Origin of the sequence: Burkholderia pyrrocinia, from assembly GCF_001028665.1 — a bacterium.
Classification (GTDB): domain Bacteria; phylum Pseudomonadota; class Gammaproteobacteria; order Burkholderiales; family Burkholderiaceae; genus Burkholderia; species Burkholderia pyrrocinia.
The window spans coordinates 57672-111944 of record NZ_CP011506.1 but is presented as its reverse complement, the minus strand read 5'-3'; the positions used below and the strand labels follow the sequence as shown (position 1 = coordinate 111944).

The 54273-nt window shown below is 62.1% G+C and carries 67 protein-coding genes (2 of these 67 running past the window's edge); 3 read left to right on the top strand and 64 right to left on the bottom strand.

The window, feature by feature from the left end; all coding sequences use genetic code 11:
• From ABD05_RS35245 to ABD05_RS35040, 45 genes are all read right to left on the bottom strand, one after another.
• On the bottom strand, positions 1-2464 hold the 5' portion of the coding sequence (locus ABD05_RS35245; protein WP_047904745.1) for a conjugal transfer protein TraG N-terminal domain-containing protein. 590 nt of this gene lie to the left of the window's left edge; the window shows 2464 of its 3054 coding nt (coding positions 1-2464); its start codon is at positions 2462-2464; the stop codon falls past the left edge of the window.
• Between the two features lie 9 nt (positions 2465-2473).
• Positions 2474-3928, bottom strand: coding sequence for a conjugal transfer protein TraH (locus ABD05_RS35240; protein ID WP_047904832.1), 1455 nt, complete (start codon positions 3926-3928; stop codon positions 2474-2476).
• Positions 3921-4955: a phage Gp37/Gp68 family protein gene (locus ABD05_RS35235; RefSeq protein ID WP_047904815.1), complete on the bottom strand. Its 1035-nt coding sequence runs from the start codon at positions 4953-4955 to the stop codon at positions 3921-3923. The genes ABD05_RS35240 and ABD05_RS35235 overlap by 8 nt, the downstream gene beginning before the upstream one ends.
• Positions 4952-5395, bottom strand: a complete 444-nt coding sequence (locus tag ABD05_RS35230) for an HNH endonuclease signature motif containing protein (RefSeq protein WP_006487377.1) — start codon at positions 5393-5395, stop codon at positions 4952-4954. Before ABD05_RS35230 ends, ABD05_RS35235 begins: the two co-directional genes overlap by 4 nt.
• Positions 5392-5922, bottom strand: a complete 531-nt coding sequence (locus tag ABD05_RS35225) for a hypothetical protein (protein WP_047904814.1) — start codon at positions 5920-5922, stop codon at positions 5392-5394. The genes ABD05_RS35230 and ABD05_RS35225 overlap by 4 nt, the downstream gene beginning before the upstream one ends.
• 10 nt (positions 5923-5932) lie before the next feature.
• Positions 5933-6766 (bottom strand): conjugal transfer protein TraF, encoded by an 834-nt coding sequence (locus ABD05_RS35220; RefSeq protein ID WP_047904813.1) that lies wholly within the window; start codon positions 6764-6766, stop codon positions 5933-5935.
• A gap of 4 nt (positions 6767-6770) precedes the next feature.
• Complete coding sequence (locus ABD05_RS35215) at positions 6771-7160, bottom strand: hypothetical protein (RefSeq protein ID WP_006493947.1); 390 nt, start codon at positions 7158-7160, stop codon at positions 6771-6773.
• Positions 7157-7465 (bottom strand): hypothetical protein, encoded by a 309-nt coding sequence (locus ABD05_RS35210; RefSeq protein ID WP_047904812.1) that lies wholly within the window; start codon positions 7463-7465, stop codon positions 7157-7159. The genes ABD05_RS35215 and ABD05_RS35210 overlap by 4 nt, the downstream gene beginning before the upstream one ends.
• Positions 7462-7728 carry a hypothetical protein gene (locus ABD05_RS38485; RefSeq protein WP_158361742.1) on the bottom strand — a complete coding sequence of 89 codons (267 nt, stop codon included), beginning with the start codon at positions 7726-7728 and terminating at the stop codon, positions 7462-7464. Before ABD05_RS38485 ends, ABD05_RS35210 begins: the two co-directional genes overlap by 4 nt.
• Entirely contained in the window at positions 7725-8969 is a 1245-nt protein-coding gene (locus ABD05_RS35205; protein WP_047904811.1) for a conjugal transfer protein TraN, read from the bottom strand. The genes ABD05_RS38485 and ABD05_RS35205 overlap by 4 nt, the downstream gene beginning before the upstream one ends.
• 7 nt (positions 8970-8976) lie before the next feature.
• Positions 8977-10098 carry a hypothetical protein gene (locus tag ABD05_RS35200; protein WP_053060052.1) on the bottom strand — a complete coding sequence of 374 codons (1122 nt, stop codon included), beginning with the start codon at positions 10096-10098 and terminating at the stop codon, positions 8977-8979.
• A 1-nt stretch (position 10099) separates the two neighbouring features.
• Positions 10100-10477 (bottom strand): hypothetical protein, encoded by a 378-nt coding sequence (locus tag ABD05_RS35195; RefSeq protein ID WP_082146357.1) that lies wholly within the window; start codon positions 10475-10477, stop codon positions 10100-10102.
• A gap of 1 nt (position 10478) precedes the next feature.
• The gene (gene trbC, locus ABD05_RS35190; RefSeq protein ID WP_047904809.1) at positions 10479-11180 is read right to left on the bottom strand and encodes a type-F conjugative transfer system pilin assembly protein TrbC; all 702 of its coding nucleotides are present in this window, start codon (positions 11178-11180) and stop codon (positions 10479-10481) included.
• A complete protein-coding gene (gene traU / locus ABD05_RS35185) occupies positions 11177-12166 on the bottom strand; it encodes a conjugal transfer pilus assembly protein TraU (RefSeq protein ID WP_148669221.1) in 990 nt (329 codons plus the stop codon). Before traU ends, trbC begins: the two co-directional genes overlap by 4 nt.
• 17 nt (positions 12167-12183) lie before the next feature.
• Positions 12184-12822, bottom strand: coding sequence for a type-F conjugative transfer system protein TraW (gene traW, locus ABD05_RS35180; protein ID WP_047904807.1), 639 nt, complete (start codon positions 12820-12822; stop codon positions 12184-12186).
• A complete protein-coding gene (gene lepB / locus ABD05_RS35175) occupies positions 12809-13339 on the bottom strand; it encodes a signal peptidase I (RefSeq protein WP_053060051.1) in 531 nt (176 codons plus the stop codon). Before lepB ends, traW begins: the two co-directional genes overlap by 14 nt.
• Before the next feature lie 17 nt (positions 13340-13356).
• Positions 13357-13575 (bottom strand): hypothetical protein, encoded by a 219-nt coding sequence (locus ABD05_RS37230; RefSeq protein WP_082146356.1) that lies wholly within the window; start codon positions 13573-13575, stop codon positions 13357-13359.
• Complete coding sequence (locus ABD05_RS35170; RefSeq protein WP_082146355.1) at positions 13553-14365, bottom strand: FadR/GntR family transcriptional regulator; 813 nt, start codon at positions 14363-14365, stop codon at positions 13553-13555. Before ABD05_RS35170 ends, ABD05_RS37230 begins: the two co-directional genes overlap by 23 nt.
• Before the next feature lie 13 nt (positions 14366-14378).
• The gene (locus tag ABD05_RS35165) at positions 14379-14957 is read right to left on the bottom strand and encodes a phospholipase D family nuclease (protein ID WP_053060050.1); all 579 of its coding nucleotides are present in this window, start codon (positions 14955-14957) and stop codon (positions 14379-14381) included.
• Positions 14958-14987: 30 nt separating this feature from the next.
• Complete coding sequence (locus ABD05_RS35160) at positions 14988-15353, bottom strand: hypothetical protein (RefSeq protein ID WP_047904805.1); 366 nt, start codon at positions 15351-15353, stop codon at positions 14988-14990.
• Positions 15350-16123, bottom strand: coding sequence for a hypothetical protein (locus ABD05_RS39260; RefSeq protein WP_238594246.1), 774 nt, complete (start codon positions 16121-16123; stop codon positions 15350-15352). Before ABD05_RS39260 ends, ABD05_RS35160 begins: the two co-directional genes overlap by 4 nt.
• The gene (locus ABD05_RS39255) at positions 16120-16728 is read right to left on the bottom strand and encodes a hypothetical protein (RefSeq protein WP_047904804.1); all 609 of its coding nucleotides are present in this window, start codon (positions 16726-16728) and stop codon (positions 16120-16122) included. Before ABD05_RS39255 ends, ABD05_RS39260 begins: the two co-directional genes overlap by 4 nt.
• 2 nt (positions 16729-16730) lie before the next feature.
• Positions 16731-17471 carry a hypothetical protein gene (locus tag ABD05_RS35145; protein ID WP_047904803.1) on the bottom strand — a complete coding sequence of 247 codons (741 nt, stop codon included), beginning with the start codon at positions 17469-17471 and terminating at the stop codon, positions 16731-16733.
• Positions 17468-17983 (bottom strand): hypothetical protein, encoded by a 516-nt coding sequence (locus ABD05_RS35140; RefSeq protein ID WP_082146354.1) that lies wholly within the window; start codon positions 17981-17983, stop codon positions 17468-17470. Before ABD05_RS35140 ends, ABD05_RS35145 begins: the two co-directional genes overlap by 4 nt.
• Positions 17980-20586: a type IV secretion system protein TraC gene (traC, locus tag ABD05_RS35135; protein ID WP_047904801.1), complete on the bottom strand. Its 2607-nt coding sequence runs from the start codon at positions 20584-20586 to the stop codon at positions 17980-17982. Before traC ends, ABD05_RS35140 begins: the two co-directional genes overlap by 4 nt.
• A gap of 2 nt (positions 20587-20588) precedes the next feature.
• Positions 20589-21254, bottom strand: a complete 666-nt coding sequence (gene traV, locus ABD05_RS35130) for a type IV conjugative transfer system lipoprotein TraV (protein ID WP_047904800.1) — start codon at positions 21252-21254, stop codon at positions 20589-20591.
• A complete protein-coding gene (locus ABD05_RS35125; RefSeq protein WP_053060048.1) occupies positions 21251-22045 on the bottom strand; it encodes a DsbC family protein in 795 nt (264 codons plus the stop codon). The genes traV and ABD05_RS35125 overlap by 4 nt, the downstream gene beginning before the upstream one ends.
• Positions 22038-23471, bottom strand: a complete 1434-nt coding sequence (locus ABD05_RS35120) for a TraB/VirB10 family protein (RefSeq protein ID WP_047904799.1) — start codon at positions 23469-23471, stop codon at positions 22038-22040. The genes ABD05_RS35125 and ABD05_RS35120 overlap by 8 nt, the downstream gene beginning before the upstream one ends.
• Positions 23464-24210, bottom strand: coding sequence for a TraK domain-containing protein (locus ABD05_RS35115; RefSeq protein ID WP_047904798.1), 747 nt, complete (start codon positions 24208-24210; stop codon positions 23464-23466). The genes ABD05_RS35120 and ABD05_RS35115 overlap by 8 nt, the downstream gene beginning before the upstream one ends.
• Positions 24149-24739: a TraE/TraK family type IV conjugative transfer system protein gene (locus ABD05_RS35110; protein ID WP_047904797.1), complete on the bottom strand. Its 591-nt coding sequence runs from the start codon at positions 24737-24739 to the stop codon at positions 24149-24151. Before ABD05_RS35110 ends, ABD05_RS35115 begins: the two co-directional genes overlap by 62 nt.
• A 6-nt stretch (positions 24740-24745) precedes the next feature.
• On the bottom strand, positions 24746-25039 hold the full coding sequence (gene traL, locus ABD05_RS35105; RefSeq protein ID WP_006487365.1) for a type IV conjugative transfer system protein TraL: 294 nt from the start codon (positions 25037-25039) through the stop codon (positions 24746-24748).
• 13 nt (positions 25040-25052) lie between these two features.
• Positions 25053-25445: a hypothetical protein gene (locus tag ABD05_RS35100; protein WP_006487426.1), complete on the bottom strand. Its 393-nt coding sequence runs from the start codon at positions 25443-25445 to the stop codon at positions 25053-25055.
• A 28-nt stretch (positions 25446-25473) separates the two neighbouring features.
• Positions 25474-25818, bottom strand: coding sequence for a hypothetical protein (locus ABD05_RS37220; RefSeq protein ID WP_082146353.1), 345 nt, complete (start codon positions 25816-25818; stop codon positions 25474-25476).
• On the bottom strand, positions 25815-26291 hold the full coding sequence (locus ABD05_RS35095) for a lytic transglycosylase domain-containing protein (protein ID WP_047904796.1): 477 nt from the start codon (positions 26289-26291) through the stop codon (positions 25815-25817). Before ABD05_RS35095 ends, ABD05_RS37220 begins: the two co-directional genes overlap by 4 nt.
• Before the next feature lie 434 nt (positions 26292-26725).
• A complete protein-coding gene (locus tag ABD05_RS35090; protein WP_047904795.1) occupies positions 26726-26998 on the bottom strand; it encodes a hypothetical protein in 273 nt (90 codons plus the stop codon).
• Between the two features lie 121 nt (positions 26999-27119).
• Positions 27120-27890 (bottom strand): 5-oxoprolinase subunit PxpA, encoded by a 771-nt coding sequence (gene pxpA, locus ABD05_RS35085; RefSeq protein ID WP_047904794.1) that lies wholly within the window; start codon positions 27888-27890, stop codon positions 27120-27122.
• Positions 27877-28113 carry a hypothetical protein gene (locus tag ABD05_RS35080; protein ID WP_047904793.1) on the bottom strand — a complete coding sequence of 79 codons (237 nt, stop codon included), beginning with the start codon at positions 28111-28113 and terminating at the stop codon, positions 27877-27879. Before ABD05_RS35080 ends, pxpA begins: the two co-directional genes overlap by 14 nt.
• Positions 28110-29150 carry a TRAP transporter substrate-binding protein DctP gene (gene dctP, locus ABD05_RS35075; RefSeq protein WP_047904792.1) on the bottom strand — a complete coding sequence of 347 codons (1041 nt, stop codon included), beginning with the start codon at positions 29148-29150 and terminating at the stop codon, positions 28110-28112. Before dctP ends, ABD05_RS35080 begins: the two co-directional genes overlap by 4 nt.
• Positions 29151-29271: 121 nt before the next feature.
• A complete protein-coding gene (locus ABD05_RS35070; RefSeq protein ID WP_047904791.1) occupies positions 29272-30300 on the bottom strand; it encodes a LuxR C-terminal-related transcriptional regulator in 1029 nt (342 codons plus the stop codon).
• An 11-nt stretch (positions 30301-30311) separates the two neighbouring features.
• Positions 30312-32549: a sensor domain-containing diguanylate cyclase gene (locus ABD05_RS35065; protein WP_238594245.1), complete on the bottom strand. Its 2238-nt coding sequence runs from the start codon at positions 32547-32549 to the stop codon at positions 30312-30314.
• Positions 32524-32907, bottom strand: coding sequence for a surface-adhesin E family protein (locus tag ABD05_RS38480; RefSeq protein WP_158361740.1), 384 nt, complete (start codon positions 32905-32907; stop codon positions 32524-32526). Before ABD05_RS38480 ends, ABD05_RS35065 begins: the two co-directional genes overlap by 26 nt.
• Before the next feature lie 477 nt (positions 32908-33384).
• Positions 33385-36204, bottom strand: a complete 2820-nt coding sequence (gene mobF, locus ABD05_RS35055) for a MobF family relaxase (protein WP_047904789.1) — start codon at positions 36202-36204, stop codon at positions 33385-33387.
• Positions 36205-36368: 164 nt separating this feature from the next.
• The gene (locus tag ABD05_RS35050) at positions 36369-36806 is read right to left on the bottom strand and encodes a protein-disulfide reductase DsbD N-terminal domain-containing protein (protein ID WP_082146352.1); all 438 of its coding nucleotides are present in this window, start codon (positions 36804-36806) and stop codon (positions 36369-36371) included.
• Positions 36803-38722: a type IV secretion system DNA-binding domain-containing protein gene (locus tag ABD05_RS35045; protein ID WP_047904788.1), complete on the bottom strand. Its 1920-nt coding sequence runs from the start codon at positions 38720-38722 to the stop codon at positions 36803-36805. Before ABD05_RS35045 ends, ABD05_RS35050 begins: the two co-directional genes overlap by 4 nt.
• Positions 38719-39147, bottom strand: coding sequence for a hypothetical protein (locus tag ABD05_RS35040; RefSeq protein ID WP_047904787.1), 429 nt, complete (start codon positions 39145-39147; stop codon positions 38719-38721). The genes ABD05_RS35045 and ABD05_RS35040 overlap by 4 nt, the downstream gene beginning before the upstream one ends.
• Positions 39148-40741: 1594 nt before the next feature.
• Here ABD05_RS35040 and ABD05_RS38715 point away from each other — a divergent pair.
• Entirely contained in the window at positions 40742-41053 is a 312-nt protein-coding gene (locus tag ABD05_RS38715) for a hypothetical protein (RefSeq protein WP_047904786.1), read from the top strand.
• A 313-nt stretch (positions 41054-41366) separates the two neighbouring features.
• Here ABD05_RS38715 and ABD05_RS38710 read toward each other — a convergent pair whose 3' ends face one another.
• From ABD05_RS38710 to ABD05_RS39395, 16 genes are all read right to left on the bottom strand, one after another.
• Complete coding sequence (locus ABD05_RS38710; RefSeq protein ID WP_167347874.1) at positions 41367-41531, bottom strand: hypothetical protein; 165 nt, start codon at positions 41529-41531, stop codon at positions 41367-41369.
• Between the two features lie 35 nt (positions 41532-41566).
• On the bottom strand, positions 41567-41863 hold the full coding sequence (locus ABD05_RS35030) for a hypothetical protein (RefSeq protein WP_047904785.1): 297 nt from the start codon (positions 41861-41863) through the stop codon (positions 41567-41569).
• A gap of 56 nt (positions 41864-41919) precedes the next feature.
• A complete protein-coding gene (locus ABD05_RS35025) occupies positions 41920-42141 on the bottom strand; it encodes a DUF3717 domain-containing protein (RefSeq protein ID WP_047904825.1) in 222 nt (73 codons plus the stop codon).
• A gap of 46 nt (positions 42142-42187) precedes the next feature.
• Positions 42188-42469 carry a hypothetical protein gene (locus ABD05_RS35020; RefSeq protein ID WP_047904784.1) on the bottom strand — a complete coding sequence of 94 codons (282 nt, stop codon included), beginning with the start codon at positions 42467-42469 and terminating at the stop codon, positions 42188-42190.
• Positions 42470-42524: 55 nt separating this feature from the next.
• Positions 42525-42785, bottom strand: coding sequence for a hypothetical protein (locus ABD05_RS35015; protein ID WP_047904783.1), 261 nt, complete (start codon positions 42783-42785; stop codon positions 42525-42527).
• A 14-nt stretch (positions 42786-42799) separates the two neighbouring features.
• Positions 42800-43093 carry a hypothetical protein gene (locus tag ABD05_RS37210; RefSeq protein ID WP_238594244.1) on the bottom strand — a complete coding sequence of 98 codons (294 nt, stop codon included), beginning with the start codon at positions 43091-43093 and terminating at the stop codon, positions 42800-42802.
• A gap of 704 nt (positions 43094-43797) precedes the next feature.
• A complete protein-coding gene (locus ABD05_RS35010; RefSeq protein ID WP_047904782.1) occupies positions 43798-45927 on the bottom strand; it encodes a ParB/RepB/Spo0J family partition protein in 2130 nt (709 codons plus the stop codon).
• A gap of 699 nt (positions 45928-46626) precedes the next feature.
• The gene (locus ABD05_RS35005) at positions 46627-46815 is read right to left on the bottom strand and encodes a DUF6900 domain-containing protein (protein WP_006481578.1); all 189 of its coding nucleotides are present in this window, start codon (positions 46813-46815) and stop codon (positions 46627-46629) included.
• 52 nt (positions 46816-46867) lie between these two features.
• Entirely contained in the window at positions 46868-47035 is a 168-nt protein-coding gene (locus ABD05_RS38705; protein ID WP_167347873.1) for a hypothetical protein, read from the bottom strand.
• Between the two features lie 49 nt (positions 47036-47084).
• Positions 47085-47591 (bottom strand): hypothetical protein, encoded by a 507-nt coding sequence (locus ABD05_RS35000; protein WP_047904781.1) that lies wholly within the window; start codon positions 47589-47591, stop codon positions 47085-47087.
• 23 nt (positions 47592-47614) lie between these two features.
• Positions 47615-48268 carry a DNA methyltransferase gene (locus ABD05_RS34995; RefSeq protein ID WP_038740883.1) on the bottom strand — a complete coding sequence of 218 codons (654 nt, stop codon included), beginning with the start codon at positions 48266-48268 and terminating at the stop codon, positions 47615-47617.
• A 449-nt stretch (positions 48269-48717) separates the two neighbouring features.
• Positions 48718-49179, bottom strand: a complete 462-nt coding sequence (locus ABD05_RS34990) for a hypothetical protein (RefSeq protein WP_047904780.1) — start codon at positions 49177-49179, stop codon at positions 48718-48720.
• A 111-nt stretch (positions 49180-49290) separates the two neighbouring features.
• A complete protein-coding gene (locus ABD05_RS34985) occupies positions 49291-49572 on the bottom strand; it encodes a hypothetical protein (RefSeq protein WP_047904824.1) in 282 nt (93 codons plus the stop codon).
• Between the two features lie 23 nt (positions 49573-49595).
• The gene (locus ABD05_RS34980; RefSeq protein WP_047904779.1) at positions 49596-50261 is read right to left on the bottom strand and encodes an LPD29 domain-containing protein; all 666 of its coding nucleotides are present in this window, start codon (positions 50259-50261) and stop codon (positions 49596-49598) included.
• A gap of 73 nt (positions 50262-50334) precedes the next feature.
• Positions 50335-51162, bottom strand: a complete 828-nt coding sequence (locus tag ABD05_RS34975) for a DUF932 domain-containing protein (RefSeq protein WP_047904778.1) — start codon at positions 51160-51162, stop codon at positions 50335-50337.
• Between the two features lie 59 nt (positions 51163-51221).
• Entirely contained in the window at positions 51222-51353 is a 132-nt protein-coding gene (locus ABD05_RS39395; RefSeq protein ID WP_006493590.1) for a hypothetical protein, read from the bottom strand.
• A gap of 473 nt (positions 51354-51826) precedes the next feature.
• Here ABD05_RS39395 and ABD05_RS34970 point away from each other — a divergent pair, with 473 nt between their 5' ends.
• Positions 51827-52291 carry a hypothetical protein gene (locus tag ABD05_RS34970; protein ID WP_047904777.1) on the top strand — a complete coding sequence of 155 codons (465 nt, stop codon included), beginning with the start codon at positions 51827-51829 and terminating at the stop codon, positions 52289-52291.
• Positions 52292-52609: 318 nt separating this feature from the next.
• A complete protein-coding gene (locus ABD05_RS34965; RefSeq protein ID WP_047904776.1) occupies positions 52610-52873 on the top strand; it encodes a hypothetical protein in 264 nt (87 codons plus the stop codon).
• A gap of 496 nt (positions 52874-53369) precedes the next feature.
• Here ABD05_RS34965 and ABD05_RS38475 read toward each other — a convergent pair whose 3' ends face one another.
• The 3 genes from ABD05_RS38475 to ABD05_RS34950 all read right to left on the bottom strand — a co-directional run.
• The gene (locus ABD05_RS38475) at positions 53370-53537 is read right to left on the bottom strand and encodes a hypothetical protein (RefSeq protein ID WP_158361738.1); all 168 of its coding nucleotides are present in this window, start codon (positions 53535-53537) and stop codon (positions 53370-53372) included.
• Between the two features lie 61 nt (positions 53538-53598).
• Positions 53599-54102 (bottom strand): hypothetical protein, encoded by a 504-nt coding sequence (locus tag ABD05_RS34955; RefSeq protein WP_047904774.1) that lies wholly within the window; start codon positions 54100-54102, stop codon positions 53599-53601.
• Between the two features lie 54 nt (positions 54103-54156).
• Positions 54157-54273, bottom strand: partial view of a DUF746 domain-containing protein gene (locus ABD05_RS34950; protein WP_047904773.1) — the 3' portion only. It continues 936 nt past the right edge of the window; the window shows 117 of its 1053 coding nt (coding positions 937-1053); its start codon lies beyond the right edge, outside the window; its stop codon occupies positions 54157-54159.

Below are 54273 nucleotides of genomic sequence, written 5' to 3'. Positions count from 1 at the left end.
TCATCATGAAGTCCGGATCTTCCGCCAGATTCCGCTCGATCGCGAAGCGCATCGAATTACCGTCTGACGAAGTGGAACGCGAACCAGCCTCGCTATGCACGCCATGCTCGCGCTGGAACGCGCTTTCGGAAAAACTTGACCGAGTGGCCGACGAATCGTGGCGGTCCGACTGCGACGATTGGGTGCCAGTTGCGTTACGTGTGCTGGCCGAGCCCGTTTGGCTCACCTCGCTGCCCGACGACACCGAATCGCCTGTACGATGATCCGATTGCGACGACCAGTCGCGATCGTGGCCAGCCGTGTAGTTTCGAATACCGGTTACTTGCGCCCCAAGGCTCAGCGATGCCCCACCGCCGCGCCTGACAGAAGGTGCACCTTCCGCCGCCGCTTGGTTGCCGCGCATGTTCTGCATCGCGGAATCGATTTGCTCTGCCGACGCGCCTCCTTGCTTCATAGCATTGGCAACCCGGCGCGCGTCGCGATCGCTCGCGCCGGCGCCCGGTGCGCGCGGAGAGGCGCCACCCTGGGAAGCATCGATTCCCAGGTGACCGCTCCCGCCGGCGTGAAGTTGAATGCTGTCGGTGGCACCGATGCCGGTACCAAACCGAGTACCGATCTGGTTGGTCTGCCCGACGCTCTCATCGTGCATCGCGCGGCCGCTGGTACCGCCGGACGTTGTCGTCGCAGTCTCCGCCCCGATGCTCTGAGTCGCACCGCGCTCGGAGGCGTGGCCGAAGCTCTCGCTGCTGCCCACCGAACTTCCCGAACGTGTCGAGCTGCTCCAACCCGACGTCGAGGTAGTACCGCTGAACCGGTCAAAACTGTGACCGGAGCTCTGTGCATCTTCGAGCTGCATCGACGTCAGAAGGTGGTTTGCGAGCTTCTGATAGGCAGCGCGGCCGTTGCTGGATACCGACATCGTCGAACCATCCGAAAGCTGGACCGTCTTCATGCCGGAATTCATCAGCATGTTGCCGTCGAACTTCTGCATCGTCGTAGTGTTAACGGACGCGGTGTCAAGGCCCGCCTGACCCATGCTGTAGTTGCCGGACGCTATCGCAGCGCCGGCGCGGGAACCGGCGGTGGCGAAGCCACTCAAGGCTCGATCGGCCAGGCCGAAGATCGCACCGTCGCCCATCTTGACGATTGCACCAGCGATGAACGGCACAAGCACCACCATGTATCCGATCATCGCCTGCTCGTCGACCAAGGTTGAGTCGAACGCAGAGGAAAGCTGGAACGGCACGCCGGCCGACAGGTGCAATGCCGTCAACTTGTAGTGCAGCCACATCAGCGACAGATGGTTGATGATTGCGAACAGCAGCGGCCACAACCCGATCCATACGAGGATCATGAAATAGCCACCCAGAACGTACTTCGCCTTCTCCTGCGGTACCACGATCATCAGCAGGACCATGACAGGGAACAGGGCGTAGGTGATCGCTTCGATCCAGTTCCGCATGTGCGGGATCGTTTCTTGGCCGAGCAGACTTAGGGCACTATTCGACCCGTTCGCCTGGCGCGCCGCTTCTGCCTCCGCGATAAGAGCGTTCGTGTCGGCGATCGCCGCCGGATCGTCGTGCGCACGCGCAATGCCGGGGCCCGCATCCCGCCAGATGTTGTTGAACATCGCCTGTTTCATGGCATCGGACGCTGACTGCGATGCGTCGAGCAGCCACGAGTAGGACGTCGAGACGGTCGACAGGAACATTTGCTGAGCGATACCGTCCGAGCTCGCCTGCGGAAACGCCTTGCGGCCATAGAACGCCTGTGCATCCGAGACGGCGGCGTCCACACGTGGCTTGAGAAGCAGCGCGACGTTCTGGCACGTGTCCGTCACGGGTTGAGCCGTCAGCACGTTGTATGTGACGAAGCGGGCAGGGCTCGTGTTACTGAAGATCGTGTTCCAAGTGTCCGTCGCACCGACGATTTGGCTGGGTGCGATCGCACCATCCAGGATGTCGTATTTCGTACATTCCTTGAAGAACTGCATCAGGTCGGCGCGGAGCGCAGGATCGCGTACCACTGCGGAATTCACCTGCCGCAGAATTCGGTGACCAAAGCCTACGTCACCCTTCGCGAGACCGAGATCGTCCGGAACATTGAACGCGGTCTCGTACGCGCGCGTCAGGAACCCGAACGAAAGCGAGCTCGCCTGCGCGATTGCGGCAAGCGCCACCGGCACATGATCGACCTGCCGAGGGGGCTGGAGGTCCGTGCGATCGGAAAGCATCACGCGCGCGATCGGCATATTGAGAATCGTGACAAACGCGAACGCCTGAATGAACCACATCGCCATGTCGCCGTGGCGCCCCATGTACGCGAACATCGCGATGAGCAACGCAACGAGGAAGACGAACTTGATCAAGCCGGGCCACCCGCCGCTCGTCATCACCGATGCGACGGCGTTGAGCACGTAGTAGAGCGTTTCGACGTTCCAGTAGGTCTGGATCTCGATGTTCATAGCCGCCCCTTAGTTCAAGCTTTTGCCGAAAGCCAGGGACGAACGCAACGTCTCCGACAGGTTCGAGTCCACCGCGCGCTGCATCGCCGCTAACTCCGTGGTGAGCGAATGCGTGCTGACGGTGCGCGTATATGCCTGCATCAGCGCTTCGTGCGCCGTATTGCGGATACGCTCGAGCTGCGGTTTCAGGTCGCTCAGCGCCTGCGTCTGTGACGAGTCAGCGAGCGCTGCATATTTCCCGATCGCGTCCTGAAGGTCCTTCGTGCATCGGCGAATGTACGTTTCGGCATATTTCGCCGCGATCAGGTCGATGTAGACACCCATCGTGCTGTCGGCAATCTGCGTGTTGTTGTAGCGAGTGCCGGCCGCCAACATCGCGTAGATCGGAAGGTCGGTAGTGTTCAGAAACGCTATCACCTGGCTCACGTCGTCGTGCGGCGATCGCGCAGCAATGTGGTCGACGATATTGTTCATTTTCGTCATCACCATCGATCGGAAGCTGCGGGTCGACAATTGATCGCTGTAGGGATTCAGGCAGCCATCGTCGGTGGTGGTGTCACAACGCCAGATCGGCACGTTGATCGTGTCGCCGTCTACACCGCTGCCAATCAACGTCGCTACGTCGATGTCTGTCGGCATCAGGGGCTTGGGCGCCTGCGCGTTACCTTGCGTCGGGAAAATCATGCTGCCGACCAACGACATCAACACCATGCGTTCTTCGTCGGTCATCCCGTCGATCTTCTTCAGCGCCTTCCACACCACGTTGCCCGTCGGCAACACGTCCTTCGCCGCCGGGTTGCTCTGCTTCACCTGGTCGATGACGTCGTCAGCCTTGTTCTCGTCATTCATCACGTTCGTCCACGCGTCGGTAATGTTCTCGAAGATGTTCGAGTCGACGCCGAAGTTCTTGGCGGCATCCTGCCGGCCGCGCGTCCACGTGTCAGGGAGTGCCGCGTTGACCAATCCCTTCGCGGTCTCGCACGAATCCATGTTCAGTCGATTGATCTGCTGCGCGGTCGCCTGCAGAGCCTGCATGACGTTGTCGCACGTAGGACACAGGTTTTGAATCGCAAGCTTGAAGCCGTAACCGAGCGCATTGGAGCCAATGTTGCGCAGCATCGCGACGAACTGCTCCTTGTTGATAAACGAGAATCCGCCCATGAACAGGTCGATCCCGCCACACCCGGCATTCCATGACGGAGGTGTCACGGAACTCAACTGATACGTCCGCTTGGGCATACGCATAAACAGCGAACCGCCCGAGTACATGTTGAGCGTCTGGCCTTGCAACGCCGCCGGACTGGTGTAGTTCCCTTGGGCGTTCACCGTGTCGAACAGCTGCTGCATCGACATTGCGGCCGCCGGTTGGGTGTATGCGAGACATGCGATCGACGCGCTCGCCAACAGGACCTGCAGGCCGCGCAGATACCGCCGAAACAGGGGGGAAGCGAGAAGCTTAGGCATGTTGGCCTCCGTCATGCGAGACAGTTCGGGATTGCGGGCCAGGCCGGCCAGGCAGGCGCTCGGCCGACCCGGTTGTCGATCGGTCGCTTGGCAACGCGTGATGAATGACGTCGTCGAGGATGCGGCCCGCGAGCTTCTTGCCGACGCTGATGACGCGCTCGTCGCCTGGACGAAATACCCGTTCGTCGCTCCCGTCGTGGAACGCACCGTCGAGAGAAACCCAGCCCTGGGCGCGGGCAGCTTCGAGTTGCTCGTTGGTCGCATCCACGGCCGGCCGCCATTGGCCCCATTGCTTGAAGAAGAACGGCACGTCGGCCGCTACGCATTGGTCGCGCAGATGGCGCGCCCAATCCGGATGAATCGGCCGCGCGCCGCGGCCGCTCTCGCCCCCAGCGATCAGCCAATCCAATTCTTCAAGCGCGTTGGTGCAATCGCGCCAATTCGCACTTGCGAACATGCCATCGAAGCTGACTGGACCAAGCAGAGGCTCCATGCTGAGGAAGCGCACACGTGCCGGCACCGCGAGCAACTTCGGAATGTCGCGGTCGGCCTCGGCCTGGTTGACGATCGTTGCGCCGAGCCAGACGGTCGGCCACGCCAGCTCGTCCCACGTGTTGAGCCCGTGGGACAGCTCGTCAACTACCTCGTTAAGCATGTCGCGTGCATTACCGATTCTTTTCGTAAGCAACAACCAATCGAGATTCGGCGTGCGCGCAATCAGCTCGAATAGATCTCGGCGCCACGCCGGATCGACAGCGTTGTCGAACGGATCGCAGAGGCTCGGGAAGATTCGAAAGCGCTGTCCAAGCTCGCGTGCCTTCCGATCCCACCTCAGCGGCATCCGCCACGAGTCTGGCGCAGCGCGACGACGAGGTGCTCCCGCGCCCCAGTTCACCGCGGTGCCTCCGCCGAAGCGCGCGTTGCGCGCCTCGGCGTAACAGTGGTCACAGCCCGGCCCGACCTTCTGGCAACCTTCCCACGGCGACCAGGTGTGGTCACACCACTCGATATTGCTGTTCTCGCTCACGAAATGCTCTCCTGGTTCACAACGGGAACTGTCCGAGAAGCCTCTGCCGCCACTCGTTCGAAGTAAAAGACGATCGGTGCCGCGGTCTCTACGACCAAACCGAAGCGACGCGCGTGGCGATAGGTTGGGTAGTTCTTGTTGAGCACGTCGAGCGTGCGGCTCAGCTTCCCGCGCCATGCCTCGAGATCCATCGCATGCTTGTCGATGTTGCAAGGCGCGCAGGAGGGCATGAAGTTCTCGATGACATCGAACTCCGGCCGGGTTGGCGGGCCCGACCTCCAGCGGTAACCACGGTCGGTCTCCACGAGCTTTAGGTCGCGTCGTACCGGCTCGAAATGATCTGCATGCCAACGTTCGGACAACGGCATCCCGCAATAGGCGCACCGCCCGTCGTACTTGCCGCGCAATTCATCGCGTTGAGCTTTGGTGAGGCGGCTCATCTCGCCGCCTTCACGGTTGGCTCACCGTGGTGCCAGAGAAACACGCAGTAGGCGGCGACGTCGAGCGGGTCACCCTTCGCCACGTGACGCATCAGTTGCTCCCGACACTCGTCCATCCAGTTGGTCGCTACCCACGAGTCCGCGTATCCGTACTTGTGCTCGGCTTTCGCAAGCTTCGATGCCAATGCGATGTGAAATCGTCGGACCGAGTCAGCCGTACGCGGATGCAGGTCGTGCGGCATCGGGTCAGTGGCGCAGCCGGTGGACGGCAGCGATTCGGCCGCCGGGCTGTCGGAGTGACCTGCCGGATCGAGGAAGCTCGCGCCTTCGTCGGGATACTCCTCATCCCACGCATAGAGACCAGCTCCCGAATGACCTGCCGCACCAAACTGCACCGTCACGACCGTGGACTCGTCGACGGCTAGCGCGAGCAGTTGCAAAATCTGGATCCGATTCAGCCGAACCGCCGAGGAGACGCGTGTCGTCGCCACGTCCGGACTCTCCACACTGGGTTGGTCGGAATACATGTACGCCTCCTTAGAAGGTCTGGCCGGGCTGTGTCCCGGTCAGGACGAACAGTCGGTTGACGATTTCAGATACCGACATCGCCCCGAAGCCGATCGCGGCGTGGTCGCCCGTCTGCTTCGAGCCAATGAAGAGCGCGGGCACACGCTCGACGCCCCATGCGACAGCCTGTGCACGGCCATCGGCCGGATGCGGAAACTCGTCGATGCCGCGGCCGTCGACTGAAACCCCCAAGACATCGATTCCGTATTTGTCTGCGAGCATCTTCACAGCCGGAGCCATCGCGTGGCAGTAAGGGCAGTCAGAGCGGAAGAAGAAGATCAGCCCATGGTCCTTGGCTAGGGCACGCAGCTGCGCTTCCTGATCCTGGTCGCGCTGTGCGTCGAACACCTTGATCGCCGAATTGTTTGCGGGCCGGGTCAACGTGTAGTCGAGCGCAGGGTTCTGCCAGACGACGCGACGCCACGTATCAGCAAAGGTCGAGCCCTTCTGCTGGGTCACCTGCCAAAGCTGCAGGTAGTCGCGGATGTGGTCGTCGGTTGGCTCCATCGTCGCGAGGTCGAGCCGGCGCGCGAGTTCCTTTCGCATCTGCTCTGCCGTTCGGATATCTGGAATTTCAATTCGCTGCGGCTCTGCGTTCGGTGCCGGCGCGGCCGGAGGAGCAGCTGCTGTGGCCGGCGCTTGGTCGACGTCGTCGCAGTACCAGTTGGTGCGCGGCGCGTATGGGCTCACATCGCCAGCACGGCAATTCCAGATCGATGGGTAGTCGAGCGGATTGTCAGCCGCATGGGCGATGCCGGACAGGGCGATCGCGGACGAAAGAAGAATGCGAAGCGTAGCGCGCATGGTGTTACTCCAGGTCGCCGGGCGGGCTACCGTCCGCGCAGATATTCATGTGCATGGTCAAAACTGCGTCGTCGCGGCCATTCGGGGTCATGGCACCCGCCTGAGTCCACACGAACTGAACGCGTTTGCAGTCGGCCTGAGGCAGATCCCTCTCGACGGTCGCAACTACCATCAGTGCTCCAGTTGCTTGGAACTGGCGCCGAAACTGCTCCGCGATCGGGCCCGTCACGATCCCCTGCGCATGCCCATGGCGAATAGCGTCGGCAGTGAGCGCTCGCGTGTCGTCGTAGACTTGACCGTCACCCTCAGCTCGGGCCGACGAGATCGCAAACAAGGCGCTTAGCGTGAGCGCGCTGAGCCAACGCGCCGAGCGGTGAAAGGGTTGCCGATTCATGCCGAAGCCCCAATCTTGGCGGCCGGCTCGCGAGCGATTCGCCATTCAGGATTGAGTCGGGCCGCCTCTTGGTCGGCGGCCTCCGCGATCGCAATTGCGACGTCATCAGCGCCGAAGTACTGGGCGGTAACAGCGAGGGACGCGCCTTGTCGAACTACGGCAGAGCACGCCTGCTGTGGGGTCACTTCGCCCAAAGCGATCCGTGCCGCCTGGTCTGAGGCAATGCGTTGGACGTGCCGGACCAACATCGCCAAAGCGAGTTGCGCGTCGGAGTGCGCCTGGTGCGGAAGGGTGGGTTGGCTCACGAGGTTCTCCGTTTATCAGCCGGGCCGATGTTCGGCCGGACGTCGGTTGAATTGTCGGCGGGACGAGTGGCGCTGTCCCAGGCCGGAACGTGCTCAGCGCAGGCGCTACATACGCCCAGGCCCGAGCGGTAGTCGACCCTCAGCCAGTGGCAAGGGATGCTGTTCGCGTCGCAGCAGGCATGGAAGTTGTCGCAACCACAGCCGATACAGATGGCGCATTCGAGCAGGCTTGCCAGTGCGTGATCGTGATGATTGGCGGTCATTGCCCGTTCCCGTAATAGCTCTGCACCTTATCGTTCACGGTCTTTTGAACGCTGCCGGTGATACCTCCCTGATCGGGGTTCTTCGGTGCGACAGATGCGATGAATTCGGAAAAGTCGATCCGTGAGAAGTCCAGTTGCGTGATCTGGTCTGCGCTGAATCCCCCGCACTGGTCCATCGGCATTCCGAGTTGCGAACGGCCTTGCCGATTAATCAGCTTTGCGAGGATCGAGTTGAAGCAGCAATGGTCTTGTTCCCGCTCGAGGCAGACGCCGAGAACCTTCTTCGTGCAACGCGTGCCCGTCTGGACGCAGAGGTTCTGGCCACGTTTCAGCGAGAGCGTCTGCTCGGCTGTATTGCATTTCAGCCACATCTGTACGAGCTGAATCGCGACCGACAGGGCGAAACTCGACGGATCGAATCCGACGAACGTGAACCCGGAAGAGAAGGAGAAGCTGAAGGTGAATCCGTACATACCGAAGGTCGGCGTGAAGCCGCCGCCAGAAAACAGCGACGTCACGCTGTTGGCCGCGCCAATACCCTTGCTCATCAGCGTGCCGTCAATGTTCTGATACAGGGCGTCGTACATGTAGTGCGAGCCGGTAGCCAACGCCTTACCCGTGCCGACCGCGAGCATCGCGTAGTTGACGAATGTCTGCCCACCATCGTTCGACGAGCAGCAATTGGACAGCGTGGCGCCACCGACGCCTTTGATGCTGCAGGTCTCGTGGTAGCCCTTGAAGATCTCGACTGCCTTCGAACTAACGCCGTACACACCGGCCTCGCGAGCCGCCTCGAGCATCGCGACGGCCTGCCCAAAATCCTTGTCTTGTGGCGCGCTCGTGTCGAAACAACCCACCCCGTTTTGGCAGAAAGCACCTTTGTCGCACACGGTCTGATTCACGACCTGATCGGGCGTCGTCTTGCACAGGAACGTGTTCTCCTGGGTGATGCAAGAACCGTCGGCCGCTGCCGACAGGCACCGCGTACTCACCTGACCGCAGCCACGATCCCGCAGCGCTTGACAATCACTCGACGTATCGGTCGACCGGCACTGGTAGCTCGCGGTGTATCTCCAGCAATCACGCGTCACGTCGACGCCTGAAATGTTCTTCGTCGACGGGCCGTCGACGCACACTTCACTGATCTTCTGGCACATGGGCTCGGCGTGCACGATATGCGCGGCGCTGGAAATAGCCGCCGCGGCGAGCAGCACAATCCGGAGGAGGAATCTCTTAGACATAGGACACCTACTGCGAGCGAGAATCGAGATACAGGCACTGGTTGTCCCAGTGGTCGGTGATCGATGTCTTCTGGATCACACCGGTAGCCCAGCCGTCGTTTTTCGCTTGCAGGACCGGTTTGAGCGGGCAGTTGTCGTTGATGTCGCACACGTTCATCAGCTCGGTCCACTCCCAGTAGATGTGATAGGCGCATCGATCGGAGCCCGGTTGACAGCCGGTCGAATCCTTCAGGATGTAAACCGGTACGTTGCGAATGGAGTACTCCCAGTCGGGATGAGTCATCACCAGCTGGTAGCCGAGCGGGCCGCCGACCGTTTGGGTCCAAGAAGAAGGCGGGATGCTCGCGACATCCTTCGGAATCTGAACGGTGGCGTTACGCACCGTACCGCCGCGGATCCCGAATGCGTCGGCGGTCATCTCGATGTACGAATGGCTCTGCGCGGCCGGATCACACTTCGCGAAGATCTTCACGTGGTCTACCGCGTTGCGCGGTAAGTCGAGCGCTTGAAAGAGTTCTCCCGGCTGACAACTCATCTGCACGTCGACCGAGAGGATCTTCTGGCAGGACTGGTCGCCGAGGGTCTGGGTCTCGCTGCAGGTTTCCGTCGTTGTCTTGCCGGGAATCTTCGTCTGTTCGACGTGGCACTGCTGGGTTTCGCTACCCTGTGCGGTACCCGGGTTCGCGATAATGTTCTTCGATCCCGCCATCAGGGGATCCTTGTTCTTGTCGATCTTGAATTTCTGGCGCTGACCGGGATTGCGCGTCATGAAATTGACGGCATCGCATTCCTGCTGGTCGAATGCCGAACCTGCCTTGTAGGACTGGCAGGTGATCTGCTTTTGCGATCCGGCCGCGCCGATCGCACCCATGCCGTTGCCGAAATCGGCTGACTCGGGCGCATTCGTGTTGTAGTAAGGCAGGTTCTGCTGGCCAGTCGCCGAGTTGATCGCACCAGCGGCCGCGTTCTTGCCATTGCCGGCGAAATCCTTGCCAGCCTGGAATGCGGCGTCGGGAGTGGATTGTGCGAATGCCGTGGACGCGAAGAGGCTCACGATGCAGAACATCGCGCGTGGAGCGCGCCTGCCATTCCGGCGCCGTGCTGCGGGTGCGAATGCAAACGGTTTCATCTCAATAACCTCCTGCGTGCGGGAGGGCCGCCGTCATGTCGCGGAGAAACGAGAGAACGGTCATAGCCGTCAGGAGGATCAAGAAATCCCACTTGAGCTCTGATTTCACACCGATCCTGCTGCGGACATACGTGCGAACTCCGAAACTGATCAAAGCCACCACAGCGAGACCGGCCAAGAGCGGCATTGAAACGATATGAAGCAGGGACGGTTCCAGGAATCGGCACAAGACGAACATGAGGAAGATCACCCCGACGACGATGTCGAACAGCGCGATCTGTGCCACAAGCTTCCAGTTCCCTGAGTGACGTATCCGCTCGCTCTCGACCTTCATCGCAAGGGCAATGATCACCACTGCAATAGCGAAAGTCGTCAACATGTCAGTGCTCCCCCAGGCTCGCCAGGATTCTGTCGGCGAGGGATTGGTAATCCGACGAGCGGCGACCAATCTCGCGAAGCGCATACGTCACGGTCACATCGCCCGTCACGCCTGCGAAATTCGCTGGCAGCGAACAGCCTTCAGCATCGAGATCGAGGGCCCGGTCCGCCTTGACGAGCACGATCGCCGGCACAGCCGTGATGCGGTACTGCTTGAACGCATTCGGGTTGACCTGCACAGCCGATGCGTCGACACCGAGCGCCTGGATCGCACTGACAGTGGTCTTGACCGAGCCATCCTTGAAGCCGCGCAGCACGACGACCCCGCCGGCGCGCGCGACGTCGCGCACCAAACGCTTGAGCGATTCGGCCGGCATGGACAGGCTGGCGAACGCGAGCAGTTCCTCCTGCTTACGCGACTGTGCACGCGCCGCGTAGCGCTGTGCGACGGCGAGAGGATCGAGCTGCGCGCGCGGCGGCGTCGGTATGGCCGGAAATGCGTTACCCGCTGCCGAACGGCCGAGATTCGGGTCGGCGAACATTGGTTTGCGCTCGCGCTCGATGCGTGCGCGTTCTGCAGAGATCTGCGCGTCTGACGGCAACGCGGCGACGGTGCCTGCGGCGTTGGCGACGATGGCGGCGCTCAACCCGATGATCGCGAGCACGAAGTTCCGCGGGCGGGCGAAGAAGGCGATATGGCTCACGGCAAGACTCCCAGGCAGCAGTTCTTTTTGCGGAACACCATGTAGGCGAAGTCTTCGCCCTTGTATGGATAGCTCTTGCCTGCGCCCCAAATAGCCGTCGTGCGCCCGTACGGCTGGCAACAGCGCCCGTTCGTTTTGGCGGTCTCCGGGATGGGGTACAGCATCTGGTATTTGTATTGGGTCTTGTCCATCACGGGCATCGGGTAGCTGCCGCACAGCCCGCTGCCGCCCATAGTTCCCCACAGGAGTCCTTCCCGATGAAGCTTCGCGGTCATCCGCTGCACGAGCAGTGAGCTCGCCTGAACATGCGAGACGTGTGCCTGCACGTGACCGTTGAACGGATAGATCGACCCGTTGCAGCCCGCGCACCAGAAGAGCGCGTTGCTGCCGAAGCCCGCGGTCGACAGCACGCAGTCGCCGGCGCACGCAGCCTGTGCTATGGGGTTGCCGAACAGGAACGTCTCGGGGTTCAGCAACATCGTCAGCTCGTCGTCGTTCCAGGTCGGATCGATTTCGGTGAGGTACGCGACATCGAAGTTGCCCGTCTCGAGACACGCGAAGTCGAGCAGCACCTCCAGCCAGAACAGGATTGGGTCGAGGTACCAATGCACCTGATAGCTCGATTGCTTTGTCAGATCCTGCTGCATCCGCACCTCGCCCTCGGGCGCACGAATGCCCGGATCGATCTTGATGCCGCCGAGCGAGACGAAGCAGTAGGGCACACGCGTCACGTCGACACGACGTACGGGCTCCCAGAATCCGATCTTGATCCCGAGTACTGGACCGCATGCGCACAGCAGGCCGCCAGGGTTGTCGCCGTCCTCTTGGCCCGCGGTAATGATCGGTGTCCCGCCGAGCGAGATCGGGAAAATGCAGCTCCAGCAGATGTCGGTGATGGGGTTCGCGAATTTGCCGTTGCAGTTCGAGGACACCCCAGCCAATGCGGGACCACTTACAAGCACCAGCGCCGCGGCGAAGCAGATCATCGTAGTGAGGCGCCGAATCATTGCAGCTCCTTCGCCGGAATCACGGACAGCTCGAGTTGTTTGCCGCGCTGCTGAATCACGGCCGGCACAACCGAAATGCCGAAGCGGGCGGACAGCACGCCATGCTGATCGAAGTAGACCTGTTTCTTAAACTGCTTCGTGAGGTCGAGCCACGATCCAGCGACCAGCACGGGTTTCACGCGTGCGCCGGCGTGCGCCATCATGCGCTCGACGCCGGCCGCTTGTTCGGGGTCGCGGCCATCGAAAAATACGAGCGTCTCTGTGAACGGCATCAAGTCGAGCGGGTTGAGCTTCGTCCCGGCCGGGATAACGACACGCCCGTCATCCGTCGTGACCGGCTTGGAATAGGTGACCGTCGGATCGATGAGTCGCAGGCTGCGCTCAGTCGCCGTGCGGATGCCGCCCACCGGTGCGGGATTCTGGGCGCTATCGAGCGATCGATGGGTCGCCGCTTCTTGCAGTCGCTTCAGTTCCCCGCTCCGTTCCTTCGCGCGCAGCTTGGCCATGATCTGTGCGACGGCGTCCGGCTCCGCGATCGGGTAGGTGGGGCCGATTGCGCCAAGCATGCCGGCATGGACGTCGCCGATCGCACCGGCGACCAACATAGCGGCGGCGGCCGCTTTAGAAAATTTCATATGCCCTCCCGACTACGTCGTGCTGGGGAATATTTCCGGTCAGCGCGTAACGTGAATCCAGGCTGTTCGGGTTCGGTGTCGCGACGAAATAGTGGCCGTCGGGAATCACCCCCGGCGCCGCAGGCTTCAACGGAACGCCAGCGAGCGTGACGGTCTTTGCACGGCCGATCACGACACCGTTTACGTAATAGACGCCGTCTCGTACCGAGACGACGTCGCCTCCTGCACCGGCGACGCGCTTGATGAACGTCACACCACGGGGATAAGTCGCTCCGCCGTGCCACCGAAACGCGACCAGATCACCCCGCTTGACGGGTTCACCGATGTGCGTGACGTAGAGCGTGCCCGGCAGGCTACTCGTCAGATTGATGGAATAGTCAAACCACGGATTGAGCGACCAGCATACGAAGCCGGCCAGACCCAGCGTGCCGGAGGCGCCGATCGCCGCAAGCCGTACGGCGCAGTATCGGCGCGAGCGGCGCGGCCATGAGTAGGATTCGGTCGGAGCGGGGATCATTTGACGTCTCCAAACGGTCACGACCAACGACGTGCATTGCGGGCAATGACGATCGCCACAATGCCGTACACCATGCAGCCGAGCGCGCCATCCATGCCCGCAACAACGAGAGTGACTGCTGCGAATCCGACGCCCAGGCACCCGATGAACAGCCAGAACAGTGCGATGGGCGTCCAGCGCGGCGGCACGGACTGTTCGCCGGCTCGAGCGGAATCAGAACGAGTCGTTTTGAGCATGGCCGCTCCTCATGCCTGTCAAGTCCCAGGCGTTAACCCTCTCCATCGCATCGAATGCAGCAGCGGCATCGCGCTCGCGAAACGCCGCGGCGAGTTGCGCGATCGCCTGACGTTCGCCATCGGCGACGTCTACCAGCGTCGAACCGCCCTCCAAATCGCCATGTGGGCGGACCTCCGCAAAACAGGTCATTTGCCTCAAAAGCTGATTGCGGCTTGCCGCTAGAATCGCGACGTGCAGCGTTTCGCGGTACTTCTCGTAGTCCGCATGATTGATCGGTGCAAGGCGGCGATAGCAGGCGGCCAGAATGCGCTCGCGCGTCGGGTCGTTCGAATAGACCGCTGCTTCCGCCGCTGCAAGGGGTTCGAGCAACTGGCGGACTGCAGCGAGATCGCGTTGAAAGGTCGGATCCGGCTCGCGCTGGTGACGCCAGCGGACAACCTCCTGATCGATCACGCGCCACTGCCGCGCGTCGACAATGCGCGTTCCCGACTTAGGACGAACCTCAACCATGTTGCGCGCGAGCAATCTGCTAATCGCCTCGCGCAGCACTGTCCGGCTGACTCCAAATTCGGCGGCCAGGACATCTTGCGGGGGCAACAACTGGTCGGGATAGCTGCGCGTCACGATCGTGCCGGCGAGCAAGTCGAGGCTGATTTCAACCCGCGAACGTGTGAGATCCGCGAATGCGCTCGCTACTTGCCGATCATTCCGCGTGGGCTCGGTTGTCACGTCCTCCGCCTCGTCGGCTGTCAATGGCGTCAGCAGGGTGTTGAGAGCGTCGCTATTCAAGTCTGCACCTCGCTTAGTAGGCAAGCGTGTAGTCGGCGCCTTGGCTCCAGCGCGACTGCCAATGGTTGAGATAGCTGCGTGCGAGATCGGGGCAGCCGGTAAGCAGCAGGACGTTTTCGCTATTGCGGCGCGCCGCGGCGGCGCTGAAATTGAAGGAGCCCGTCTCGACCGCGGCGCCGTCAATGACGATGAATTTGTCGTGGTGGATCGCGTAAGCGGCGATCGTGCGCGTCGGGATGCCGGCCTGCACGAGCACGTTGAGCGCAGCCTGTTGTGTGCGCTTCGTGCTTTCCTTCGCGTCGGCCAAGACCGCAACGTCGATCCCGCGGCGCTTGGCGCCTACCAGCGCGCGCGCGACGGTCGGAGACGTGAACGTGTAGGCCGCGAGTCGGACCGACTGCCGAGCACGTTCGATCGCGGTCAGCACGAGCTGCTCTGCAGTCCCCTCCGGCGAATAGCCGACGTCGACGGCACAGGTCACCGCGGCGTACACGGACTGCGCGGCAGCCGCGTTCGCCGCGAGCGCAATCATCGCGGCCGCGAGCATGTTGCTCAATGAGGATTGGTGACGTGCGACTTCCCTTCTGTTCATGTCTCTGTCCTTATGTGTTTCAGCAGTGGCTCAAAAGCACTGCCGCTGAAACGGGTTCCCCAACCTCGGCGCGACTCTGCGCGCCCACAATTGCGTTAGATCGAAGAAAAACAAGCCGATGACGATGCCGACCACCAACGCGACGATCGCGAGCACGAGGAAGTAGCTCACACCTGCCGCAGGTGATTCGTGAAAGATCGTGAAGCCGATCTTCGTTGCAAGAAACAAGAACATGGCGACGGCCGCCGGAGTGGCGAAGTAAAGCAACGTCGGGCACATGTTGGGGTTGGGCGCGGGCGCAAGCGACAGCGCTGCGGCGATCCAAAACAGCACGGCGATGCACTCGGCGAGTAGTCCGAGCGCGAACCAACCGGAGTGATGTTTTTTCTCAGTCACTTCGCACGACCTGGTCGGTTGGCAACGTCGTTCCGGTTGCTGTTGGACGCATCGGTCGAACTAGCCTGCGCTGATTTGGCCACCGCAGATGCATCCGATGCTGCTGAGTCCACTTCCGCCGCCCCAGTGGACGCGCTTCCCGACATGGACTGGGCCTTTGCACCCGCGATCCGGGAAGATCCAATGTCGCGCCAGGACTGTGCATTTGCGCGCGGCGAGGTCGCGTAAAGCTCCTCCAGTGTCGCCGTGTAGTCGGACGCGGTGTCCGCGACGGCCAGCAGCATCAACGCAGCGGCCTCTTCGAACGGCACGCGCGACGCGTCCACATTGGCACGAACCACCCAACCACCCGAGCTGGCGTCGCGCTCGACAACGAAATTGAATTTCGCTTCGCTCAGCTCGAGGTACGCAATCCTGTTCCAGATTGGTTGCACTGTGCCGTCGCGGCGATGCCAACTCTTATCATCAAGGTCGACGACCCGCCGGGCAGGATTTCTAAGTTCCTTCGCAACATCGGGATCGCGCACGTCAATGGCCACATCGCAGTTCATGCCGTCCCGAGCAAAAAAGCAGTTCAGCGACTGGATCTCTTCCGGCAGTGTGTATTTCGTTTCGCTCGCGTGACCGCGAAGCGCAGCAGTGAGCGGCTCGTTACGCGGCAACGCGCTCGCATCACCGCGGTAGTCGCTGCTGCATGCGGTGGACAGGGCGGCCATGGCCAGAGCGACGCCCACACCGCGAAATCGAAAGACGGGCATTGATGCATTCATCGCGCGGCTCCGGTGTTTGACGTTGCCGACGCAGTGCCCGCAGCCCCGCGTGGCGTTACGCTGACGTGGCTGGCAGGCGCCGCCCACGTCTCGCGCAGACTCTGAGGATCGCTCGTCGGATGGGCTCGGAGATATTCGTCAACTGCCGCTATGGCTTTATCCGCCAGACGCTCCGCATCCTCAAAGGACACCCGAGACTGGTCAGCGTGAACTCGAACACGGATGACGGCAGGAGCCGGCTGCGCAATGACAATTCGGAACTTCGAATCGTGCAGTGCCTCGGCATCGAAAAGCCATTCCAAACCGGGCCTCATTCCAGACGGGCCGAGATAGCTACGAACCTGGAATGTCGCGCCGTCTTTACGAGATTGTTTGTCGCTCATCGCGACATCGCAGACCAAAAGATCGGCCAACCACCCAGTGTCAACGTAGCAATCGATCCGCGTGACTTGCGGCGAAAGCGTGGCTTTGCTAAACAGGTCGGTCAGCTGCTGATTGAAAACCGGTTCGGGGGCCGAATTTCGGTAGTCCTGGCTGCATGCAGTCAATGCGCAGGCAGCGAGGGCGAACGCGCCAGCGATGCCGGCGCGACGGTCAATGTTCATCTTCACTTTTGATCACCTCCGGTATCGGGCGTACGCAGCGCCGGAAGAGCGCGCGACACCGTGACATCAATCTGGTATTCGCTGCCGTCAGCCCTGGGCATCAATCGCTTGACTCCGTCCATGGCCGCGAGCGGATCGCGCGTCCAGGTGGTGAGCGTGAGTTCTGTTGTCTCGTCGACCGGCAGTGCGGAGCCAGTCGAGGCCGGAAGGCTTGTCTGACGCGAAAGATCGAAAGCGGGCGCAGATGAGGCCGCAGTTCCCGTCGCGGCGAGAGGAACGGCGCGAGGTGAGACATTCGGACGGCCGACTATCCAGTCGACGACCGACGCGGCCGCAGGCGCACCCAACACGAACGCAGCCGCCATGGTTGCGACGAGCGCAGTCGCACCAGCAACCACCCAGCCCCGCGGAACCTGCGCGGGTCGCGGGCCACGGTCGTCGCTCGAGTCAATGAACTCGGGCTGACGCAGGCGAACATGCAGGAATTCCCCAGCGCGCAAGAGCAGTTGATCGAGCACAGCCTGATTGGGCTCCGTACGCACGAGCGTAAGTAGCGCTTCGAGCTCGTCATACTCGGGCGAATGGAGGCGCGATTCGAAACCGATGCGCTCTCCGAGTCGGGCGAGTGCACGCCCAGAGTACGCATCGAGGTGCGCGAACACATGACGAACCTGATGGTCGAAGACCTTGCGGTCCACGCCGACGAGCGGGAATTTCTCGGGATAGTCGACGACCACGTTCATTTCCGTGCTCCCTTCGGTTGGTCGAGCTTGAACTGCGCGCTCAACGCGTCCGTATAGTCGACAACTGCCTCGGTGTTCAGTACCGCTGCCTTGTTGACGAGCACGCACTTGCAGCTGCGGCCGAGCGCATCGACGGCCACTGAGAGTTCGCGTGCGAACCGGGCGGTGTCGTCGACGGCCGCCTGCGCGTCGCTGGCGCTTGGTGCGGCCTGTGCGCCATGGCTCGAGCGGAATGCAGCAAGCTGTCGCGTCTGCGCCGCCTCAACGAGTTTCTGCAGGTCGACGGTAGCGACGGGCGCCGCGCGGTGCGCCGAGACGGTGTAGAGCACCGGCCCGATGACGGCGAGCGTCACCAGGGAAGACGCCAGAACCGGCACTGCATGGCGCATCCAGTCACGTCGTGTGCGACCCGGCGCGGTTGTTGCATCGACCGCGGCCGAGTCCGACACGGGGACCGGACGATCTGCCGGCAGCGTCGGCTCTTGACGCGGGACGTTCGGTTCAGTCGTCATGCTGCGGCCCTCGCTCGGCGGCGTTCCAGCATCACTTCGAGCGCCTGGAAGTGTGTGTAGCCCTGTTTGAGAAGATGGTTGCGCTCCTCAACGTCCTCGCCAGTGGACGTCGCCACCAGCAGTGCGAACGGATCGGGGATATGCCGCACCAACATTTGGCCGTCCGGCGAATCGATGATCATCTCCGCGAACTGGCCATCTTCCTTCTGCAGCGAGCGGATCATCTTCTCGACCGCCGGCGTGAAGCTCGCAAGCCCATCCTTGATGAGGTTGTCGAGCTTCTGCTTGTCCTGGCGAAGGATGAACTTCCAGTCTGCGTTGTTGTATGCAGCCTTCGACGCGTCGTTCTTGTATGCGTCTTCGATCGACTGTGTGCCCAGTCCGAAGATGCCCTTGTACTTGCGCGCGCGCCGATAGCCCTCCTCGATGAAGAGTGCTGTCTCCCGATCGTCGCCCAGGAGCTGCCACGCTTCGTCGACTACGCACAGCTTGGGGAGGTTTCGCGGCGACATATACATGTCGTGTGCGATCTTGCTGGTCAGTGCGAACAACACCACGCGGCGCAGCTCGGGCGCATCCTTCAATTCTTCGAGCTCGAGGCAGGTCAGGTCGTTGTCGAACGAGATGTTCGCCTCGCCGTTGAAGAAGCGGCCGTAGACGCCGCCTTCACAGAACGGGCGAAGTTGCCGGCCGAGCTCGTAAGCGATACGTTCGATTTCGCCCTTCTCGTTCTTGATCTCGGTCATCAGGTACTCGGCGATCAACGTCGGGTTGGATGCCCGGTTGTGGCGATTCCACACGACGGTGATTGCCTCCTCAATGAACGCGTACTGCAGCGCATTGAGCGGCGCCTCCGGGGACGCCATGCGGCCGATCAGGGGCTTGAGCATCCGAAGTTCCTGCTCGAAGGTGTTTTCTTCGTCGACGCCGACCCACGAGAACGGATTCACGCAGATTTTTGAATTCAGCGTGAAGCGGATGAACGCTCCGTCCAGCATGTTCACGAAGTTTTCGTAGCCGCCACCGACGTCGATGATGGCGCAGCGCGCGCCGACACTTCGATAGCCGAATGCAACCTCGTTGAGCGTCACGGTTTTTCCGGCACCCGAAACCCCAGACGCGAACAGGTTGTAATTGCCTTGTCTGTTCCGGTAAAAGTCGACCGGCGTGATCGTCCCTCGTCGACCATAGAACAACATGATCGGATTGCCGTTTCCGCTCCATTCGCCGAGCACTGGCGACATATCGACGGCATTGACGGTGGTCTTCTGGCTCATCAGGCGGTTGCGCTTCAGGTCGCCGCGCGCACCTTTCGTGAGCGTCATCGGGATGCTCGCGTACAGTGCCTGCAGATTCATCATCCGAAGGGGGACGATCCGAAACCCGACGTGATCCCAGAGGTTGATCGCCGTCTGGCTGTACCGGTTGATCTGCTGCCTCGGGGCAAACAGGATCAACGTGTGATACAGCTCGCACATCTGCCCGCCTGCATCCAGCTGGACCTGGACCATCTTCCAGTCACGGCTCTGGGCAGCGAGACTCGGTTGGAACTTGGCCATCTTCGATTCGGCGTTCTGCTGCGCTCGCGCCGTACGAACCTGGACGCGGCTGTCGACCACATTGCGGTCAAGCGTGAAGATCCCGCCGCAGATCAGGTACGGACATGGGTATTGAAGCTGGGTGTCGGTAAACGAGCCGACAATGCCCGTCATTTCCCAAAGATGCTTGCTCCTCGGATAGCGTTGCACGCCAAACGCTCGGACGGCCACTCGAGTGTCCTGCTCATCTTCGCCCGGGGGAACCCCAAAAAGGATCTCGGTAGTGCGCACGCGTGCGCGGTGTCCGAATGCCGTGATCTGCTCCTTGATAGGGCGGGTCGGGTCGTACCGGAGATCCGGCATCGGTTCGCCGTTGAACAAGTATTCCGGGTTGAAGATCGGGAACAAAAATGCAATCAGGTCGTCAGCGTCCATCTGGCGCGCCGGCAGCTTGCCCGCGCGCAGCGACGACATGAGCGTCGACTTCAGGTCTGCCATTTCGCTGACGAGCGTGTGATCCGTGTGCGATCCGGAGCGGGTGACGGAAAATACCAGTCGCGTTTGCTTGACGAGAAACGGAGCGGAGTCCCACAGCGATTGCCCTTGCATTGAACGGATATAAGCCGTCCGCCGACGAGCAATGTCGAGGAACATTGGATCCACTTTTCCGGCCTCGACCGCTTCGTGGCGCAAATCTTCGTAGTGCTCGAGCACGGCATCGACACGAGTCGAGCCGAAAAGACACCACTGGACGCCTGTACCTGCAGGGATCGGCGTGAACAGCGTTGTCAGTTGGCTGACCATGTCCTCGTCGGCACCGGTTTGCTGGACGACCGAGAAACAGAACGCCACAGCGTTGTCGTTGTAGAAGAGGCCCGTGTCGTCGTCGTACTGGTCGTACTTCAGGATGTGATGAAGGCCGGATGGCGACGAGCCCTCGCGCGAATTTAGCGTGGCCTCGATGTCGTCATGCGCCGGCGTCTCGCCGAGAACTGCGTCGCGCCAGAAGCTTTGCGCGGCGTCTCGCGCCTGCCGGATCCACGATCGGTCGAAGATTTGTGCCATGGTCAACGCCCCACGGTCGAGGCGTCCGGCATACGTACGCCGGCCGCGAACTGCTTGAGCGAGTCGCCGGCCATTGCGGCCTGGCGCATGGCTTCGTCCGCCATGCCAGAGAGGCCTCCGGTTGGCGCGGGCGCGCCGGAATCAAGCGCCGGGACAGTTGCAGCGGCCGCCGGCGCCGCGGGCGCGGGCACCGCCGCCGGCGCCCCGGCGCCGTCCCGAACGGCAATGCCGGGAGCTGGCCGATACAGATCGCGAATCCGGCGTTGGTTGTGCGCGATCAACCACTGGCCGTTATCGATCACGAGATACGCGTAGGATTGGTCATAGAGGTCGCCGTCGGCGTCCTCCCACGGCGCGAACCAGAGGCGGAGCTCACGCGGCGCGCTGCGGATCGGCGATCCAGAGAACAATGGACGGGACAGCACGGCACTGCCCGGCGCAGGCGTCTTCGTAGTCGTCGCCAGCGATGCGCCGTGGCTGATTTGTTGTCCAGGAAGGTTGTTCGCCCGGAGATTCGCGTACACGCCGGACATCGACGCGCACGCGACACCGTCTGGTGCCTTGCACGAGAATTTGTTGGAAGCGTCCAGTCCAGAGAAGGAACAGCCGGCAAGGCAGATAGCGGCCGCCGTGATCAGCGCGGTGCAACGAATCGGATTCCGGTTCATTTGAGGGCTCCTTGCGGCTGAGCGGAGGCGTTCGACGAGGCGGCACGTGTGCCGGCGTCGAGCCACGCGCTGAGCTGCGCCGCCGACACTGCGCCGGGCAACATGCGACCGTCTTCGGCGATGATCGTTGGCGTGCCGGTAACGCCGAGTCGGGAACCGAGCACGATGTTGTCGTTGATCGGGTGGTGGCAGGAGACGAGCGGCGGAAGCCGGCTCTCCGTCATCCACTCCCGCCACGCCTTCGCCGGGTCTGCCGAGCACTGGATGCGGATCGACTTCGTCATGGCGTCCGGGTGAAGAGATTCAAGCGGATAGAGGAACGTGTAGATTGTCACGTTATCGACCATGGCGAGCTGCTGCTCCAGCTGGTGGCAATACGGGCAGTCGGGATCGGAGAACACGGCGAGGACACGCTGGCCGTTGCCGTGGACGGTCTTGATTGCGTGGTTCAGGACCGCTGCCGGAAAGCGGGTCTTGTAACCCTGAGCCTTGCGCTGTTCGGTGATGTCGACCTGATCCTGCATGTCGTACAGGTGCCCGAACAGGAAGTAGCGACCTGTGCTGTCCGTATACGCCACCGTCTCGCCCATCGACACCTCGTACAGGCCGGGCAGAGGGGCCGGCTTGACGTCGCGAAACGGTGTCTTCGGATAGGTCGCCGCCAGGTGGTCCGAGATCTGCTGGACAGCTGCCGTATCGTCGGCGGCGTAGACGAGCGAGGTGTAAGGAAAGGTCGTAGCGAGCGCGGCGACGAGCAGTCGGACGCGATCGCGCAAAAAGCGGTTATTCATCTCGGGTTCTCCGATTGCGATTGCGGGAACGGTCCATCGTCGAACGCGCGTCGAACAGCGCGGCCGTAGCAGCATCGACGTACACCCCCTTGGTGATCGAGACTTCGATCGTTCGGGTAGCGTCCGTTTCGATTACGGGGAAGAGCTTGTCAGCGGCCTTCAGGTAGTACTGCGCGAGCATCTGGCCGGCAGTTCCGACACCTCCGCCGATCGCGGCTCGGCCAACCTGGCCGCCATCGATCGTCTGCGCAACGCCGCCGCCTCCGAACGACGTCACCGTCGCGGACTGTTGGAACGCCTGGCCGATGCCACCAAGCGAGCCGGCCAAAATCGCATTCGCGAGAACCTGGCCCTGCTTCGTGACAAGTCGCCCGCGGACGCCTTCCTTACCGTCTTCGCCAATCAGCTTGCCCTTGATTTCGAGCTCGATCGGATGGCCGGCGATAATGCATGACAGGATTTGTGTGCGGCCCATCATGCGTTCTGCAGACAGATCACCCCACGCGCTCGATACGATCCGACAGCCCCGAACATCGAGGCTCTTTCCGTTCGGGAGATTCGCCGGTTTGATCGCTTCAAGGTCGACCGAAAGCGGGTCACTTTGCGCTTGCCCGCCAGTGGGGGCGTCGACGCCGTTGAGCATCGCGACCGGGATGAAGGAGCCGGCCGGCAACAAGTTGACGTCGCCTTTGCCGCCGATACCACCAGCGGCTCCGCCATTGGTTGACGTGGTCATCTTGTAGCGGCGCGCTCGTGCGTCGACAGGGAACCCCTGGACTTCGAGCTTGCCCCCGGTACCACCAGCGCCGCCGCTGACGCCACCGGCGTCGGCGCTGTCGTCGAAATCGATGATCTCGAGTTCGTTCGATGCCGGCATTCCCTCGCCGATCGGTGTATTCAGCGCGGTGTTGTCGCCCGGCGGTGTCAGTACGCGCTTGCCGCCCAACCCTCGACCGGTCGTGCCAACTGGTAGAGGCTTGTTGAGGGTGGCCGGCGACGTCGCCGTCGCGGAAGTGGTTGCCGAGGGTGCAGAGGCAGCCGCGGCCGCAGACGCGGCGGCAGCCGCACTAGCGGCAGCACTGGCTTCGGCAACCTTCTGGCCGGCGACATCGGAGGCAACTTTGTCGATTGCGGCCTTGGCGGTTGCCTGTTCGGCAGCAACGCGCTGAACTCGCTGCTCGAGGTCAAGCAGCTTTGCATCGGACTGGCCCCGCCACGCGTCGCGATCGCTTATGGAGCCCGGAGGTTGAATAGTTTCAACGACAGGCTTCGGCTTAGCCGTCGGCGTAGCATCGCCGCTTAGAAACAAGCCGACACCCGTCGCGGCAAGGATCAAAACCATCGCCACAATCATGATCACGCGTTGGCGAGATTTGATGCGATCGTTCGTGCCCGCCCCTGCGGACGAATCGTTTCGGTCACTCATCGCGGCCCCGCTCCCTGACAATGTAGACGCGCGTGCTGTCGCCCGGTGCGAGCGTTTGTTGCTCTACGGCGACGACCACGACGCCTGGGCGATACAGCTCTTGTTCGGCGATCACCATGTCGCCGCTGGACACGTTCGTGAGCGTGTATTGCTCACCCACGAACGCATCCTCGACGTACTTCGTATCGAAAGTGAGGCGTGCTTCTTTCCACAGCGGCACGTCCTGATTCACGGGAACTGCCGATGCCGCAGGATCTGCACCGGGATCGACTTGAGCGGCGGCCATCTCGTACACAAGATCCTTGATCGCGCTCTGGTACGCCGACGAAGTCGCCGCCGTGCGGGCCGCGGCACTCCGCCCAGGAGCGTCGCCGGCGGCCGGCACGATGATGTTCGCGGACGGCACTCGGCGTGGCTGCAGTAGCAGCTGGTAGGTAGCGCCTTGATCGTCGATCACGTAGAGGGTTTCGGTGCCCATCCCGTCCCCGCCATTTGCGAAGGCAAAATAAAAGACGCCGTTCCCCTTGTCCTTCACGTAGGTCAGCGCGCCTTTGTGGCTGGGCACAACTTTCTTGATGGCTCTGCCCGCGATTTCGAGACGGTTCTGCTCGGTCGCCGAGACCGTATATTCCCGTGGCTCGCTCGCCCCCGCTGTCGCTGCGTTCGCGGGCAGAACGTTAGCGGCCGCTATTGGGAACAACGTTGCCGCGGCTATCCACTTGCGCAAGTTGCTGAACATAGGTCTGTCCTGTCAGGGTGATGTTGAAGGCGACGAGAAGGCTCCGATCTTCCTCGCCGACGAGCTTGTCGCCGATGTAGGTTTTGAACGTACCGGTCGTGATCACACGGTTGTTGGGCCGGTCAATGCTCTTGGTACGCATCACAAAAATCGTCGTGATGCGCTCGCGCTTAATCCGGATTGCAGCCGCGTCGAGCATCGTCTTGATGACCGGGTACGCTGACGGGTCGGTCATCTTAAGAATCACGGCATTGTTGTGGTCGACCATTTCCGGTGTTGTCGTCGCCTGCAGGCTCAACACGTAGTCGGACATGTCGCTGAGGTAGTCGCCATTCGCGGTGCCTGAGCCGATTTCGTAGGCGTGGCGAATTTCCGGGGGGACGACACGGGTAGGGTCACGAAGGACGAGAAACATTACGAGGATGAGGCCGAGAACGATCGTGCCGAGGGTGAAGACGAGGCAGAGCTTCAGGAATTTCACCTGGCTGCGAAGTTCGGCGCGCTCGTTCGCGGCGCGGTCGGGAGTCATGGTCGATTACCCCTGGAAATCACGCAGGTAGCTGTCGGGCAGGTCCGACATCGGCGGCTGCCCGGTCATCCAACCGAGCAGGTGAAAGGGAGCGCCCTGGTGGGTGCCTGCCTTAAAGAACTTTGAATAGATCGTGGCCAGACCAAGCCCCAATGCGACGCCGAGGATCGGGTACCCGGTGCCAAGGCCAACAGTGATGCCGGTCATGACCACCATCGCAACGTCCCAGTCCCAAAACAACAGCTTTGCGCCATCGTCGAGCGTGACGGGGATGGCGTGGGAGAGATCCTCGGCTGCCATTCTTCGTTCTCCTTTAGATTGTCGCGGTGAAGCTCGCGTTGATGATGCCGACGATGATGCCGACGAGCAGGCCCAGCGCGACACCACCGAACAGCCAGTTCCAGTCCTTGCGAACCGCTGCCATGAACATCCCGATCATCACGCATACGAGCGCGGCGAGCTTGCCGGCGTTGCCCTTGACCCAGTTCTCGAACTTCTGCGATGCGTCCTGGAATTCGGTGCCGTCGGAGGCGCCGACGTGCATGCAGGTGAACACGATCGAGACAATGAGGATGGTGAAGAGCAGGGCTTTCGCCCATTGGCGGAGCTCGTCGAACATCGCGTCGCGACGTCCGGGATCGAGCTGATAGGCGACGTTTTCCGGCGCGATCAGCGAGTTAGCGACAGACTTCAAAATGACGGACATGCTGGCTCCTTGCGGTGGCGGTTAAAAACTACTTGCAGAGACGCACGCGCGGCTTGTGCGAGACTTGCCGCTTGTGCTTGACGGCCTTGCGTTTCGTGGCCGGCCGAGTAGTCGGCTCGGGAACCGTCCACTCGGGTTCGGGAGAGCGCGCGACGGGCGCCTGCGCAATGTGCTTAACCGTCCGCGGCGGGCATTCTTCGCCTTCGCAAATGACGAACTGGGCATCGGGACGCATGCCGAACTGCGTGACGTCGGAGATCCGGCCGACTGGTTGCGGAGAAGCGAGCGTCTGGGCGCTCCCCGATGCGGCAAGTGCGGTTCCGAATACCGCTGCTGCAATTCGCACAGCGATCGACAAGATTGAGCGGGTCATTGGGCCTCCTGTTGGGCGCGTTTGTAGGCGGCGTAGTAGCGCTGGACGTCGCGTACATACCGGAGCTGCGCCGCCGTATTGGTGGAGGCGGGGCCGGTGTTGTAGCAACCGACAGCCTTCCAAGTGGTGCCGAACTGCGAGATGCAGTTGGCCAGCACCCAGGCGCCGACGCGCTGGCTGGTGCACGCGTCGAACAGGTCGCGGCGTTGAATGCCGACGCGCGCGAGCGTGGGAAGATGGACGGTGTTGATCTGCATCAGGCCAATGGCCTGATTCCCGTCCTTCAACATCGGGCCACGGGCTCCCGTCCAGCCTCGCGATTCTTTCCACGCGATTGCCTTGAGGAGAGCCGGATCGATGCCGTATTGCGAGCCGGCGTCTTCCCAGCAGGACGCGTGAGCAACTCGACAAGAAAGGACTTCTAGTGCGATTAGCAGTCCTATTTGTCTTATGGTAGGAGTCGGATTACGCATGTCCGATAGCTACTAGGGGCGTCGGTCACTCAGCGGTGAGCTGCAGGACCGGACAGGAATAAAAAGCGCTTCGTGCGAGGGGGTCTGCACGAAGCGGAAGGCCAGCATCCGAGGGCCGGAAAGTCCGCTGGCACGGGGAAAAAGGGTTGCGAAGCAATGTTCGAGGGAAGTTTCGCGCGGCGCGCCGGCGCGAATGAGCCGGCAACGGAGGGGGCGAGAGAGGCGGACGAGCGCAGCCGCAGTTGCGAAAGCTGCCGGGCGAACGGCGGGGCGCGTTACATCGCGTAACGAATTAACGCTTGCGCGCTGACGCGCGAGCGCAGTCACTCCCGCCGGATGGCGTACAATGGCCACAGCCATGGGTGCTCTCTCTCAAGACACTACTATTGGTCAGGTTGATGCCGGTGTTCCCGCACCTGCATCAACCGCTCACTTCAGTCCTGCGACAAACTCACCAGCTCAAAGTCCTGGTACCGAACGGTCAGCTTGGACCGTTGGGTGCAGTAGGCAATCACAAAGTCCAGTGCCTTATCCAGCGTTCGCCACATCTTCGGCGTACCGCGCTGGGTCTCAACTTCGACCCGCTTCCCGGACTTCAAGACCAGATCCACCTGCCACGTTTTGGACGGCCCTACATAGACATCGACCTCATAGGTCTCGTCTATCAAAATTACCCTGCGCGATAGCTCTTCCTGAGTGATCCCCATGTTGGTGTCGGCATTCCTCGAAGACAAAGAAGCAGACGTTTTGGGCGATTTGCGCAGTTTTCTCAAGTTCAGATAATCAAAAATCAAAATTGATGTTTTGATATCACATTTGATTTATAGGCTAAGGTATCGCAGATTTGGTGTCAACCCTTATCGGCGGCTTCAGCGTGCATGACACCGATCGGAGCGCCGCATGAATCTCACGCGCGAACGCCACCGCGTGCGGCCCGTCTCCATGCAGAGATACGGTCTGTGCTGTTACCGAGATCCACGAGCCGTCGGCGGACTGGACACGACCCGCAACAACGATGTCCTTGGTGCGCCTGCCGATATGGCCGGGATCGTCAATGAACGCGTCGGGCTCGGAGCAGGGCACCAACGTTCCGTCGGGACGGTAGCTGCGATCCGCAAACGTTTCCGCGATGGCGACAAGGCCGGCCTCGCGAGCTCTGGCGACAAGGTGCCCGCCGGACAGACCATACAAGGCCAGCGACGGGTCAACGCGACGAACCGCGGCCACGACGACGTCGGCGATCGAGGCGTCGCGCACGGCATCGTTATAAAGCGCACCGTGTGGTTTGACGTGCGCGAGACGGCCGCCCAGCGCTTTCACGATGCCGGCCAGTGCGCCTATCTGGTACTGGATGCCCGCATAAAGGTCGTCGTGATCCATTTCCGACGAGGGGCGACCGCACTGCGCCCCACCCGGATAGCTCGGATGCGCACCAATTGCGATGTCGCGCGCGAGCGCTGCGGACGCGGTCTTGTGCATCGTGATCGGATCGCCTGCATGCCAGCCACATGCGATGTTGATCGACGTCGCGTAGGTCAGCAGGGCGTCGTCGTGCTCGCCCCCCTCCCCGAGGTTGACGTTCAGGTCAATTGCGGCCATGGCGCGGCGCCTCCGTGTTGGACGGAGAGCAAGTTTGCCGGCCGCGAATCTGGCCGTCGCCAACATAGTGGTTCTCCACCTGGCAGCTTGCGTTCAAGCCGTCGACCGGCAGCACGGCGATTTCGCTAGGCGACCTATCGGCATGGCGTTGGCCTATGAGGAGCGCGGTGAGGTACCCGAGCGCCAAAAGGACGAGCGTAAGCGTTGGCTTGGTGGAGCTCATCGTGCGGCCTCCCGGTCGATTTGCGGATCGCATGCTCGACGCGATACCGAACAGCTGTGAAACTGCGACAGCATTTGCGCGGTCTCGTAGTCGTTCTCGATCGCGATCGATGTGTCGGTCCTTGCTGCACTTTCGACCGCTGCAATTAGAGGCTTCGGCGCCGGGTCGTGCACGGCAACGCCCCAGGCCGACATTGATCGGTAGTTCCGATGTACCCGCTCCGGCAGCCTATCCCACGCGAGCCGCTCGGCTTCTGCGCCCGACTGGAACACGGCGGACCGTTGCGACGCGGGTAGGCCGTCGAGAAACCGCTTGCTGACGACCAGAAATGAGACCGGGTAGGCGTATCGCAGCGCCGTGAAATTAGGCAGGACGTCCGCGTACGCGCGGCCCGCGTCGCCATCGCCCGACGAAATGATTGCGTCGATCGTTCCTGCCTTGAGCTCGACGAGCGCCTCCTGAATCGGAAGGGAAACGACCTGCGCGCCCAACCTCGCCATGACACGCCGCGAAGACTCGTCGTATGCACGAACACGCATTCCCACGAAATCGCGAGCAGAATCGATCGGCTTGCGGGACCAGATACCGGTAGGCGGCCATGGAACGACGGCAAGCAGCACGAGACCCTGGTGCGCGAGCGCGGTACGGTAGGCAGGCTTCGCAAGCCGCGCCATCTCACGCGCTTCATCGACCGACGTAACGCTATAGGGCCGCACGGAAAGTGCGAGGATCGGCTCTTTCGCCGCCAGGTCACCAGCGAAAAGGAGAGCGAAGGGGAGTCGCGCGGAATCTTCGGACAGGGCGGCTCCAAGCGTCTTGAAGTCGAAGCGCGCGGAAACGTGTGCGGTGCCACCCAGTGCGGCTTCGAGCGTGCGAGCAAAGTCGACAGCTGCGTGCCCGGAAACAGTGTCCGCAGGATACGCGGTGGCGATCGTCCAGTTGGCAGACGCCTGACTGGGCACCTGTTGGGCGAGACCCAGTGCAGCTTGCGCGGCCCCCAGTACGGTGATTAGTGTCGCTATTGTTCGCAGCTTCATCGCGGTATTCGCTGTTAGGTCCGTAGCGATAATTCGCGCGGACTACCGATTTACCGAGAGGTTACTGTGCGGCAAGCCACATTTGCCATAGATAAGTGGCGAATGAAAATCTTGTCTGATATTACCGCGAGAAATATGAAGGTACGACGAGACCGTAACTCCTCGCCTCGTTCACGCTGACGCGAATGTCATGCGTCCCCATTTTCTGATTGATCGACTGCCGCGCATCGCGCAATGTTGAATGCGAAATCGCCAGCCGCGTTTGAATCTCGTCCGCCTTGACACCGGCCACGAGCAAAGCGAGAACTTGGTGCTCGAGCTGGGTGAGCGCCAGCTGACTGACTGCCTCGGCTCGACGGTTGGCGAGATAGTAACGCAGGATGTCGTGTGCGAGTGCAGTCCAGTCGCTTCGCGACCGCGCATCCAGAAATGCCGTTTCTCCGGCCGGGGCCGGCAGCGCGCGGCCGACATGCAGTATGCCGAGCGCTGCCTCGTGCCGGGCAGGAAAAAAGACGCTGCTCTGAAACGCCGGATAGCTGCGTACGTCCGCGAGTGGGCTGCCTGGTCCGTGAAGGAGATCAGAAGCACCGACAGGCTGATAATTATGGTGACGCGCCTGCAGGAACACGGGGTCGCTTCGATAAAGAGCCTTGTTCGAATAGTGTTGCGACCATAGTGCCGAATCGGGGCCAATCCCGGCAATCAGCGTGTCATGAAGAACGACATTGCGTTCGGTACCGTCGAGTAGGAACGCATGGAAGACACAGTCAGCTAACCCTGCCTGTTCGGCCGCATTCGAGAGCATCCGAACCAGTTCCTCGTCGGGCAGATCAGTCCGGTGCATGAGGCTCTTGCCGGCCTTTGGCCGATGGGAGCCCCTGGGTACTAGCTCTCGAAGCGGGCCATAGTGTTGTTCTGGGAAGAGAAATGCCGTCTCCCATTCGGCGAACGCTGTCAGCGAAGATGGGTTTTCGAGGGACATTCGCTGGATCGCGAGGTGGCCGTCGATGTGCCAGCGTCGGCGCTCCAACAGGTATCCGCTGTCCGCGCTACCTCGGACGCTCAAAACGAGTCGCCCGTCCGACACTGGTACCGCGACGTTGCGCAGTGTGTCGTTCGGTAACGTGTCACCATTCCAGATGCCGCCCATCGCGCGTCACCTTAGTCCTGGTGCAGTGCGAACGGCCACGTCTCGTCGACATAGGGCCCGCATACTGTTTGAACGGATCGGGCGCGAAGCCAAGCCAGCTGCTCCGGTGTCGTCACGCCTAGAACGACGGTTTGCAGGCCCAATGCAATCGCGGCTTCGATGAGACCATTGAGCACCGGCGCTGCGACCAAAGAAGCGGGCACCGCGCCGACCCATCCTCCATCAAATACAAGTCCATCGACCGGTAGCGTGGCGAAGAGTGAATACGGCGTAGTACGGTCAAGGTCGACGACAGCAAACACCTGGGCGCCACGCTCCCGTATAGCAGCGATCCTTGCTGTCGTGATGTCGTCGGGTTGCCGATCGAGGAGGTCAGTAACAGCGAGTCGGAGGCGCGCCGGTGCAAACTCACGCGACACAAGATAGCGATCGGGATCGATATCGCGCACAAACGACGTGGAGACGGACGCCCACAGCGTCATGTCGTCTCCAAGCCGCGAGACGGTTTGCGACGCGTGTGCAATCGTCAAAGCCCATACCGAATTCGACAAGCGGGTGCGCTCGACAGCATCCATGAATGTACTTGCGGTCAGCGTGCCGGCTGTTGCCCGCCGTAATAGAGGGGTCGCCCAGAGTCCACCGATCGTGTTCGCGCGCGAATTCAGTACCGGCGCACATGCGGACTCTATGCCGCCATGCAACACTGCCTCTTGGACCTCCTCATCAACTCTTCGCTCCTCGCCAAACTGTCGAAACATCGCGTGATCGTAGATGCGATATTCATTTCGGTGCGTTTGAGCGGTGGCTCTCTTTGCGAGGTCCAACGCATAGCTGGCCTGACTCCGTAGCGCGCCGGGCGTGTCATCGTATTCGGACGTGCCGATGCCTACGCTCAACGTGACGTCTTGGCTATAGCCGCGAAAATGGACCGGAAAGCGATAGGAATCGAAGAGCGTTCGTACAAAGTCCAGCGCGCGCGTTGCCGGCTCGTTTCCCGATAGGACCACCCCGAACTGATCGGATTTGACGCGCACAACGAGATCGGCAGACGACGTCAGCTGCATGAGGCGGTTTGCAACCATTCGCACGAAGCTGTCGCCCACGTCGTCGCCATATCGCTCATTGATCGCCGAGAACTCGGCGATTTCGAATAGGACCAGAGCAACCGAAGGACGCTCATCGCGCTTGAAGCGGTCGGTCGTATAGGTATCGAGTGCGCGCCGGTTTCCGAGGCCGGTCAACTGATCCGTATCGGCAATACTCGCAGTGATTGCACGTTGCTGCAGCAGCGTTCTTACATACGACTTCGCCAGAAAAGCTGTGGCGGTCAACGCGAGTATCAGCAGGAATGCCCAACCCCAATAGGCATTCTTCTGGCGCTCGAGGTCTGCATAGATGTCACGAACCGACAGCGCGACAACGGCAGTTATTGGATATCCCGGCACCGGCTGCCGGGCATAGAGTCGGCGATGGTGGTCGATCGGATCGAACAGAAAGTTCGACGAGCCGTCTGACGCTACATAACGGTCCAGCGCTTCGCCAGCAGTCGAGGGCGTGCCGTCCGACGACGCGCGGACGAGCAGTCGTCCGTCTTTCCGAAACGCGAGGACCGCGCCGTCCGTTCCTAGGTTCGCAGGGTTCGCGAAGCTCTTGGTGAGGAAATCGAGGGGTTCCGAAACGACGACGACACCGTCGAAATGCCCTTCGGCATCGAAGAGCTTGCGGGTGAACTGCAGTGTCCAGGTGTTCGACACTCGCCCGAACACCGGCGCGCCGACGTACAGCTCATCCTTCGGTGAATTTTGTTGGGCGACGAAGTGTTCGCGATCGCCGAGATGCACCGTTGCTTCAGGCGATGTCGGCCAGGCCTGTACCACCATGCCGTTGGCATTGACGAGCGTGACGAGCGTCTGGTCCGTCGGTGCGAGCAGCCCGGCCGCCACGAGCCGCGTGAGGTCGACCTGCCCTTTGTAGGTCCGGTACTGGAAGGCAACCGTACGCGCGAGGACGTCCGCGGCTGCCGTCCGTTCGGAGAGGTAGTTGGCATACGATCGAGAGATCGCCGTTGCCCGCGCTTCCGCCGAGCGGTTTGTGAACTGCTCCGCGGAGCTTAGGGCCTGGTCGACGATGAATACGACGAACAGGCATAACGCGACAAAAACTGTGAAGATCGCGATCGTCGCACGTTCAATTCCCTTCGGGTGGACTTGAAGGTCGGCACGCTCAGCAGACTTTTTTGCGAACAACATCAAGTTCACTCCCCGGCGGAATTGCGGCCCATGATTGGGTGGTATCGGGCGCGCGGCCCGCATCCTTGTCTTCATCCGTGACGTATCGCGTGCCGGTTTCTCTGACGCGACTTCGCCAACAGTCCATCTGATATTCAGTCAGCGCAATCGCGATTGTCTCGGATGCTCCGGTAGGACGATAACCGTGCTTGGCCACTGCTCGCATCGTAAAAGCGACCAGTCCAACGGAGTCTTGTCGTACCGTCTCGGTTTGAAGGAAGAGCGTGCGGGCGCCGTTATCTGCAACCAGAAAAATCGGCCCGGCGCTGGCAAACGTTGCTACAGCAAGCAAAGGATAGACAAGGCTCCTGCGGTGCATATCAGCGTCGTCGAATCGATTGGTTTAGTAAGAGGCCTGCCGCGCTCGTGGCCACCGACGCGAGTGAGGCTCGGCGGCCAACTTGCCTCACGCCCCAGAAATATTACAAGGTGTTTCTTCAAGGAATAATTGTCGCAGCGCGGAATTCTGCCGCCACTGTCAAATTTACGAGGGCCTCGAAGCAGGGCATGCCTGCCTGACGCCATAGAAGACCAATTGCCGCAGGGCGGAGTCCGACGATATCCATGGATCGACCACCGGCAACTGGGCCTCCCTCAGGATCGTGATGTCGTGCGGCGAGAGCGGGCCAATCAGTATCTGCCGACTACATGTGAAGTACAGCGCGTTGCAATCAACAACGAGCTGACAATCAGCCAGCCGGCAAACGATGTCGATCGTGTCGTCAAATACGCGGATTACCCCGCCCGCGCAAATTTGAAACTGTGTCGGATTCTCGGCGCCCATCATTTCCTCCGTTCAAATTTCGTGCTGTTCGCGCTGGATTGTCTGCTCGCGAACCTCCTGATTCATTGCCTCGATGACTGTCGTCTTGTCGAGTTTCCCGGTGATCGCGCGCTGCGCCAGGTCTATGTCGTTGGTGACAATGGAAATGTCGTGAGACGCTCGGGTGACGCCAACGTAAAAGCTCCGGTCACCGAATACCTTTGCAAGTGCCTGAAATTCGCGCTCCTGCGCTTTCTTGTCGTCGTTGTCCGGCATGTTGATCGCGAATATCGTGGTATTCCTGGAAGCGCCCTGTGCCGCGTGCACGGTCGATGCGTACGCATGATCCCAGTGCTGGCTTGTCTCGAGATTGACGGAGTGGTGGCTAATCACACCGCGATCATCGACCTGTAGGACGGCGTGTTCTCCGGTGAGCTGGACGACGCGCGCTGTCTCGCCGTTCTTGAACGTTTCGTCGTTGCGTGTGAGGCGAATCACGTCACCAACGGCCAACTGCCGGAGGTCGGGGTCGTAGACCTCAACCTTATTGTGCTTGGCCGGCTCCCAAGCGAGCGTCGATCCGTCTCGTTTCCTAAGGGTCACGATGCCCGATTCGTGATCGACGTCAATCACGCGGGTATAGTCGCCCTTGTCCGCATTGATCTGCTGGTAGGTGCGGTTGAATCGGACGACATCGCCCCGTTCGTAGTACTGCGCTTCCTTGAGCTGTGCGCGGGTAAAGCCCTTCGACACCAAGATCTCGTGTGTGGATTCGTTCTTTGACAGTTCGCCGCGCGCTTGCAGGCCCACACGCACACCTTCATTAATCGCAACGCGATCGCGATTCAGCGGCGTAATCGTGATGTTACGCGCTCGCTCCTCGGGGCTCATGGCCAAGATCTTGTCGACGGTCGACGTGACGACTTCATCCGTCTGGTGCACCCTGCCTTGCTGCGACAGATATTGAAACGACTGTGCGTTGCGCTTCAGTTCAATATCGGTCAGTCGTGCGCCGGCGTCCAACTGATTTCGGCCGGTGATGATGTCCACGGCTTCCTTCATCACGTCCGTCTTTTGCCGGTTGATGTCGGTCATATACGCCGTAGCGATACCATCTTTCTGAGCGAGTTCGAACGGCTTGCCGGCTTCCACGCCCTGCAGCTGAAGCGTGTCCCCCAGGTAGACGACCTTCGCACCGGCGTGCTCGGCGAGCCGATGCAGTTGCGCCATCTGTCGTTGGGCAAGAAACGATGATTCGTCGACAACCCATACTTCCGGCTTCCGCTTGAAGTCCGGGGCATACTGTTGAGCAAACTCGATGTCCTTCTGCAGCTGCCGTTCCTTGATCTGGAACATCGCGACCGTCTCGGCGGCAATGCCAGTCTCTTTCACCATCACTTTCGCGGCCGCTCCGGTCGGCGCCATGCCCCGCACGACATATCCCTCGGCGGCCGCGATATCGTTTAGCGTGCGGAGCATCGTCGTCTTGCCCGTACCGGCTAGCCCCTGAATCGCTACGAATCGGTCCTTGGACGTCAACGCAAGCACGATCGCATCGCGTTGACCGAACGTGTACGAGAACTGCTGCAAACGCTCGGCTTCGGCTATACGCTCCTGGACTTTGGGCGCCTCGAGCACGACCGGCGCATTGCCTTTTTCCTGCTTGACGAAGTCGAGGGCCCACCGTTCGCTCTCGAGCATTTTGCGCGTGGTGTACTTCTCATCCGGCAGCGGCACCAGGTCACCATTCTTCTCGAGCTGCCGGAAAGCCTTCATGACGTCTTGCGGCGACACGCGGCCGGTACCGTGGACCACCGCCGTCTCGACCAGATTAGACTTGTCGACCACGGCTTCGCGCTCGATCAGGTGGGCCGCGGCGAACGCCAGCGCCTGGCGGCCCGTTAACTTCGTCGGCGCGTCGATGCCCTGTGCCTTACGCTCGCCGGCTGCCGCGCGCAAGACCCCGAGGTCTATCCCCTGTTCCAGAGCACGCGCTTGCCAGTCGGCAAGCAGTTGCTCGTGGTCAACGTCCACCTTGCGCTCGCGCGTGGCGAGCGCCGCGCGCTCTTTGTCGGCCGCGGATGCAGTGTCCAGTTCGAGCTGGCGCTTACCGAGTTTTTCCTTCATTGCGGTGCGCCGCTGACTGAAATGTTCAATCTGTTCGCGGGAGATCCCTTGGATTTCAAAGTTGCCGTGCCGATCCGGGTTCGTCAGGCGATACCCGAGCTGCTGTAAGCCGGATGCGAGTTCAGCGTTGTAGATGGCCCCCGCGAGCTTCTGAGTCTGGTAGATCTCCCGGTTGTCGATCGACCGCCACTTACCGTCTGGGCGTAGCGTCACGTTCATCACGACGGCATGCGTGTGGGTCTGCGGGTCGAGATCTCGACTGGTGTTGTGCTTGAAGAGCGCGGCGACCATGTTGCCGGTATGTTCGATCGACGTGACACCGTTCTGGGTCGACCGCGTGCGGATGACGTTCTCCTCCAGATACGCCAGCGCGGACCGAACGGCAGCTTCGTGCGCGTCCCGGACGGCGGTGTCGCCGGCGACTTCGGCCATCAGCGACACGCTCTTTGGGGCGGAGAAGGTGATGTCAATGCCAGGCTGGTGGTCCTGACGACGTTCGCCCGTCTCCTCGTCGGTTACCCATTTGCCGAGCTGCTGATCCTCGACTCGACCCTCGAGTAGGTTGAGGAACGCGGCCGGCTGAACTTGCCCGGCTAGACCGAGGCGAGCCGCGCCGGCACCGAACCAGGCCGAGTGCTCGGTGTTCTCGTCCTGGGTGTAATAGTTGTCCTTCGAGAAATAGTTTCGCGTCTGGGCGGCGCTGGCGATGTTGTGCAAACTCAACATGATTGATCGGGAGCTCGCATTTGATTGTCTATTCGATGTCGGAGTTCGAATGGGCTTTCGCGGCCTGCCGTTGATCCGCGTCGAATACGAACGGTTGACCGCGTCGGTCCAGGCCACGCAGTTGCCGAGTCGGCCGCAGTCCAAGGCTCATCACCGCTCCAGTTTCATCCGCGGGGAGAGAGGTGGAATTTTCGTTCCACGGGCGGATAGCAGACGCCCGCCTCGACGGCACACCCCTGGATCCTCACCACCAAGTCCGTCGGCCGCGTCGGCGACATCGAGACGTCGACGCGGAAATCGCTGTCGTACGTCTCAACCGATTTGCCCAACGCCGCGTCGTAAACCATGGTGCCGGGCGGTTTCAGGACCGCGTATACCATCCGACCTGGCGTGGGCGTTGTGACAGTGACACGATCGCGATATAGCCGGTAGCCAGGTGCGACATGAAAGATCACGCTGACGTACCCATCTGATGCGTCGGCCATCCGCATTGTGAACGCCTGATCCGGTGGAAGTAACCCAGGCGTAGACTGCGCGAATGCGCTCACGGTCGGCGCCGCAAGGAAAAGGGCGGTGGACAAAACACGACAAAGGGCCTTCATACATGGTCTCCTCGTTGATTGCCGTCGCCCCAGCGCCAGGCGCCCGGGCGGGGTGGCAGGATTTCGCCAGTTTCCGGATCGACGCCGCCGCTCGCCGCGACGAGTATCTCCGGGTGCGCGATCCAGTCAGGTGATGGGCCAACGACTACGGATGCCGAAGCGGCAGCGGTTGCCGGCAAGCCGGCCGCCGGCGCGAATAGTTCGGAGAATGCTTGCCGCTTAATAAAAGCAGGCGCGTTTTTCCGCGGTTTGACAAACCCGTACTTCACGCGAGCGATTGGGTATTCGCCGGGATAGACCAAATAGCCGGTCATGTCCGGAAGTCGCAATATCTGTGAAGGCAACGCTAGGTCGCGCAGGAGCCGACGCTTCGCGATGCTGAATCCGTCCCGCTGAGAGTTCACACCAAACGACAGCGATTCATCCTTTTCCTCGACTTCCGTCTGCCCGATGATTTTCGAGAACATCTCAGCGGCTTCTGCGTCGGTTACGCGCAACAACAGCTTGGTTTGACACCCGTTGATAATCGTCCGCGCCAGGTATTCCCCGTAGATGTCGAGGAACTGCGGCATATCCTGCGCACCGAGCATCATGCATAAGCCGTACTTCCGCGTGTTGCTCACCGCGAGCTTCATGATATCGAGCTTCTGCAGGGTCGGGACTTCGTCGATCGAGAAGTGCAGCCGCTCGCGATGGATCGGTGTGAGGTTGAGCACCGCTTTGATCGCGATGTCGATCCAGAGAGACATGATTGGCTTGATCGCCTCGAGCATTTCCTCACGGGTCGAGATGAACATCCACGAATCACTCTCGTTGTAAATCCACTGACGGATGGAGAAAGGCTTCCCATCATCACGGAGAAACCTGAAGGACGAAAGCTGGTTCTGGACGGTCATCTTCAACGACATACCCGTGCGCTCGGTCTTGGGATCGACGTACGACGCGCCGGCGGTATTGCGCAGCAACTGGTAGATCGCGTCCAGGTTGCTCATTGCAATCGAATTGTAGAGATTGCGGTTCGTCAGATTGCCCTCTTTGTTCAACGTACGCGCGACATCTCGAAACACTTCGCGCCCAGCCAATGACCAAAATGGATCGGCCTCGCGTGGGTCGGGAATCAGGCCGGTTGCCATGCTGTCGTAGTGGTACTCCTCCTCGATCTCGTACTTGATGTTCCAGTTTGGCGAACGGTCGTCGAACGGATTCATCATGACGTCCTTGCCTTCCCGAAAAAATTCCTCGGCAAACTCGCCCGACGGATCGTAGACGATCGCGCGCTTCCCACGGGCCCGGACTTGCCTGAGCCGGTCGAAGAACTGCTGGGACTTACCGGTACCCTGTGCGCCGACCACCAGGGTATGCAGGGTCTCCGCGTTGCGCAGCATCGGCACGCCCGCAATCGAATACGGACTCTCCATGTCGTCCTGCCGAATCATCTTCGCCAGTTGCTTCCCGTTGACGAGCGTTGCGCCACGCAAATCCTTGTCGGCCATCGTGCTGCGGCCGAACTCGTACCAGTAGGCAGCGATGGAGACACATGTACACGCCGTGACGGTTCCGACGATGATCAGGAATCGCCGCAAAAAGAAGTAAGCCACATCCCACACCGGGTCCGTCAGGGCGGCAACTTGATCGACGGGAAGTCGCACTGTCTGGCCGTTGACTTCATACTCCATCGGTACCGCCGTCATCATCACGACCGACCGAAGATGCGCGATAACGTTCGCGACTGCTGGACGCCAGATGTCGCGGTCGACGAAGAATGCGGCGTAGATGAACCCGGCCGCCAGACCGAGAAACAACGAGAGCAGCAGGATATTTCGGACCGCGACGAGCACCAGAGCGACACGGTGAGTCCAGATTTCCGAGCCGGTGGAAAAATCCTGGAAGAGCCCGTTTGGTTTTTTTCCCGTCATTTCTGGCCACCCCGCAAAAGCTCGGCAGCTCGTTCCTTCGCTGAGTCACGCGCACGTCGCTCCGCAGTCATATCGCTGCGCGACACGATCTCAGTCAACAGGAACTCGCAAACAAAAATCGCTTCGACGAGTTGCGTCGGCAAAATTGCCAGCGATGATTTCTGTCCGGTTGGCGTTCCCGTCCCAGATAGCTGCCTAGCTTCTTGCAGCAACGTATCGGCTTTCGCGATAGACGCGTCGACGGATGCAATCAGCCGGTCGACCGACTCGGCGAGCGCGCCGCGCTCGGTGAGACGCCGGGCATATTCGGAGAATGAGACGCCGCGGGCCTGGGCGGTTTTCTTGTAAAAACGGACAACGTCGGGGGTGTCGCGAAAACTGACGCGGCCGGTTTCGACTCGCGAGGAAGATTTTCGTGAGGTCATGAAAAGCGCCTGGAATGAAAAGAGCGGGCGCTCGTGGAGTCGAGGAATAACCTCGGCTCGCGCACGAAACCGCGCTCGATTACGGCCCTCACGACTGCATTATTTTGATCGACAGTAGCACGACGAAGAGCGTTTCGCAATAACTCATTTATTTTCATAGTGATACTTATCGAATGTCAGACACAGCCGTTCTAGCTGTCTGACAACGTGCCCCAATCGTGACGGGGTGGGCGCGACAAATTGTCGATGTTCGCGCTTTCCGGCCATTCGGGTGTCTGACAGCGTGAACCTTAACGCAAGCGGGCTTTCGCCATACGTTGCGGCGTTTTCGCGACAGGTCGACTGTAGCTGTCTGACGCTGCACACCGCCACCGTCAGTGGCCGCGCGGCGATTCTCTTTTCATTTGGATTCCGAATTATAATTTCCAATGCCATATTTGTCTGACACCGGAGGATATGACGTACAAGAGGTTGCGCTTGATCCGCACCTCGCTTTTTTCGCTTATTTTCGTAGGTGTCTGACGCCGAAGGCACCGCGCCATGCGGCGCGACACACCGCAACAACGTTGCATGGTGTGTGACGATCGTCTTAGGGGGCGGGGATTCCCCCGCTTCCTAAGACGATCGTAGCCAACTTCACTTCAGGTTTGGGCCGGTCGCGGAGCCTTCACCCGGTAAGGTACGGCGGTTCCCGCTCAAGGGAATCGACGTAATCGGGGAAAAAGCGACGGCGTGGTTTGGTTCGTGAGCGGTGGATTTTCGGCGTTCTCACCTCGGAGCGTAGCGGAGCGGTTCAGTGCAACTTCGGCAGGAGGAAGATGGGGCGAAGCAGCGGGGAATGTGCAGATTCGGCGCAGAGGGTGGAAACGGCAGAAGGTGAGCAGCAGGTGAGGCGGTGGTGGACCGGTGAGCATTGTCCACATATCCACGGTGCCGCACGAACGGCCGTGATCGATAAAGATCACGGAGCCGGTCGCCGCGCGGTGTTGTCCATACGTCAGTGTGTGGCAACACCGGTGTGAGCGCGGGGCGCGGTGGATCTGTGGTCAATGCGGCGTCGGGAAATTTTCGTGCGCGTGCAGACGGTCGGTGTGCCGCTCGACGTCGGTGTCGGGCGGGGAGTCGAAGATTTGCGGAATGCATGCATTCCGCAAACACATGTGATTTTCGCGCGCGCCGGATTTTCACCTGACGGAGGCAGGTGGGAATTCGGCGCGCGCGTTGTGTCGCTGGGCCGCGGCCGGATTGCGGGCCAGCGGGATAATTCGGACGCGCAGCAGCGCGGCCGAACTGGACGAAATTCGCGCGATCCACATGCCCACGGCGTCGTACGCCCGGCCGTGATCGATACGGATCACAGAGCCGGGCGCCGCGCGGTGTTGTCCACACGTTAGTGTGCGGCAACACCGGGTTGAGCGCGGGGCGCGGTGGACATGTGGGTCGCGCGGGACATCGAGCGCGCAGGACGGATTGAGCGCTCGATCGGATTTGCCCGCTTGCGGGCAACTGGAATCTGTTCCGGGCTGTTGCGTGGTGGTGGCATGCCGGTACAATGCGCGGCGAGGGCCGATACCACGAAACGGAGAATCGTGAAATGAGTGAGCTATCGGAAAAGACCACGCGGAAGCCGCGATCGATCGAAGATGAGATCGCGAGGGCGGCGGCGAAGCTGAAAAAGCTGCAGGACGAACAGCGCGAGCGGCTCCGCAAAGATCGTGAGCGGAATCAGAAGGCGGTACTGGAGCTGCTGCGCGCGGAAGGGCTGGACGAGATCCCGGCGGAACAGTGGAAAGAGCGGCTCGAGGCGGTAAAAGCGGCGCTCGCCAAACGGGGCGAGACGCCGGCGCCGGAAAAAACCGCCCAGGCCGAACCGCCGGCTGCTGTCGCCGACGGCGCGCCGGTGTGATCGTTGGGGCAATCCGGCGAAGCGCGAAGTATGCGCGGAGCGGGATTGCCCCGATTCATTTGCGCATCGCGCAAACTGGATAACGCATTGGTCGCGGGCTGGCGGGTGGTCGCGGCGTAGCGGCGAGCGCCCGCCAGCCCGCGACGCCGCGCAAAAAATCCCGATTCTGGCGTGCTCGTGTACGGTCGCTTTCACGGTGAGGCCGAGCGCACACACCACAGGCAGGATCGCCCAGAATTCCGGGATTCAAGGTGCATGCTGGCTAGTGATCGAGTGGGCTGGCGACGCCATCTGTGTTCGCCGGCCCTGCGGCCTAGTAACCGAGCCAGTCGAGCACCTCTTTCCCTTCATATTCTTCGCGGTCGCCAACGTCAGCAAGAAACTCGGCAAAATCGACGAAGTGCTTTTTTATCTCAGCCTCGGCTTCGGCGCGTGTCACGGTCATCTCGCACGCTTCAAAGTAGGAATATGCGGTCATCTGTTCATCCTCGCGAATGGATCGTCACGGAGCGCTCACGGCAGGTAACGGGACCAGTCGTCAATGTGCACGGTTGTCAGCCAGAAATCGTATGCGCCACTGTCGTATGCGTCGGTCAGTTCCGCGATTCGCGAGAAACGCGGCGTATGGAGAAAGACCCCGAAATGGGCACGGCCGAGGCGATAGGCTCGCGCCGTCGCCCAGTTGCGGCACCACGCTTTCGCGTTGGTGGCGAACATGCCGATGAACGCCGCGACCAACCAGACGAGCCGGATTTTCCAGCCGTACCAGAGCGGGCTATTGCGCTTAGCCGACGCGCCGAGATTCTTCATTATTTGCTCCTTGAGCAAGGCTCGACATGGCGAGCGCTGGTCGCGTCGATGACGCGTTATCGGGAAAACGCACCATCGAATGCGGCGCGCTGCGTGTCGGACAGGTTTGCCGCGTCGATCTGCGTCGCGCCGCTCAGAATCATCAGCGCGTACGGTTCGGCAAGAAGCCGCGCCTCACGGCACAGGATCGGATCGCCGTCGCCACTCGGTTGGCGTGCGCGCCAAATGTTGATCGCGCGCTCAAGCTGATCGATGCTCAGAATCGTTCCGGTGTTCATCGTGTGTTCTCCATAATCGTCGCTGTGGCCCAATGCTGGGGTGACGTCATCCGTGAATCGGGCAGGGGTCGCCTCGCGCGGCAATACAGTGCGGGCAGTTTTCAAGTTCTTCGCACATAGCCGCGTCGTTTTGCCCCTGCTCCCATGCGGCCCGCAGAAGCGGCTCGTCGGCGAACATCGTCGGCAACTCACTACGGCCATTCCAATAATCGTTGCGCCCGAGAGTCTCGGTGTCGATCTGAACCTCGATCATGTCGAATTGTTCCGCATCGGTGATTGAGGCAATCCGGGCAAGCGCAAACGAGACACGAATATCAAGACCGCGCATGGTACGTCTCCTTACTTGAACGATGGAAAGCGCGTCCGGGCGGACGCGCACGACGTTAATGAATGATTCCGAGCGCTTCGCGCACAATGCGTTGCGCGTGCGCTGCGCCGAACTTCTCGCCGTGGGAAAACCCACGCTTGTAGACAGCAATGGCGGCGTTGATCTGCTCGGCGGTCCAGCCGGACGGCAGCGTAAACAGCCCTTCGCCGTCTGCGTCGTGAACCGAAATATGCTTCCAGATTCCGCTTTCGTGCGAGATCGCGAAATGGTCCTCGGTGATACCTTCAATCATCAGTTCATCAGTCTCGTAGCTCATCGTGAGTCTCCGGGTTATTGCCAAACCGGCGACCACGCGCCGGACGAAAGGCGAAACAGGGTGATGCGGCGCACGCAACCGCCGACGCTCGTTTCGAGTCGCACGGCGCGCGCGTCGTCATCAGGACGGGTCCAGCGATGCAGGACGCGAATCGAGGCGTCAGCCGTGCAGCCGAGCCAATGGGTCGCGATCAGACGGAGTCGGTTCGAGCGCCGCGCTAGATCTGCCTTTTGGTGGGCCTCGGGGGGGGCGGGGGGAACGCCCGCGTCGTTGGTGTGGCTGGATGGGTTGGGGGTGTTTGCGCTCATGGTTCCGTCCTTTCGTGTCGGGTTGTGAATCTGCCTTTCGGAGCCGCCTCGACGCGGTTTTAGCGGGGTGGGTCAGGGGTGCAAGGGAACCGTGGAATACCGGAGCGCGCGCAGCGCGCGAGGATATGCCGCGAAAGTCCCTTGCACCCCTGACCCATTCCGCTATGCGTCGAAAAGAGGCGGGCCGGAAGGCAGATTCACGCGCTTAACCCGACGCGAAAGGATGGAGCGCAAACACGGCAGTCCCCAACCCAGCCAGCCACACGACGCGGGGACGCACAGCGGCCCCGCGTCCCGTCGCCCGGCATCGCCGGGCGCTAGACCTGATGTCCGCCCGCGCGTAGCGGGCGCGTACTCCACGAGCAAGCGAAGCGCGCAGCGCCGGCACGGCGCGCAGACGTCAGGGATTGAAGCCCGTAGGGGCGAGACTCGCGCAGCGAGGCTCGACGCGCAGCGCGAAAGCCCGGCCCGGAGCGAAGCGGAGGGAGACGCCCGAGCAGCGAGTCAGGGAAGTGCCACCAGTGCATGCGCCACAGCGACGAGCGCATGCACGGCATCGGAAAGGTGATCCTTTACGGGAGTGGCAGAGAATCGGAAAGTGAGAATTTTCGGGAGTAGATCATCATGCTGCGTACGGCCCGCCGAAGGAAACTGACCGGCACGCCGCACCAGCGGGCGCGGCGCACCCGCTGGCGTCGATCAGGTCAATCTCGCGGCGGCATGCCTTCGCCTTCCGCTACAGACGCGTCGTCGCGGACGTCGTCGGCCGACGCAACCAACGCAGGCTCGTCGGCCTCCGCTTCCTCGGCGCTTTCGTCGGCATGCGACGCCTTCGCCGGAACGTCCCACAGCTTCATCCGCACGGCTTCGGCCGTGACGAAATGCTCGGGCAACCAACCGCGCCCCGCGATCAGCCGTTCGGCCTCGGTCGCCGCGTCCCCCTTCTTGAGCTTCGCCACGCGCATCGCATCGGAAGGCGACACGGCCGCGCTCACGACGTCCACGATCCGATCTTTCGAAACGTGGTCGAAGTAGCCCGCCTTCGTCGGTTGCCACGCATCCGCGAGATTCAGCCCGAGCGCCGGGATCAGTGCGTTGATCGCGTGCGGCCGCTCATCCGGGCGCACGCTGTCCACGCTCGCCGCGACGTACTGCGCGAGGATCAGCAGCAGGCGCTCGTCGGTCTGCTCGATCAGCCAGCGCAGCAGCGCGTCACTGTCATTCGGGATGACGCCTCCCCAAACCCGGCGTTGCTCTCGCCGCATCGTGAACGCAAGGTCGTCGTCCAGTTCCGGCGCATGCTTCGTCAGGTTGTGGGAGTGGTCACGGAACGTCACGTCCAGCGCGCTCCCTTCGGTACTGTGGCCGTACTCGCCCGCCAGCAGCCGGTGCACGAGCGCGGCGAGCGCGACGTGCGGCTGCTGCGCGAGGGCGGCGGCAACGGCCGCCGTGCGATGCGCGTTCAGGCGCAGCGTCAGCCGTTCGGAGTGCGGCCCCTTCGCGGGCTTCACAGCCGACGCGCCGACGCGCGCGGGCTGACCATCTGACGAGTCCTCGTCATCGTCGTCACCATTCTCGCCACTTTCGGTCGTCGCGGCTGCAACCGGCTCACGCGCAACGAGTCCGCGCTCGATCACGGGCTCGCCGTTCGCATCGAGCGAAAGAAGCGCGCCAGCCTGCGCCATGTCGTCGGGATGGTAGACGAGCAATGCCCCCTCGATCTCATCCTGACGCATGCTCAACGCGCCTTCTTCCAGCTCCAGCCGCTCGGCGGCTTCGTCGTCCATGTCGTCGGCTTCCCACTGTGCCGCGATCTCGGCCAGCCGCTGATCGATCGCCGCCAGTTCTTTCGCCACCTCATCGGTGGGTTCCGTTCGACGCGGCAGCACCGGGCGAAATTGCGACCGCGTGGCATGGTCCCGTTCGGGCATGGCTTTCACCCATGCCCAGCCTTCGGCCAGTACCGACGCGCCGAGTGCTTCCAGTTGCTCGGTCGCGAGGCGCAGCATCAGCGCATGATCGCCATACCACGCATCCTCGGCTGCGGAGAACAGGTCGCGTCGCACGGCACCGCCAGCCGCTTCGAACGCCTCGACGCCGACGAATTTCGCGACGCGATTGCTCACGAACGACTGTTCGTCGCGCACGAAGCGGCGGCGAATTGCATGCGCGTCGCGGTTGTACGGCTCGGCGTCGAACCACGCGGCCTCTTGCTCGTCGTGACTGTCCGACAGCGCGAGCGCCTGCATTTGATCGAGCTTGATCTCGCCGGTGCGGAACAGGTCGACCAGCTTCGGAGAGACGCGCGCGAGCTTGAGGCGGCGCTGCACAGTTTTCGGATGCACGCCGTACAGGTCCGCGATTTCCTCGATCGACCGACCGGATTCGACCAGAATCCGGTAAGCGTCGCACGCGTCGGCCGGGTGCATCGGCTCGCGCATTTCGTTCTCGGTTGCCGACAGCAGCACGGCGTCCTCGACCGGCACGACCCGGCAGCGCACCGGGTGGTCGGCGGGGATGTAGTCGTGTTCGAACAGGTAGATGAGCGCGAGGCGGCGGCGTTCGCCAGCGGCCGCGCCGAACGTCTGCGCCTTCCGCGCGCCGACCTTCATTGGATGGACGATCAGGTTCTGGAGCAGACCGACTTTCCAGATATTGAGAGCGAGTTCCTTGATGCCGGTGGGCGGCACGCGCCGCACGTTGTAGGGAGACGCGACGAGCCGTTTGAGCGGAATGTCGCGCAGCTCGTCTGCCGTTCGGTGAGCCTCGGGGGGTGCGGGGGGAACGCCCGCATCGTGGGCGAGGGCCGGGATCTCGGTGGTCACTGCGTTCATAAAAGCCTCCTTTACGTCGGGGTGGAAAAAGCTGCCATTCGGAGCCGCCTCGACGCATGGGGAGTGCGGACGCGCAGGCACTGCAAGGGCGCGAGCAAGGCCGCAGCGCCGCGGCCGCCAGGCCCGGCGACCGGGCGCCGCGCGCGGCAACGCGAACCCTTGCGGTGACGGCGGGCCGCACTATGCGTCGGGATGAGGCGGCCCGATGGCAGCTGATGCGCCGACGGGAGAGGCTGGAACGCGGGGACGGCTGCCGAGACCCGGACATCGCCGGCGCCGGGCCGCACGCGCGGCCCGAGCGCGAACTCCGCGCGGCTCGCCGCGCGGCTGGCGGGGCGGCCAGCGCCGGGGCCGGACGCCGGCGGCGGCCGAGCCCCAGGAGCGGACAGCCCGTTTCTCTGGCGCGCGGGTGCGTGCGGCTTGCGTGCCTGGCGCAGCCGGGCGCGCAAGGTGCCGCGCGCCGGCTGGATATTTGGAACGGTGAAGATCTACCGCGACCAGCTGGGGCGAGCAGTCCCTGCCCGCGCCGGCCGCTCGATGCGGGCGGGGTGGGCCGCCCCGGATCAGTGGAACAGCTCGTGGTACGGAATCGGCCTTCCGCGTTCCAGGCGCCGGCCGGGCCCGCGGGCCCACGCCGGCGGTGGAACATGGTCTAGCGGCGAACGCCGCCGGCGCCAAGCGCGCGCCGGCGGCCGCGCCTCACTTCGAAGCGTTTCGGCGCCCTTCAATAACGCCAGCGTCGTACGCCGCGGTCAATGCGGCACGGATACACCAGACGGCACAATCATGGAAATCCAGCCGGTCGCTGTAACGCGTTTCAAGCGTGTCGATGTTCAGATGGATACGCGCGATCGCAAACAGCAACATTTCGAATTCGCCTTTGTTCATGGGTGTCTCGGCAGAGGCCTGCCGCGGGCAAAGTCCGGGCAGGCGGGTGAATTTATCGCCGGGCGCACTGACCGGCCTGGAACGCTTCCAGCATCGCGTAACGCAACGACGTCGGCAGGATTTCGATTTCCGTGTCGGAATCCCGCACGTACGAGATCTCCGGGCCGAAGGCGTTGGCTGCGATCGCGGCCAAAATTGCATCAATCAAATATCGGGGCATGCTGTTCTCCAGTTGTGCCGGCCGCGGCGCGCGGCCGGCGCTCGTGTGGTCAAGAAAGCTGCACTGCGCCGCAGTTCTCGGCCAGGCAAAAGGCGAAATACCAATTTCGGTACAGTTCGGCGAACAGGTGATCGCAATCGGCGTCGATTGCCCCAAGGAATTGACTGAAATCGTCGGCCAGCTTTGCGGAAGTCCGAGATCCGAGCGTTCCCGATGTAATCGAGAAATCGATCAGTTCCTTGAATGGGCCGTCCTTTGCCGCGATCGCGCCGTTCGTATGGCAGATTCGCGCGGCGCCGATCGAGATCGCCGGGTAATCGGCGAGCTCGGCCAGGCGCTCGCGGAAAATGTCGTGCATGACGTAGGTGCCGGCGCTGAATTCGAACGAATTCCGGTACCGATAGATACGCCCCATGTCCAGGTCGCTGGCGCGGTACGGGAACCGCACCGCGGCGTCAAGGCGGACGCAAAACACGTCGACAGGGTCGCCGTTTTCGTTCGTGCGGGGATGGTCGAGCTGCTCGAGACCGGAATAGGCTGAAACGATCAGTTGCATGATGAATGTCCTCTGTTCGAGTCTTAGGCGGCGGCCAACGCCGCGCCGGCAACGGGCGCCGTCAGGCGCGCCTTGGCGGCAGCAAAGTAGGTCGCGTCCAGTTCGATGCCGATATACCGTCGCCCGAGCTCGCGGGCGGCAACGCACGTCGAGCCGGAGCCGGCGAACGGATCCAGTACGACGTCGCCGGGCTGCGTAAAAGCGGAAATGAGTGTGCGCAGCGCGGCGACCGGCTTTTCGGTCGGATGGTGGCGATTGCCGCTGTACGGAAACGGCATGACGTCGGCGATCGGCGCCGCCGGCGCCGCGGGCCGCCCCTTGGCGAGCAGGTAGGCCGATTCGTGCTGGTACTTCACCAGGCCGGCCTTGGACGCGTAGGACTTCGTGAAGACGAAATGGCCGGCCACGCGAAAGCCGGCGGCCTTCCAGGCGTCGAAAAACAGGTCGACCTTGTTCCAGCCGTAGAACGAAATGCACACGGCATCGCGTTTCAGGACGCGGAACATTTCGGCGAACGCCGGCGCCAGCCAGTCGCCGTTCACGTCGTTCGCGATCGAGCGGCCGCTGCGATCGCGGAAATTCACGAGGTAAGGCGGGTCCGTCACGATGCAGTCGACGGATTCGGGGGCGAGTTTGGGCATGGCGACCAGGCAGTCGCCGTTGTACAAATAGCTCACGGTCAGCTCCATAGAGTTGAGATAGGGGCAGCCAGAGCGATGCGGCTCGCAAACCGTGCTACCCGGAGCTGGCGAGCGCCCGCAGGGGAATGGCGGGCAAGGGGACCGTGGAATACCGGAGTGCGCGAAGCGCGCGAGGATATGCCGCGAAAGCCCCTTGCAGGAGCGGCGCGCCGTGCGACATTCGTCGCGCACGGCGCAACGGTCCGTCCGCCAGGGCACGGCGGGCGAACGTGGGCTCCGGGTTGAGAGGTCGACGGCAGCGGCGTGCCGGCGGAAGGGGATGGACCTGCAGGACGCAGCGGACCGACGGTGCTGCGTCCTGGTCATGAGCGCCGCAGCGATCTCCGATCGCGCGGCGCGATCGCGATTCCGTCAGCGCGGCCGCGAGAGCGGCCGCCGCGCAAAATTGTCCGCACGACGGCCGAGCGGGTTGAGGTACTGCAGCGTCAGAACAGCGCCAGCTGCTGCGCCTCGAGGCGAGCATCTCGACGCTGCACGTCGACGTCGCTCGCGAGCAGCTCGATCGATGCACCGTCTGGATCCTCGACGCTCGCGTCGAGCGGAATGTGCGCCCCTCGCGGGGCGTCGGCCGCACCAATACGCTCAAACTCCGCACGCGTTGTGGCCTGAAGCGCACGCACGGCGTGTTCGGGCAGCACACACGCTACAGACGCGTACTGGCCGTCAAAGAAGCGCTTCACAGCGTAGCGTTCGCCTCCGCCGTGCCTCGGCCGGTATACGGTCAGGTCGACGCAGTCGGCATCGCGCCGACCGTTGGTCCAGCCCACTGGCCCACAAGGCACTAGACCACATTCAGCGGCGATCGCCGCGCCGCGCGCGATCAGGTCGGCGTGCGCCCGGTCGATGACGCGATGCAGATTGGGCATCTTCAGGAAAAGCTGATTCATTGGGGCGTCCTGGTCGTGCTCGGGGCAGCCGAACCACGACGGCCGGCTGCCCGCAAAATGTGAGATCGCGCACCATCCCTCATCACCAGGTGCGCGACGGCTGGCGTCGGCTTATCGAAAGCTGTCGGGACGCTCCCGCCACGCCTGCACCTCACAAACCTTCACGAGCTCGAACGGCGTCTCGCCGTCTGGCTCGATGCCAGGGTTCTCCAGAATGACGCGCAACGCATCTGCGTCGCTCAGGGCGGCCAAGGCCGTCAGAAGCCGCTCGCGGCCAGCCTTGCGCGCACGAGCCCACTCGCTCCCGTCCTCGTCGTTCCAATCCGGCACGGTGCGCAGCTGAAGGCCATACGCGCGGGCGGCTTCAATTGCGGCAATTTCGATCGTTGTCATGTTTGGCTCCTTGGTCACTCCGGTCAGTGGACATCGCGCCGCACGAACAAACGCGCGGCCGTAGCCGAGCGGGGAAAGCCGTGCACGTCGGACGTCTCGGCAAGCATGGCGGCGACGTCCATCTGCACGTTAGATCCCGAGCGAAGGCTGCCCGCCCGGTGCACGCCGATCACCTCGAGCAGCTGCAGGTTGCCCGCGCGAAATCCGTCGACCGTCATCACGGCGCGCACGTCCGGCGCCAGCCGATCGCCGTAGCGCGACGCGAGCCGCGCGAGCGCACGCTCGATCGCGCAATCGCTGAACTGTCGCGACAGCGCGATCCGATCTGCAGCGAGACGAACCGTCTGCCGGCCGCTGGACGTCAACATGAAATGTTCGACGCGCTCGAGCCTGCCGCCGTCGACCAGACGGGTGGCCTGCAGCGGCATCACAAGGCGCGCGACCTGGACGTCTCGCGGGCCATCGGTCCAGTCGATGCTCAGCTGCGTGCCGTGTTCGTTCTTCGCAACGCGCACCGCGAACGACGTCGCGGGGAAACCTTCACGCAACACGGTCTGCACCAACTGCGCGGTCTCGACAAGCGTCAGCACGTCGGCCAGCATCGCGGGCGCGGTGGCGGAATCCCGGCTGCCCCGCGCGCGGACGGACTCGGAAATCTGGGTACGGCGATCTGCAATGTGATGGAACATGTTGAACCTCGAATGATGGTGTACGGGACAATGTGAGGCGAGGGCGCCGGCGGCGGCCGCCGGCGCGTTCGGGTTAGCCCTTGAGCTTGCGCATCTCTTCGGCGAGCACCCACATGGCACGATTCAGGCGGAGATCCTGATCGATGCCGGCCACACCGCGTGTCGACATCCGGCGGCCAGTGGCCGAGCGACCACGCAGTCCGCCCTTGATCACGTTCTCCTGCACGCGCTGGAACGTGGTCCAGAGGTCGGGACGGTTGTCTTCGGTACGACGCGCGCGAAGCAGCTGATCCTCGGTGATCGGCGCGGGCGCTTCGGTCACGTCGTACCGGAGCGCCAGCACCGACCGCGCGAACGCCTGTTGCTCGCCTTCATCGAGCTGCACGGCTTCCATCTCGCTCTTGCATTCACGGATCAGGTCGAACCCGTCGAGCACCTCGTGCGCGCCCTCGACGACGTGATCGACGACGTCGCCCTTGTGCGGCACGCGGATGTCGTGCGTCGTGTCGCCGAATACGAGACCGTTCTGGCAGACGAATCGGTAGTAGCCGGCCAGCATCTGGTAGCTGCTCGACCCATCGTGGCTGTTGAGGAGGATGATTTCCGGGGTTTCCGGCGACGCGACCTGCGACGCGTGGCGCAGCCGGAGCATGTGCTTCGTGTGCTCGCGCTTCGCGGCGACGCGAACGCGGGTCTGACAAACCATGAAGGGCTGGAACCCTTCTGCGCGAAGCTTCGTGAGGATCTCGATGGTCGGAATGTACGTGTAGCGGTCCGACCGCGAGTCGTGCTTGTCGGCGGCGAAAATCGACGGCGCGACCTCACGAATCTGCTCATCGGCAAGCGGCGTGTTCGAGCGAAGGATCGGGGCGTTACTGCCAAACTTGGTTGCGAGTTGCATGCTTTTCTCCGTTGAAGATTCAGGTTCGATGCTGTCGTTCAGGAATTCGCTGGCGTCCGTCAGCACCAGACGACGTGGTCGTAAGCGACGGTGCGCCGGTAGTAGTTCCGTCCATCCCAAGGCGTGTACGTGTATTCCATGTACGCGCAGTGCAGGACTACTATCCAATGGTGCAGTCGGTTCGTTTCCATCGTGACCTCCATCTGCGGTTGGTTTGCTCTTCAGGCCGACCGGGACCCAAGATTCCGAGTCCCCACGTAGGGGTTGTGCCGGTGCTGCCTGGACTTCGGCAGAACTGCTGTCCGCCAGTCCCCTGAGTTCGTCGTCCCGCGACTGAAGGAGCCTGCCGGCGGGCGTGTTCAAGGGCGGTCGCAAAGCCGCACGCGGAGCGCAGCCCGAAGGGCGAGCACCGAACGGGTGCCGCGGCCGGCGAAGCGGACCCTTGAATGCGAACGACGGTGGGCTACGGTCGCGTTTGGGACGGCGAGCTCAGGGACTGGCGGTTTGCGGAAAGTTGAGACGGCACCGGCTCGCCGCGCGGCGAGCGCCCCATCTTGCGGCCGTGGCCGCAAGACTGATGAGGTGTGGGCCGCGTGTCGCGGTCGTTCGCGACACGCGGTTGCGCTATGCTTCGGCGTGATCGTGTGAAATCTGAGACGAGTCGATGCTCATTCGAGAACAGGGAAACCTCATCAAGGTGCTGCGCGTCGAGCCTCCCAAGCAACCGCGTGCAAGGGGACGTCGGCGCGAACACGTGCTCGGCACGTTTCGCGCCGACGAGCCAATACCGCCCGAGCTGCTCGCCGCACTAACCCCCAACGACCGCGAAGCGCTCGCGCGCTGGCTCACGGTCTACCGGGAAGGCCAGGCGCGCACGGAAGCGCGTGCGATGCTGGCCTCGGCGCCCGCGCAACTGGAATCGCTCGTCAGTGCACTCGAAGTCGCGGCCGATACCATGTCGGCCGCCGAGGCCGACCGTGTGTGGGCGCAGCTGCAGGCGATCGCACGGACGCTGAAGCGGTCCGGCCATCCGCGGCCGCGCGCCGTGCGCCGGCCGCCGGCGCCGCTTCCCGGACAGCAAGATTTCTTCGCTGAAGCCGACGAGCTCGAGCAGCTCGCCGAACAATAGCCGGGCGCCTGTCTGGAGCCGGCACCCAGCATCGGCGACGACACCGGCCGCACTCGGATCGCGCCCCGACCTACCAACGCTCTACGAATACGCGGCGGTCGAACGATCGACCCTCGACGCACCGACGGATCTTGCGAACTGCCGGCACCCCTGATATACATACAGTGGTTGCGATCGACGACCACCGTACGATCCGGAGAGCGGAATGGACAACTTGATACAGGCGGGCGACGTTCACGATCGCCAAGAGTCCACGCAGACGAGCGGCGGGCTCCGCTGCGTGCGAATGGATCTGACTCGCAAATATTGGTGCTGCGCATGATGACCGCGCCGATGCTCGATCAGCGCGACACGATGGTCGCGCTCGGGTGGACCGTGGTAAGCGACTACGGCTATTCGCATCGTAGTGGCTGGACGATAGGCGTCTGCCGCGTACGGGACAAGTGGGTAGTCGAGCTCTGGGATGGAACAGATCTCCACGCCAACGTCGATTCCCCGGTAGCCGCCGCGCGGCTTCATCGGGAGCTCGTGGTCGAAGCCGACTCTAACGTAGCCGGCGTGGACATCGATAGGGCGGATTAGGCGGCGCTGGTGAGCAGTCCGTCGGTAGTTGTGCGACGAGCGGTAGTGCAATTCTAGAGGCCAGGTCGCCTGCGTCTCAAGTCGGGGTAGCACGGTACGAATCGCCGTCACGGCGGATCTCGTACCACCTCGTTCCGCCGAATTCGGCCGCCGCGCTGTCCGGGCGTGCATAGAGGAGGCCCAGCATGCGGACGGACTCCCCCTGCTCGGGGAGACGATCCAGGTCACCTCGCAGGAACATGTTCCGACCATTGACAGCAACTGCGAGCGTGCGCCTCCTTGTCATTTGGAGCCCGTCTGGTTGCTCACGCGTTGCCGGCGATTTCGAACTTCCCCCGGACGCGATTTCCCAGACAGCAAGGTCCGTGAGCGACGGCGTGCGGCGCAGCATCGCTCCGTCGAAAAACCATCCGGCTAGTAACGACATCGTCAGTGCTCCCTATTCAACGGCCGTCGGAAGCAAAATCGTGGTGGTCGGCAGCGCACGCTGCGTCGGTCAGTTTGTGTGATCGGCGCCGACGCCCAGGAATACACGCTGAGTCCAGCTCGCAAAGCTGCCGACGATGCGCAGCGGCCCTTCGTGGACAATCATGATGCAGGCGATCATCACGACAAGACCAACTGCGTAGAGCGCGAGTGAAGGGACCGATTTCGGCTGTTGCATTATTCAGGACTCCATTTTACATAACAGATACTAGCGACGGAGAGCATGTAACGGCCATTTATTAATGTCCGGCCCGGACATTTGATTCTGGCTTTGACAGAGCATGACAGCTGTATCCGGCCTCCGACGGAATCGGTGAATCTTTGCCGCTTTTGATGAAGCGCTGCAACTCGTCCCAGGCCTCCAGATAGCGAAACTTCGGCACGGCCGCCAATTGTCCATCGTGCAGCACAAGCACGCGTTCGACCACCAACTGTTCGTGATCGAGTAACAGGCAGGGTTGATCGTCTTCGATCCGCTTGATGCACGCGTCGAGCGCGGTCTCCGCAGTCCGGTATGGCCCTTGTTCCGCTCCTGCGGCGGTCTCGCGCCGCAGAAGGTACGCGAGGTAGACGACTCGGATCAGGCAACAGATCTGATCGAAATCACCGCGCCCGGCTCGAATAGTCGCCAGCGCCAGGTGGTTTTCCAGCGAGAGCGCATGTACGTTCGCGGTCGGCAGTGGCAGCAACATCTCTTTCGTGCGCGCCGGTCGCGTGTTGCGGGATACGCCTTGCTTTCTCATGTTTCACTCTTCGTTCTCGCGCTCGATCTCACGTCGACCAGAATTCTGAGCACGTTACGCCTCACCGGCCACGATATGCAACTGGCCATCACGATCGACTACCTCGCGCCGCATCGAAAACAGCCGGCCGCATCCGCCGCACGACCAGCCACGAACGTCGGTGTGCTGGGC

Bases quoted from the DNA above. Each gene is read 5' to 3' on its own strand.
- ABD05_RS35240 (WP_047904832.1), bottom strand. From the start codon at position 3,928: ATGCCTAAGCTTCTCGCTTCCCCCCTGTTTCGGCGGTATCTGCGCGGC.
- ABD05_RS35230 (WP_006487377.1), bottom strand. From the start codon at position 5,395: ATGAGCCGCCTCACCAAAGCTCAACGCGATGAATTGCGCGGCAAGTAC.
- ABD05_RS35225 (WP_047904814.1), bottom strand. From the start codon at position 5,922: ATGTATTCCGACCAACCCAGTGTGGAGAGTCCGGACGTGGCGACGACA.
- ABD05_RS35220 (WP_047904813.1), bottom strand. From the start codon at position 6,766: ATGCGCGCTACGCTTCGCATTCTTCTTTCGTCCGCGATCGCCCTGTCC.
- ABD05_RS35215 (WP_006493947.1), bottom strand. From the start codon at position 7,160: ATGAATCGGCAACCCTTTCACCGCTCGGCGCGTTGGCTCAGCGCGCTC.
- ABD05_RS38485 (WP_158361742.1), bottom strand. From the start codon at position 7,728: ATGACCGCCAATCATCACGATCACGCACTGGCAAGCCTGCTCGAATGC.
- ABD05_RS35205 (WP_047904811.1), bottom strand. From the start codon at position 8,969: ATGTCTAAGAGATTCCTCCTCCGGATTGTGCTGCTCGCCGCGGCGGCT.
- ABD05_RS35200 (WP_053060052.1), bottom strand. From the start codon at position 10,098: ATGAAACCGTTTGCATTCGCACCCGCAGCACGGCGCCGGAATGGCAGG.
- ABD05_RS35195 (WP_082146357.1), bottom strand. From the start codon at position 10,477: ATGTTGACGACTTTCGCTATTGCAGTGGTGATCATTGCCCTTGCGATG.
- traU (WP_148669221.1), bottom strand. From the start codon at position 12,166: ATGATCTGCTTCGCCGCGGCGCTGGTGCTTGTAAGTGGTCCCGCATTG.
- traW (WP_047904807.1), bottom strand. From the start codon at position 12,822: ATGAAATTTTCTAAAGCGGCCGCCGCCGCTATGTTGGTCGCCGGTGCG.
- lepB (WP_053060051.1), bottom strand. From the start codon at position 13,339: ATGATCCCCGCTCCGACCGAATCCTACTCATGGCCGCGCCGCTCGCGC.
- ABD05_RS37230 (WP_082146356.1), bottom strand. From the start codon at position 13,575: ATGCTCAAAACGACTCGTTCTGATTCCGCTCGAGCCGGCGAACAGTCC.
- ABD05_RS35165 (WP_053060050.1), bottom strand. From the start codon at position 14,957: ATGAACAGAAGGGAAGTCGCACGTCACCAATCCTCATTGAGCAACATG.
- ABD05_RS39260 (WP_238594246.1), bottom strand. From the start codon at position 16,123: ATGAATGCATCAATGCCCGTCTTTCGATTTCGCGGTGTGGGCGTCGCT.
- ABD05_RS39255 (WP_047904804.1), bottom strand. From the start codon at position 16,728: ATGAACATTGACCGTCGCGCCGGCATCGCTGGCGCGTTCGCCCTCGCT.
- ABD05_RS35145 (WP_047904803.1), bottom strand. From the start codon at position 17,471: ATGAACGTGGTCGTCGACTATCCCGAGAAATTCCCGCTCGTCGGCGTG.
- ABD05_RS35140 (WP_082146354.1), bottom strand. From the start codon at position 17,983: ATGACGACTGAACCGAACGTCCCGCGTCAAGAGCCGACGCTGCCGGCA.
- traC (WP_047904801.1), bottom strand. From the start codon at position 20,586: ATGGCACAAATCTTCGACCGATCGTGGATCCGGCAGGCGCGAGACGCC.
- traV (WP_047904800.1), bottom strand. From the start codon at position 21,254: ATGAACCGGAATCCGATTCGTTGCACCGCGCTGATCACGGCGGCCGCT.
- ABD05_RS35125 (WP_053060048.1), bottom strand. From the start codon at position 22,045: ATGAATAACCGCTTTTTGCGCGATCGCGTCCGACTGCTCGTCGCCGCG.
- ABD05_RS35120 (WP_047904799.1), bottom strand. From the start codon at position 23,471: ATGAGTGACCGAAACGATTCGTCCGCAGGGGCGGGCACGAACGATCGC.
- ABD05_RS35115 (WP_047904798.1), bottom strand. From the start codon at position 24,210: ATGTTCAGCAACTTGCGCAAGTGGATAGCCGCGGCAACGTTGTTCCCA.
- ABD05_RS35110 (WP_047904797.1), bottom strand. From the start codon at position 24,739: ATGACTCCCGACCGCGCCGCGAACGAGCGCGCCGAACTTCGCAGCCAG.
- traL (WP_006487365.1), bottom strand. From the start codon at position 25,039: ATGGCAGCCGAGGATCTCTCCCACGCCATCCCCGTCACGCTCGACGAT.
- ABD05_RS35100 (WP_006487426.1), bottom strand. From the start codon at position 25,445: ATGTCCGTCATTTTGAAGTCTGTCGCTAACTCGCTGATCGCGCCGGAA.
- ABD05_RS37220 (WP_082146353.1), bottom strand. From the start codon at position 25,818: ATGACCCGCTCAATCTTGTCGATCGCTGTGCGAATTGCAGCAGCGGTA.
- ABD05_RS35095 (WP_047904796.1), bottom strand. From the start codon at position 26,291: ATGCGTAATCCGACTCCTACCATAAGACAAATAGGACTGCTAATCGCA.
- ABD05_RS35090 (WP_047904795.1), bottom strand. From the start codon at position 26,998: ATGGGGATCACTCAGGAAGAGCTATCGCGCAGGGTAATTTTGATAGAC.
- pxpA (WP_047904794.1), bottom strand. From the start codon at position 27,890: ATGGCCGCAATTGACCTGAACGTCAACCTCGGGGAGGGGGGCGAGCAC.
- ABD05_RS35080 (WP_047904793.1), bottom strand. From the start codon at position 28,113: ATGAGCTCCACCAAGCCAACGCTTACGCTCGTCCTTTTGGCGCTCGGG.
- dctP (WP_047904792.1), bottom strand. From the start codon at position 29,150: ATGAAGCTGCGAACAATAGCGACACTAATCACCGTACTGGGGGCCGCG.
- ABD05_RS35070 (WP_047904791.1), bottom strand. From the start codon at position 30,300: ATGGGCGGCATCTGGAATGGTGACACGTTACCGAACGACACACTGCGC.
- ABD05_RS35065 (WP_238594245.1), bottom strand. From the start codon at position 32,549: ATGTTGTTCGCAAAAAAGTCTGCTGAGCGTGCCGACCTTCAAGTCCAC.
- ABD05_RS38480 (WP_158361740.1), bottom strand. From the start codon at position 32,907: ATGCACCGCAGGAGCCTTGTCTATCCTTTGCTTGCTGTAGCAACGTTT.
- mobF (WP_047904789.1), bottom strand. From the start codon at position 36,204: ATGTTGAGTTTGCACAACATCGCCAGCGCCGCCCAGACGCGAAACTAT.
- ABD05_RS35050 (WP_082146352.1), bottom strand. From the start codon at position 36,806: ATGAAGGCCCTTTGTCGTGTTTTGTCCACCGCCCTTTTCCTTGCGGCG.
- ABD05_RS35045 (WP_047904788.1), bottom strand. From the start codon at position 38,722: ATGACGGGAAAAAAACCAAACGGGCTCTTCCAGGATTTTTCCACCGGC.
- ABD05_RS35040 (WP_047904787.1), bottom strand. From the start codon at position 39,147: ATGACCTCACGAAAATCTTCCTCGCGAGTCGAAACCGGCCGCGTCAGT.
- ABD05_RS38715 (WP_047904786.1), top strand. From the start codon at position 40,742: ATGAGTGAGCTATCGGAAAAGACCACGCGGAAGCCGCGATCGATCGAA.
- ABD05_RS38710 (WP_167347874.1), bottom strand. From the start codon at position 41,531: ATGACCGCATATTCCTACTTTGAAGCGTGCGAGATGACCGTGACACGC.
- ABD05_RS35030 (WP_047904785.1), bottom strand. From the start codon at position 41,863: ATGAAGAATCTCGGCGCGTCGGCTAAGCGCAATAGCCCGCTCTGGTAC.
- ABD05_RS35025 (WP_047904825.1), bottom strand. From the start codon at position 42,141: ATGAACACCGGAACGATTCTGAGCATCGATCAGCTTGAGCGCGCGATC.
- ABD05_RS35020 (WP_047904784.1), bottom strand. From the start codon at position 42,469: ATGCGCGGTCTTGATATTCGTGTCTCGTTTGCGCTTGCCCGGATTGCC.
- ABD05_RS35015 (WP_047904783.1), bottom strand. From the start codon at position 42,785: ATGAGCTACGAGACTGATGAACTGATGATTGAAGGTATCACCGAGGAC.
- ABD05_RS37210 (WP_238594244.1), bottom strand. From the start codon at position 43,093: ATGAGCGCAAACACCCCCAACCCATCCAGCCACACCAACGACGCGGGC.
- ABD05_RS35010 (WP_047904782.1), bottom strand. From the start codon at position 45,927: ATGAACGCAGTGACCACCGAGATCCCGGCCCTCGCCCACGATGCGGGC.
- ABD05_RS35005 (WP_006481578.1), bottom strand. From the start codon at position 46,815: ATGAACAAAGGCGAATTCGAAATGTTGCTGTTTGCGATCGCGCGTATC.
- ABD05_RS38705 (WP_167347873.1), bottom strand. From the start codon at position 47,035: ATGCCCCGATATTTGATTGATGCAATTTTGGCCGCGATCGCAGCCAAC.
- ABD05_RS35000 (WP_047904781.1), bottom strand. From the start codon at position 47,591: ATGCAACTGATCGTTTCAGCCTATTCCGGTCTCGAGCAGCTCGACCAT.
- ABD05_RS34990 (WP_047904780.1), bottom strand. From the start codon at position 49,179: ATGAATCAGCTTTTCCTGAAGATGCCCAATCTGCATCGCGTCATCGAC.
- ABD05_RS34985 (WP_047904824.1), bottom strand. From the start codon at position 49,572: ATGACAACGATCGAAATTGCCGCAATTGAAGCCGCCCGCGCGTATGGC.
- ABD05_RS34980 (WP_047904779.1), bottom strand. From the start codon at position 50,261: ATGTTCCATCACATTGCAGATCGCCGTACCCAGATTTCCGAGTCCGTC.
- ABD05_RS34975 (WP_047904778.1), bottom strand. From the start codon at position 51,162: ATGCAACTCGCAACCAAGTTTGGCAGTAACGCCCCGATCCTTCGCTCG.
- ABD05_RS39395 (WP_006493590.1), bottom strand. From the start codon at position 51,353: ATGGAAACGAACCGACTGCACCATTGGATAGTAGTCCTGCACTGCGCG.
- ABD05_RS34970 (WP_047904777.1), top strand. From the start codon at position 51,827: ATGCTCATTCGAGAACAGGGAAACCTCATCAAGGTGCTGCGCGTCGAG.
- ABD05_RS34965 (WP_047904776.1), top strand. From the start codon at position 52,610: ATGATGACCGCGCCGATGCTCGATCAGCGCGACACGATGGTCGCGCTC.
- ABD05_RS38475 (WP_158361738.1), bottom strand. From the start codon at position 53,537: ATGCAACAGCCGAAATCGGTCCCTTCACTCGCGCTCTACGCAGTTGGT.
- ABD05_RS34955 (WP_047904774.1), bottom strand. From the start codon at position 54,102: ATGAGAAAGCAAGGCGTATCCCGCAACACGCGACCGGCGCGCACGAAA.